Source organism: Desulfohalovibrio reitneri (genome assembly GCF_000711295.1).
Classification (GTDB): domain Bacteria; phylum Desulfobacterota; class Desulfovibrionia; order Desulfovibrionales; family Desulfovibrionaceae; genus Desulfohalovibrio; species Desulfohalovibrio reitneri.
The window spans coordinates 618,939-674,271 of sequence record NZ_JOMJ01000004.1; the positions used below are offsets into that span (position 1 = coordinate 618,939).

Below are 55,333 nucleotides of genomic sequence, written 5' to 3' on the forward strand. Positions count from 1 at the left end.
TTCAATCCCAACATCCTGGAGGGCAAGGCCGTGCTCATCGCCTGCCCCAAGTTCGACGACGCCCAGGCGCACTATGAGAAGCTCAAAGAGTTGTTCGCCAAGGCCAAGCCTCGCAGCGTGCAGGTCCTGCGCATGGAGGTGCCCTGCTGCACCGGCCTGTCCGCCATGGCCCACCAGGCCGCGCGCGAGGTGGGAGCGGATTTCGAGGTCGAGGATGTTGTCATCACCAGAAAAGGTGATATGAAGAAGGAACCTGCTGAAGCCTTGCTGTAAACAAATAAACCCAAGGGAGCGAAACCATGGCCAAGACGGTTTACATCGACGAAGACGAGTGCATTGGCTGCGAATCCTGCGTCGAGATCAGCCCCGACGTGTTCGCCTTCAACGAATCCATCGGCAAGGCCTACGTGACCGCCTCCGACGTGAGCGGCAACGAGGACGATGTGCAAGAGGCCATCGACACCTGCCCCACGCAGTGCATTCACTGGGAAGAGTAGTTCAGCCCTCCGGACGGAATGTCTGGAAAGCCCCCGCGAATCCGTTTCGCGGGGGCTTTTTCGTTATGTGGAGGAGGGGATGCACCAGGCGCGGGCCAGCCGCTCGAAGATGTCCGCGCACAACTCCACGTTGGCCGCGGGGCAGTATTCGTTCGGCTGGTGGGCCTGCTCCGGCAGGCCGGGACCAAGAATAATCGTCGGCGCGCCGCCGTATGCCCGTTTGAGCACCGAGGCGTCGGTGAAGTAGCTGGCCCCGGTTGTCTCGGACTCGTATCCCAGCACCTCGGCCGCGGCGTTCGCGGCCATGCGGGCGAAGGGGTGGTCCGGGGCGGTCCACAGGGCATCATGCCGCTCCCGCGCGGTAATGACGACCTCCGAGCCGCAGGCGGAGCGGATTTCCTCCAGCAGGCCGTCAACGTCCTCGCCGGGCGAGAGCCGGACGTCCACGCGCAGCTCGGCGTGGTCCGGCACCACGTTGTACGCCTCGCCACCGCGCAGGGCGTTGACCGACAGCGTGGTTGGCCCGAGAACCGGATGATGGGTGCGGCCGGAGACGAGATTTTCCAGGGCCAGGGCGCAACGGGCCGCCTTGAGCACGGCGTTGTCCCCCAGTTCCGGCATGGAGCCATGGGCCGTGCGGCCGGTGGCCAGACCGCGCAGCCACATGACACCCTTGTGGCCGCAAAACGGGGCCAGTGCGGTGGGTTCGGCCACCACCACGGCCCCGGCCCGGCCCAACAGCCCCTCCCGCTCCAGCCATTGCGAGCCTTCCAGGCTGTTTTCCTCCCCGGCGGTGAGGACCAGGCGCAGGCCGCGCCGCAAATCGGAATCCGCAAACCGCAGGGCGGCAACAACCAGGGCCGCCACCCCGGCCTTCATGTCGGACGAGCCGCGCCCCAGCAGGTTGCCGTCGCGCACCTCGCCGCAAAGCGGATCGAAGGACCACTCACACTGGCCGAGGGGCACGGTGTCCAGGTGTCCGGACAGGCAGAGGGCGTCCTCCTCCGGGCCGATGGAGGCCAGGAGATTGGTGCGTCCGGGGGCCATGTCGTGGCGTTCGACGCTGAATCCGGCTGGCTCCAGCAGATCGGCCAGCAAGTCGGCGGCCTTGTGTTCGTCGCCCGGCGGGTTGCGGGTGTCGAGGCGGATGAGTTGCTGAGCCAGTTCAAGCGGGTCGGGTATGGAAGGCATTGTTGGTCGCGTAGGGTTTTGTGCGATGTGTGCGATGTGCTAGGAAAGGGACGATACGTGCCCCTTGTCCGCATTGCAAGGGGACGCGGAACCCAGCGAGGAGCGGAATTATGGCGGATTTGCCGGGGCGGCGAGAGGAGGCTGTAGCCAGGGGCGTTACCAGCGGCCCCCTTGGGCTGGCCAGGGGCGAGGGTGCCCGGCTGTGGGACGAGAACGGCCGGGAATACCTGGATTTCAACGCGGGCATAGCGGTTATGGCGCTTGGCCACTCGCACCCGCGCGTGGTGGAGGCCGTGCGGCGGCAGGCCGGTGAGTTGCAGCACGTCTGCTTCCACACCGCCCTGTATGAAGGGTACGTGGCCCTTGCCGAGAGGCTGTGCGGCCTGTACCCGGGCGGCGGGGCCAAGGCCGCCCTGTTCAACAGCGGGGCGGAGGCGGTGGAGAACGCGGTCAAGACCGCCCGCCGCGCCACCGGCAAGCAGGCGGTGGTGGCCTTCGACCACGCCTTCCACGGCCGCACCCTGCTGTCCATGGCGCTGACCGGCCTGGGCAAGACGGCCAAGACCGGCTTCGGCCCCTACCCGTCGGACATCCACCACGTGCCCTTCGCCACGTGCGCCCATTGCCCGCTGCGGCTGGAGTACCCGGACTGCGGCGTGGCCTGCGCCGAAATGCTCGACGAGTGTTTCCGCACCCGCGTCTCCCAGAAGGACACCGCCTGCGTGGTGGTGGAGCCGGTGCTGGGCGGCGGCGGGTTCCACGTGCCGCCGCCGGAGTGGCTGCCGCGCATCGCGGAGATTTGCCGGGCACACGGGGTGCTGCTGGTGGCGGACGAGATTCAGTCCGGCCTGGGGCGAACGGGCCGCATGTGGGCCTGCGACCACTACGGCGTGGTGCCGGACCTCATCTGCACGGCCAAGGCGCTGGGCGGCGGCCTGCCGGTCTCCGGCCTGGTGGGCCGGGCCGAGGTCATGGACGCTGTGGAGCCGGGCGGGCTGGGCTCCACCTTCGGCGGCAACCCGGTGGCCTGCGCGGCGGCCCTGGCCGTGCTGGACGTTCTTGACGAGGAAAACCTGCCGGGCAGGGCCGCAAGGCTGGGCGGCGAGGTTGCCGCGCGATTGCGCCAAGCGGAGTTGCCGCACGCCGAACCGCGCGGCCTGGGGCTTTTGCGCGGACTCGCCGTTTCCACCCCGGATGGCGGGCCGGATGGCGAGCGGGCCAAACGGGTCGTGGCCGCCTGCCGCGAGGCCGGACTGCTCACCTCGCCATGCGGCCTGTCCGGCGACGTGGTGCGGACCTTGCCGCCCCTGACCATTCCCGAGGAGGAGTTGGCCCGGGGGCTGGACGTCCTGGTCCGGGCGGCGCGGGAGGCCTAGACCGCGAAGAGCCGGACGGAAATGGAGACCACGTCCCAGACCAGATGGAAGCCCAGGTGCGAGAAGAAGCGTCCGGAACCGTATACGGCCCCCCACTTGGTGCGGTCCAGGTCGAAATGGGCGTGGAAGGTCAGGCCGTTCTCGGAGCGTGCGGCTTGCGCCTGGAAGCTGACTGGATGCGTTTGCCCGCGCATGGTCAGCCGTCCCCTGACCTCATGGCTGGGCTCGCCGGGGGCGGCGTCCGGAATGGGGGTGCCCTCGTCGATGGCGAACGAGGCCTGCGGGTATTGCTCGGCGAAAAGGAAGTCATGGGAGAGCAAATGCGCCACCAGGGTCGTCCGCAGGTCCGCGTCCTCCAAATCAAGATCGGACAGCTTGGAGACATCCAGCAGGCATTCTCCGAAGACGGCTCCGCCATCCACGCGCAGGTCGCCGGAAACCAGGGGCACCCGGCCGTGGTGGGCGGTGGAGGCGTTGCGGCCGGTCCAGGCGACTTCGGAGCGCAGAGGGTCCACCTGGAAAACCCCCTCGGGCAGCGGTTCCTCGGCGGGGTCCGGCTCTTCCGCCATGGGGGCGTCGCCCTCCACGATGAACCCCGCCTCGCGCCAGGCCTCCACCCCGCCCTCCAGCACGTAGACCGTGTCATAGCCGAGCAGCAGCAGCTTTTCAGCGGCCCATTCCGCGTCGCGCCCCCGGCCGCAGCCGACGACGACCACGGCGTCTTCGCGGTAGCCCGTCAGCCTGGGGGCTTCCGTGGGAAAGAGGGCTTCGTACACGCAGGCGTTGGCCGAGCCAGGGATGCGACGTTTGGCGTGCAATTCTGGAAGCTGCACGTCGAGCAGCGCCAAGTCCGGGTTGGCCTGGAGCCAATCGGCCAGGTCCTCGGGGTCGAGAAGGGTGTATCCGGGGCTGGGCATGGTGCCTCCTTGCTGCCTGGGCGGGTTTGTCGCCATAGTATAGCACATTGAAAATCCCCGACAATGCGGAGCTGATACGGTGGCGGGGTAAATTGGTCCGTGGTAGGCTGACCGCCACATCCAGCGGCAAATGAAAAGGAGATATTCGAATGCGCACCAAGATAGTGGCCACCCTGGGCCCGTCGTCCATGAACAAGGAAACCATGCGCGCCATGGTCGATTCCGGCGTGCGCATCTTCCGCCTCAATTTCTCGCACTCCGACGCCCAGGCCTTCGTGCCAGCGGTGGAGATAATTCGCGAACTGGAAAACGAGACCGACATCGCCCTGACCGCCATGGGCGACCTGTGCGGCCCCAAGATCCGCATTGATGAAGTGGACGGTTCGCCCGTGACCGTGGACAAGGACTGCGACGTGGAGTTGGGGCTGCCCGAGCACAAGGAAAAGAACCAGTCCTGCGCCTATTTGAGCCTGGGAGTTCCCGAAGTGCTCAAGGGGCTGGAAGAGGGCATGACCGTGGCCCTTTCCGACGGCATGCTTCAGTTCCGGGTTTCCGAGGTCATCACGCCGGACGAACGCTTCCGGCTCAGGGCGCTCAACGGCGGTCTGCTGACCTCCCACAAGGGCATCACCTTCCCCGGCAAGTCCCACGCCTTGCCCGCCCTCACAGACAAGGACCGCAAGGACCTGCACGAGGGGCTGGATATCGGCCTGGACGCCTTCGCCATGTCCTTCGTGCAATCGCGGGCGGACATCGAGGACATCCACGTGGAACTGCAGCGGCGGAACGCCTGGGTGCCCATCGTGGCCAAGATCGAGCGGGAGAACGCGGTCAACAACATCGAATCCATCCTCGCCCTGGCCGACGCGGTGATGGTGGCGCGGGGGGACCTGGGACTGGAGTGCCCCCTCTCGCAGGTGCCGGTCATCCAGAAGCGGCTCATCCGGGCCTGCCGCCACGCACAGAAAGCCTGCATCGTGGCCACACAGATGCTCCTCTCCATGGTGGAAAACCCCCTGCCCACCCGGGCCGAAACCACGGACGTGGCCAACGCCATGCTGGACGGGGCGGATTGCGTCATGCTTTCCGAGGAGACCGCCGTGGGCCGCTACCCCGTGGAGGCGGTGCGCTTCATCCGCGACATCGCCGACACGGCCGAGGCATACTACCTGGAGCGGGTGCAGGGGCCGTATCCCCCGAGGAAGGAGAAGAACCTCATCAAGTACATGGCCTACGCCGCCTCCATACTGGCCGAGACCTCGGACGCCAAGGCGGTGGTGGCCCACACCACCAGCGGCGCCACGGCCAGGCTGCTGTCCTCCCGCCGTCCCGCGCATCCAATCTACGCCCTGACGACTTCCCAGCCGGTGCAGCGGTACATGAACTATTTCTGGGGCGTGCGGCCCAGGCTGGCGGATGTGACCATCGACTCCCACCTGGACCGCTCCCAAAAGTTCATCCAGGAGAGCCCGGAGTTCAGGTCCGGTGAAAACGTCATAATCACTTCGGGCCAACCAACGCCTGGGCAGACCAAGATTCACACGAATCAGATAAAGGTTTATTACAAGTAGTATTTTCACTTGTCTTGTACCGCGAGCCGGGCTATACGACCCGCATGGTGGAGAATATCGAGCGCGGCCGGGCGATTCGCGTCCTGCTGGTGGACGACGATCCGGAAACACTGGACATACTTGAGGAGATTCTGGAAAAGGAGGGGTACGAGGTGTACACGGCCAGCGACGGCAAGCTGGCCATGGAACTCTTCACCGAGGCCATCGACCTGGTGGTTACGGACGTGCTCATGCCACACCAGGACGGACTGGAATTGGTCCTCGCCCTGCGCGAGTGTTCGCCCGCCACCCCTGTGCTGGCCATTTCCGGGGGCGGGTTGCTGTACGAGCCTCACTCCTGCCTGAAGATGGCCGAGAAGCTGGGTGTGTCCGGGGTTCTGCAGAAGGACACTCTCTTTCGGGACATCATCGGCAAGATTCGAGAAATACTGGGAACATGAAACCGCCTCCCCGCGGCCGCTTCGCCCCGTCCCCCACCGGCCGCCTCCATCTCGGCAACGCCTACGCTTTTCTTCTGGCCTGGCTGGCCTCACGCAGTCGCAGGGGGAACATGCTCATGCGCCTGGAGGACCTGGACCCGGATCGCTCCAAGCCGGAGTTCGAGCGGGCCGCCCTGGACGACTTGGCCTGGCTGGGGCTGGACTGGGACGAAGGGCCGGACAAGGGCGGTCCCTACGGCCCCTACCGGCAGAGCGAGCGGCTGGGACTGTACCAGGAGGCCGCCGAGAGGCTGGCCGAGCGCGGACTTGTTTACCCCTGCTACTGCACCCGCAAGGAACTCCGGGGGGCCGCTTCCGCCCCGCACGTGGGCGACGCCGGGCCGCGCTATCCCGGCTTCTGCCGCGACCTCACCCCGGATGAGCGGGCCGAGCGGGAGGCGGGCGGGCGCAGCCCAGCATTGCGCCTGTACTGCCCCGACGGCGAGGTGGCTTTCGTGGACATGCTGCGCGGTCGCCTGGCCCTGGACCCGCAGGAGCTTGGGGGAGACTTTCCCCTGCGCCGCTCCGACGGGGTTTGGGCTTACCAGCTGGCCGTTGTGGTGGACGACGCCGCCCAGAACGTCACCCAGGTGGTACGCGGAGACGACCTCATCGATTCCACGCCCAGGCAGATACTGCTTTACCGCATGCTCGGCTTCCAGCCGCCGGAATACCTGCACCTTCCCCTGCTTTTGGACCATGAGGGCGAACGGCTGGCCAAGCGACACCAGTCACTGGAGATCGCCGCCCTGCGCGAGGCAGGGGCGCGGCCGGAGGACGTGGCGGGCTACCTGGCTTGGTTGGCCGGGCAGATCGAAAGGCCGGAGCCGCGCCGCCCCGCCGAACTGGTGGAGGGATTCGACGCGGCCCGCCTGCCGTCCGAGCCCACCCGCCTTCCCCCGGACGTGGCCGGACGGCTGGTGCGGGGGGCGGGCATCTCCGCCGAATAGCGTGGCCCCGGACCGTCTGGACGACGATCCGGGGCCACGACGTGTTCGCTATTTCCTTGGCGGGTTCAGAAGCGAGCCGCCCGGCGCAGGGCGTCCAGGCCCACTTTTTCCGCGAAACGGGCGGTGCGCTGCTTGGGTTTGCCCTCGCGGGCGTAGAAGTCCAGCAGTTTCCGCACGATGTCCAAGGCTTCGTCGGCGGTGACTTTTTCAGCCACCACGTCGCCAACCCTGGGCTTGAATCCCGCGTTTCCGCCGAAGATCACCCTCCAGCCCGACGGGGTGGCCACCAGGCCGATGTCCCGCACCATGCTCTCCGCGCAGCAGCGGGGGCAGCCGGAGACTCCGGCCTTGACCTTGCCGGGCAGGTCGTCGCGCTCGAAGAGCATGTCCTCAATCCGCTTGCCCAGCCCCATGGAGTCGTCCAGGCCGTGGGCGCAGGTCTCGTTGCCCGGACAGGCCTGCACGTAGTGCTTGCACACCCGGCCAAGCTCTCCCAGGTCCTCGGCCGCGGCGGCCACGTTCTCCTCGGGAAATCCGGCCAGCAGCAGCCGCTGGCCGGAGGTCAGCTTGATGTACTCCGCGCCGTGCTCCCGGGCCACGCGGGCGGCGGTCTCCAGGATTTCCGGGGTCACACGGCCCAGCGGGGTGCGTGGCTTGAGGGCGTAGGTGCCGTCGCGCTGCTTGACCGCGCCCTCCGGGATAGTGGTCGTCATGTCCGCTCCTTGCTCGCTTGCGCGGTTTAGATGGGCGGGGCGATGAAAACCAGTAGCCGGGTGCGCTCGCTGGCGCGGAAGCCGTGCGGTTCGGCGATGTCCGAAGTGAGGACGTCACCCTGCTTGGCCGGGATGGTCGCCCCGTCTGCACCCAGGAATTCCCCGCCGCCCTCGGCCACGGTGATGGCCAGTTGGCCCTCTATGTCGTGCGCGTGGACAGGCAGTTCCTGACCGGCTTCGAAGTTGAAGTTGAGCATCTTGAAGTAGGGCGAGTCGTGGATGAGCAGCTTGCCCATGCCTTTGTCCTTGTATTGTCCTTCCTCGATGAAATTCAGCGTCTTCATGGCGTTCTCCTTGCTGGCCGTTTCCTTGGTCATTCAAGAATACGTATCTTTTGAAGGCAGTCTAGACCGCAGGGCGGCCGGTGTCGTTGACCTGCGTCAAATGCGGGCCAATCCCAAAAAGGCGGCGTGCAGGGAGACGGCCAGCACCAGGAAGGCGGCGCGGGCCGAGGCGGGGGAGAGGAAGTGCGCTCGGTAGGCCATGGAGCCGTGGCGGCAGGCGGACACGCAGTCGCCGCACAGGGTGCAGGACAGCCCCGGGCGGCGGCTGGCGATGTCGTAAGGCTCAAGCGCGCCGTAACGGCAGGCCTTGGCGCAGCGGCCACAGGCGGTGCAGTTTTCGTCCATGGCCATGCGCCAGGGGGAGAGTTTGCCCAGCAGGTTCCCGGCCAGTCCCATGGGACAGTAGGTGGAACAGTGCACCATGGCCCCGCGCCTGCGCGAGGCAAAGAGCATGACGCCCACTCCGGCCAGGCCGAAGGCCACGGCCAGCCAGATGGCCGTTGGTCCGGCCACGCCCGCCGCGCGCAAGCCGAGGGCGGCCAGGATGGTTAGCAGCAGGGTCAGGCCCCGGCCCAGCAGGGGCAGGCGGCCCATGCTCGCGGGGCGTTTTTGCCCGTCCTTGTCCGCCAGCCGGGAGGAGGCGTCGTCCCAGGCGCCGATGTAGCACAGGTGGGAGCACCAGGCCGGACCCAGCAGCACCACGGACGAGGCGAAGAGGATGGCCATGAAGAAGCCGTCCCCCCGGAAGAGGGGGCCGCCCAAAATGAGCGCGGGCACTGGCAGGTGCAGCTGCCCGGTCATGAGGAATGATTCCGCCCCGGCCAGCCCTAGGGCGAGTTGGCCGAAAAAAACCAGGGAGAAGAAGCCCCAGAATACAGGGCGCAGTTTGGCGTGGCGGGCGGGGTCCAGCACGTGTCCGGTCAGCCAGGAGGCGTACAGGGCCAGCAGGCCGATCTCAAACCGTCCCCAGCCGGGCAGGAAGCGGTCGGCCAGCAGCACTTCGAACGGGGCCATGGCGCGGGAGACGTCCAGTAGAAGGAACGTCAGCAGGAAGGCGGAGGCTCGTGCCCAGGCGCGTCCGTCCGGACGGCCGAAGGCGCGATGGCCCAGCGGGGAGAGCAGGGCCAGCAGGGCGGCCGCGTCCAGCAGGAAAACCCCGCCCAGAATGGCGGCCATGCGGCCCCAGTCCTGGCCCAGCATGCGGCGCACCGAGGTCAACTCCACCGCGGTGTCAAGCCAGACGAACAGCCCCCAGGCCAGGGCCGCGGCCAGCACGGGGCGCAGCCAGGGCCGCCGCATGACGACGGCCGCAGATAAAAGGAGCATGCAGGCGGTCAGGCCGGGATCGCCCCAGCGCAGGGCGTGGGCTCCGAAGAGCAGGCAGGAGAGGAGTGCGGGAAGGCGGACGATCAGGGTCATGGGGGGAGTCTGCCTCCCCCCGTGGCCCTGTGGTTTGACCTGGGTCAAATCACTTCATGTATTTCAGGAAGGGGTCGTCCGGCGTAAGCACGTAGGTGGTGCCGTTGGACATGGCCTTGCGGTAGGCCTCCAGCGAGCGCTGGAAGTCGTAGAAGTCCGGGGCCTTCTTGAGCGCGCCCGCGAAGATGCGGATGGCCTCGGCGTCGCCCTCGCCGCGCAGGACCTCGGCCTGGCGCTTGGCTTCGGCGATGAGGATGGTGCGCTTCTTGTCGGCCTGGGCGCGGATTTTGGCCGCTTCCTCCTGGCCCTCGGAGCGGTAGCGCTTGGCCTGGCGTTCACGTTCGGCCCGCATGCGTCCGAAGATGGCCTGCTCGTTCTCGGAGGGCAGGTCGGTGCGCTTGATGCGCACGTCGATCACTTCGATGCCGAATTCGGCCACCAGTTTGTTGGCCTTGCCAGTGACTTCCTGCATGATCTCGCCGCGTTTCTCGGCGACGATTTCGATGAGGGTGTACCGTCCCAAGGCCGCGCGCAACTCGGAATAGATGATGTCGTCCAGGCGGGCCTGGGCGCTGGGGACGGTGCGCAGGGTGCGGTAGAACTCAAGCGGATCGACGATGCGCCAACGCGTGTAGTTGTCCACCACCATGTTCTTCTTGTCCTTGGTCAGGATCTCCGCGGGCTGGGCGTCGTAGTCCAGGATGCGGGAGTCGAAGAACATGGCGTTCTGCACAAAGGGCAGCTTGAAGTGCAGGCCGGGACCCAGGGGACCGGCCACGGGCTTGCCGAGCTGCAGGACGATGGCCCGCTCGGTCTGCTGCACGGTGAAGGCGGCCTGCACCAGAGCGATGGCTCCCAGCGCGCCGAGCACGGCGAAGACGATGGCGTATTTTTTCATCGGGCCACCCCCTGGGCGCCCTGGCCAAGCGGCAGGTAGGGCAGGGCGCGTTTGGCGGCTTCATCCGAGAGGATCATCTTCTTGGCGCCGTCCTTGGAGAGGATGTCTTCCATGGTCTCGATGAAGTAGCGCTTGCGGGTCACGTCGGGCGCCTTGACGTATTCCTCCAGCACGGCCTCGAAACGGGCCGCCCCGGCCTTGGCCCCCAGGACCTCGCTTTCCTTGTAGGCCTGGGCCTCGTTGACGATGGCCGCGGCCTGGCCCCTGGCCTTGGGCAGGATGTCGTTGCTGTAGGCCTCGGCCTCGTTGATGATGCGCGAGCGGTCCTCGCGGGCGGAGGCCACGTCCTTGAAGGCGTCCACCACTTCATCGGGTGGATGGACGTCCTGCAGCTGTACCGAGAGCACGTGGAGGCCGACTTTGTAGCGGTCCAGGATTTCCTGCAGAAGCAGCTGGCATTCCTGCTGGATCTGCAGCTTGCCCGCGGTCAGGGCGGAGTCGATTTTGTTCTTGCCGATGACCTCGCGCATGGCCGCCTCGGCGGCGTTGTGCACCGTCTCGGTGGGGTTCACCACATTGAAGAGGTAGTTCATGGCGTCCTTGATCTTGAATTGGACGATGAACTGCACGTTGATGATGTTCTCATCACCGGTGAGCATGAGCGACTCATCGGGCACCAACCGGGCGTTGCTCGGATTGTAGTTTCCGGTGGACCTTCCCGGGGTGCGGAATCCCACTTCAATCGATTGTACCTGCGTCACCTTGGGGGTGTAGACCCTTTCGATGGGGTAGGGCAGGTGGTAGTGCGGTCCGGAAGTGGTGTAGCGGGAGAACTCGCCGAAGCGCAGCACCACGCCCGTTTCGTCGGGTTCGACGATGTAGATGCCGGTGAGAGCCCAGACGATGATGACGAGAAGTATGATGAGCTTCCCGCCGCCCGAGGGCCTGAAGTTACGGAATTTTTCAAAGAGGTCGTTGAGCCCGTTGGGCCCGCCGCCTCCGCCGCCGTTGCCACCGTCGTCATCCTGTGGACGGCGGCCGCCGCCGCGGCGCTGCTTCTGCTCGGTGAGTTTTTCCCAGTCCCAGTTCATAGTCGGCTCTGTGTAGGCATCATGGAGGCCCAGGTCAAGGTAAACAGAAAAAAGGGGACCGGCGCGCGCCGGTCCCCTTGGAATTTCTCTGGCTCCCCGGGACGGATTCGAACCGCCAACCTAGTGGTTAACAGCCACCCGCTCTGCCGGTTGAGCTACCGGGGAGCATTTCCCGCGAACGGGAGAGAGCCTTTAATCACACCGGCGAGTGTTCGTCAAGGCCGAATTTCTTTTTTCAGCCCGACTCCCGGCAACACCGTCCTTGACGCTCCCATCGAAAGCGAATACCCCTGTCGGGTTCCAACGGACCACATGCGAGGAGCCAGGCGTGAGCGACGACACGCCCAAAAAAAAGAACAAGCCCATCAAGCTCAAGGTCAAGTCCCCCTCGGTGGAGCGTTTCACCCCCATGCTGGAGGCGCTTGCCGAGCACGGCGAACTGAACGAGGTACTCAAGAACCGCGTTGAGAAAGCCGTGCAACTGGTGGACGAGGGCGTGCCCCTGTTCCCCAACGCCTGCCGCCGGGACGCTTCTGTATCCCAGGTGCGCGAGGGCTACGAGCCCTTTGGCGCGCCCGAATTGGAATCGGTGGAGGACCGTCTCGTTCTGGCGGGACGCATCGTTTCCCTGCGGTCCTTCGGCAAGGCGGCCTTTTTCCATCTGCAAGACACCACGGGGCGGATGCAGGTTTACGTGCAGAAGGCCACCCTCGGCACGGAGGAGTACCAACTCTTCAAGAAGCTGGACGTGGGCGACATCGTCCAGGTGACGGGCACCCCCTTCCGCACCAAGACAGATGAACTGACCCTGGCCGCGGACAAGGTGGACCTGCTAACCAAGTCCATGCGCCCTCTTCCCGAGAAATACCACGGCCTCAAGGATGTGGAGACTCGCTACCGCCGGCGCTACGTGGACCTCATCGTCAATCCCCGCGCAGCGGAGATTTTCAAGGTGCGCACGGCCATCGTGCGCGAACTGCGCAGGGTGCTGGACGAGAAGGAATTTCTGGAGGTTGAGACCCCCACCCTGCAGGCCATACCCGGCGGGGCCACGGCCAAGCCGTTCCGTACCCACCACAACGCCCTGGGGCTTGAGCTGTACATGCGCATCGCCCCGGAGCTGTATCTCAAGCGGCTCCTGGTGGGCGGCTTCGAGAAAGTCTACGAGGTGGGGCGCAACTTCCGCAACGAGGGCATCTCCACCCAGCACAATCCCGAGTTCACCATGTGTGAGCTCTATTGGGCCTACGCCGACTACTTCGACCTCATGGACTTCACCGAGGAGTTGTTCGAGCGCATCGCCATCGCGGCCACCGGTTCCTCCAAGGTCATGTACCAGGAGGAGGAGATCGACCTCACCCGGGGCACATGGCGCAGGCTTACCTTCCATGAGTCCCTGCGGGAGATCGGCGGGCTCGACCCGGCTTTTTACAACGACTTCGAGGCTGCCAGCAAATACGTCAAGGAAAAGGGCGAGAAGGTATTCGAGGGAGACAAGCTGGGCAAGGTGCAGGCCAAACTCTTCGACATCCACGTGGAGCCCAAGCTGAGCCAGCCCACCTTCATCTACGGCTACCCCACGGACATCTCGCCGCTGTCCCGCCGCAACGACGAGAACCCGGAGATCACCGACCGTTTCGAGCTGTTCATCGCCGGGCGGGAGATGGCCAACGCCTTCTCCGAACTCAACGACCCGGTTGACCAGCGCTGCCGGTTTCTGGACCAAGTGGCGGAAAAGGAGGCCGGCGACGAGGAGGCGCACACCATGGACGAGGACTACGTCCGCGCCCTGGAGTACGGCATGCCCCCGGCCGCTGGCGAGGGCATCGGCATCGACCGGCTGGTGATGCTTTTGACCGACTCCGCCTCCATCCGCGAGGTCATCCTCTTTCCGTTGCTGCGGCCGGAGGTCTAGGCCGGTTGCCGGAGAGCCCCGGCGCTTTTCTTCCCCGGCGAAGCGTGGTAAAGAGCCGCATGACGCGCGGGGTCGTTCCGCGCACGGACGCACCATGATGCACTCTTGCAGCGAAACCCAGTCCCCAGCCAGGGACGAGATGCGGAAAACCCCGGCCAAGGCCGGGTTTTCTCTTTTCCTGGGGAGGCGGCCCGACTATCTCCATGCGGTTTGAACTCTTCGTCGCCTTCCGTTACCTGCTGGCCCTGCGCAGGCAGGCCTTCATCTCCCTCATCAGCCTCTTCGCCGTATTCGGGGTCTGCCTGGGCGTGGCCTCCCTCATCGTGGTCATCGGAGTCATGAACGGCTTTACCCATGACCTGCGGGAAAAGATTCTGGGGGTCAACGCCCACGTCCTGATCACCAGTTTCGAACAGGGCATCGCCGACTACGAGGAGCTTGTGGACCGGGCGGAAGAGGTGGACGGCGTTGAAGGGGCCATGCCCTTCGTCTACTCCGAGGTCATGCTCTCCACCCCGCGCGGGGTGAAGGGGCTGGCCCTGCGCGGCGTGCTGCCGGACAGGGCGGGCGGGGTGCTCGGGCTGGCCGGGTACATGAAAGCCGGAGAGATCAAGGACCTGGGCCGTGAGGACGGTCCGCCGGGCGTTGTGGTCGGCGCGGAGCTGGCCTCGCGGCTGGGGTTGCATCTCGGCAGCCGGGTGAATCTGCTCTCGCCCACCGGCCGCAAGACCTCCGCCGGGTTTACCCCCAAGATCAGCGTTTTTCAGGTGGTGGGGGTGTTCGACACCGGCATGTACGAGTACGACTCCTCCCTGGGCTACGTGGCCATGGACAAGGCCCAGGATCTGCTCGGCTTCGACGGGGACCTGGCCACAGGGGTGGAAGTGCGGACATCCGACCCGGAGCGGGCCGAAGCCATCAGCGAGGACCTGCGGGAGCGCATCGGCGAGTTTCCCCTCTCCGTGCGCAGTTGGGCCGAGATGAACGCCAACCTCTTCGCCGCCCTCAAGCTGGAAAAGACGGCCATGTTTATTATCCTGGCCCTGATCATCGTGGTTGGCTCCTTCAGCATCGTCACCACCCTGGTCATGCTGGTCATGAAAAAGACCCGCGACGTGGCCGTGCTCATGTCCATGGGCGCGGGGCGTTCCACGGTGCGGCGCATCTTCATGCTGCAGGGCACCATCATCGGCGCGGTGGGCACGGTGGCCGGCTACCTGGTGGGACTGCCCGTGGCCTGGCTGCTGCGGCGCTACCAATTCATCGAACTGCCCCGCAACGTCTATCCGGTGGACTACCTGCCCGTGCGGCTGGAGGCCTTCGATCTCGGCGTCATCGGCGTGGCGGCCTTTTTGCTGTGCTTCCTGGCCACCATCTATCCGGCCCGACGAGCCGCTTCCCTCAACCCCGCGGACGCGTTGCGCTATGAGTGATTCCCTCTTCGTTCTGGAGAACGTGCGTAAGCGCTACCAGGGCCCCACCGAGGAGGTGGAGGTCTTGAGCGGGGTGAATTGCCGCATCGAGACAGGGGAGTCGCTGGCGATTGTCGGCGCGTCGGGGTCGGGAAAGACGACGCTCTTGCATATTTTGGGAACTCTGGATACCCCTTCCGAGGGCACGGTTCTTTTCGACGGGGGAGACCTGTCCGACCTGAGCGAGGCCGGACGGATGGATGTGCGGAACCGGCACCTCGGTTTCGTCTTTCAACAGCATCATCTCCTGCCGGAATTTACCGCTCTGGAAAACGTGGCCATGCCCGGCCTCATCGCCGGACTTCCCCGCGGCGAGGCCATGGATCGGGCTTCCGAGGCCTTGGACCTTGTGGGGCTGACCGAGCGGGGCGGATTCGAAGTGACCCGCCTTTCCGGAGGAGAACGGCAGCGGGCGGCGCTTGCCAGGGGCATCCTCATGCGTCCACGGGCGCTTTTGGCCGACGAGCCCACCGGGTCGCTGGACGAGAAAACGGGTCGGCGCATCGCCGAGGTGATGCTCAAGCTCAACAGCGAACTTAACATGACTCTCATTGTCGTCACGCATAATCTCGAGCTCGCCCGCGGAATGGGGCGGCAACTGGAACTGCACGAAGGAGTCCTGCATGCGAGCCTTCCCTGCTAGCCCGCTGATTTTCGCGCTGAGCCTGATTCTGGCGCTGGCCTCCGCGGCCAACGCGCAGATCGGCGAAAAGCAGCGGCTGGTGGTTCTTCCTTTTGAAGTCAACGCCAGCGAGGACGTGGAGTACCTGCGCGAAAGCCTGCCCACCCTGCTGGCGGACGAACTGCGCAAGGAGGGGTTCGAGGTCGTTCAGCGCGACGAGGTCGAGCAGATCATCTTCGACAGGGAGATCGAGTACCTGGACATCTCCACGGCCCGAGACCTGGCCCTTCTGACCAAGGCGGACACAGCGGTCTATGGATCCTTCAGCCAAGTGGGCGAGACCATCAGCCTGGACGTGCGGCTGGTGGAGGCCTTCGGCCTGAAGGCCGACAAGGCCGTATTCGTGGTTAAAAAGGGGCTTATCAACATCCTGCCCGCGGTGGAGGAACTGGCCGGCAAGATCCGCCAGGAGCTGCTGCAGAAGGAGCAGGTGGCCGAGATCGAGGTGGAGGGAACCAAGGTCCTGGACAAGGACGTGGTGCTGATGCGCATCCAGACCCGCAAGGGCGACGTGCTGGACCGGGAGAAACTGGACCAGGACCTGCGCAATCTCTTTGAACTGGGATATTTCGAGGACGTGCAAATCGAGGTGGAGGACACCGCCGAGGGCAAGCGCGTCATCTTCCGCGTGGTGGAAAAGCCGCGCATCGTGGACATCCGCGTCGAGGGCAGCGACGAGGTGGACGAGGACGACATCCTGGAGGCCATGGACACCAAGGAGGGCTCGGTCCTCAACCTCAAGGTGCTCTCCCAGGACCTGCAGAAGGTCCGCCAGCTTTACCGCTCCAAGGGGTACTACCTGGCCGAGGTGGACTACGATGTCCAGGGCGGCGACGGCGGCGGCAGCGCCTCCCTGGTTATCGATGTGGCCGAGGGCGAGAAGCTCTACGTCGAGGGAATCACCATCGAGGGCGCGGAGAAGCTGGACGAGGGCGACCTCAAGGACGAACTGGCCCTGTCCGAGCGGGGCATCTTCTCCATATTCACCGGCTCCGGCGTGCTGCAGGAGGAAATGCTCGACCGCGACGCCGCGGCTCTGGAGGCCTACTACGCCAACCGGGGCTTCATCGACGCCAAGGTTTCCCAGCCCGAGGTGGAGTTCAAGGAAGACGGTATCTACGTCACCTTCAAGGTGGAAGAGGGGCCGCGCTTCAAGGTGGGCGAGATCAACCTGCGTGGCGATCTCATCGCTCCGGAGAAGGAACTGCTGGGCGTGGTCAAGCTGGACGACAAGGCGGATGAGGACGAGTACTTCGACCGCCAGCGCATGCGCGACGACCTGCTTGCCCTCGAAGAATACTACGGCAATTACGGGTACGCCTTCGCCCGGGCCGACGTGGACATGGACGAGGACCGGGAAAACCTGGTCATCAACCTCGACTACATCGTCAACAAGCAGCAGAAGGTATTCATCCGCCGGGTGCTCATCGAGGGCAACACCAAGACCCGCGACAACGTCATCCGCCGCCAGATCCAACTCGGCGACGGCGACCCCTACTCCGGAGTCAAGGTCTCCCAGTCCACCAGGCGCCTGGACAACCTGGATTACTTCGAGGCCGTGGACATGGAGACGGTGCCCACGGGCGATCCCTCGCAGATGGACCTCAAGGTGAAGGTGGCCGAGAAGAACACCGGCTTCTTCTCCATCGGCGCGGGCTACTCGTCGCGCAACAGGGTATTCGGAACCGGCACCATCACCGAGCGCAACCTCTTGGGCCGCGGCTACACCCTGAGCTTTTCCGGCTCCCTGGGGGCGGTGGAGGAGGACTATCACCTCAAGTTCATCAACCCGCACATTTACGACACCAAGCTCTCCGGTTCCGTGGACTTCGGGTACCAGGAAGAGGAACAGGTGGACTTTACCGAGCGTTCCTTCGGCGCCACCGTGGGGGTGGGATACCCCATCGGCCAGTACACCGTGTTGCAATCCGGCTACAACATCCGCGACTTCGAACTGCGCAACGTTGACGACGACGACGCGGAACTGCTGCGTCAGTACAAGGGCAACAATCTGGAGAGCAAAGTCGCCGTGGCCGCCATCCGCGACTCCAGGCGGGGCGGCTTCATCCCTGTCCAGGGCACCAGGAACGAACTCAAGGTCAACGTGGCAGGCGGCTTCCTGGGCGGCGACAGCGACTATATCAAGTACGAATACGAGGGCGACTACTTCACCCAGCTCATCGGCGACACCGTCCTGCACTTGCGTGGCTCGGCAGGGCTTACCGCCAAGAACTTCACCGACGACCCCGTGCCGCCCTGGGCGCGGTACTTCCTGGGCGGCATCGACACCGTGCGCGGCTACGGCGGCGGCCTCATAGGCCCCCGCGACCCGTCCAGCGACGACCTCATCGGCGGCACCAAGATGGCCTTCGCCAACGTGGAGTACTACGTTCCGGTGTGGGAGGAGCAAAGCCTCTGGGCCTTCGCCTTCTTCGACGCGGGCAACTCCTGGGAACACGAGGAGAGCTTCTTCGAGGACACCAAGCAGCGCGACGGCACCAGCCTGCCGCTGGGTCTGTACAAGGGCGTGGGCCCTGGGCTGAAGTGGAATTCCCCCTTCGGTCCGCTGACCGTGGTCTGGGGCTATCCACTTGACAAGCTCGAGGACAACAACGACACAGGGCGTTTCGAATTCAGCATGGGCGGCGTGTTCTAGCCGCGTTCCAACATGCAAAAAGGAGACAACTACATGAAATCCATGTTTTCCCTCTGCCTGGCCGTGGTGATGCTGTTGGCCGCCGGGGCCACCGCGCAGGCCATGAAGATCGGCGTCATCAACGTCAAGGAAGTGATGCAGAAGTCCGATCCGGGCCAGGAGGCCCAGAGCGACCTCAAGGGCGAGTTCGACAAGCTCAAAAAGGACCTGGAAGAGCGTCAGGCCGAGATCCAGGATATGAAAGCCGACATGGAGAAGCAGTCCCTTGCCCTGTCCGACGAGGCCAAGCAGATGAAGCAGATGGAGTTCCAGCGCAAGGTGCGGGAACTGCAGGACATGAGTACGGCCTACAAGCGCCGCATGCAGATGCGCGAGAAGAAGGCCCTGGACCCTGTCCTGGACATGCTCGCTGAAGTGGTCGAAAAGTACGGCAAGAACAACGACTACGACATCCTCCTGGACCGCAACAATTCCGGTGTCGTCTATTTCGATGAAAACGCGGTGGAAGTCACCTCGGAGATCATCGTGGAGATGAACAAGGCCTGGAAGAACAAGTAGCGCATGAAAGTCCCCCTGTCCGAGCTGGCGGAGCGCTTCGGCCTCCGCCTCATCGGCGACGATGTGGAGGTTAGCGGCGTGGCCCCGCTGGAGCGGGCCACCGCCGGGGAGCTCAGCTTCCTCTCCAATCCCAAGTACGCCGACCAACTGGAATCCACCTCCGCGGGAGCGGTCATCGCCCGGGAGGAGCAGGCCACCCGGGCCAAGTGCCCCGTGCTGGCCGCCGATGACCCCTACCTGGCCTTGGCGCGCGTGCTGGAGGTGTTTCACACCCCCCAGGGCGCCTTCTCTGGCCAGAGCGGGCTTGCCTCGGTCCATGCCGATGCGCGGGTCGACGACTCAGCGGAGCTGGCCCCCTTCGTGTACGTGGGGCGCGGGTCCGTGGTCGGACCGCGCAGCCGCCTCTTCCCCGGCGTTTACGTGGGCGAGGACTGCGTGCTGGGCGAGGGATGCGTTCTCTATCCGGGCGTCACGCTCATGGCCGGTGTCAAGCTGGGCGATGGAGTCATCGTCCATCCGGGCGCTGTGCTGGGATCGGATGGCTTCGGCTACGCCCAGGGGCCGGAGGGGCACGTCAAGGTGCCCCAGATCGGCGGCCTCGAAATCGGTGATCGTGTGGAGATCGGCGCCAACACCGCCATCGACCGGGGCTCCCTAGGCACCACGCGCATCGAAACGGGAGCCAAGCTGGACAACCTGTGCCAGGTGGCCCACAACGTGACAGTCGGCCCGCATTCCATCCTGGTTTCCCAGGTGGGCGTTTCCGGCAGCACCAAGCTCGGCACCGGGGTCATCCTCGGCGGGCAGGTGGGCGTGGTGGGGCACCTCACCATCGGTGACGGCTCCATGGTCGGCGCCCAGGCGGGCGTGGGCAAGGACCTCCCCCCCGGCTCGCAGGTCAGCGGAAGCCCCGCCTACGACCACAAGACATTTCTGCGCAACGCCGCCCTCATGCCCAAACTGCCGGACATGGCGAAGAAGGTGCGCGAACTGGAACGGGAGTTGGCCGAGATAAAGGCCAGCCTGAAGAAAGGAGATGATCATGACGGGTGATTCCCAGCGCACCAGCGTGCGTGAGATCATGCGATACATCCCCCACCGCTATCCCTTCCTGCTCGTGGACCGGGTGGAGCGGCTGGAGCCTGGCGAGTACCTTGAGGCCATCAAGAACGTGACCGTCAACGAACCGTTCTTCCAGGGGCATTTTCCCGAGTTGCCGGTCATGCCCGGGGTGCTCATCGTGGAGGCCCTGGCTCAGGCGGGTGGCGTCATGGTCTTCAAGAGCTTCGACGTGGATCTCGACGGCAAGATTTTCATGTTCACGGGCATCGACAAGGTCAAGTTCCGCCGCCCCGTGGTTCCGGGTGATCAACTGGTGCTGCGACTGGACGAAGTGAAGCGGAAATTCAATATTTTCAAGATGCGGGGCACTGCCCTGGTCGAAGGCGAAGTGGCGGTTCAGGCGCAATTGGCGGCCGCCCTGGTTAATCGCGGAGATCTGGCATGAGTGTGGTTATTGACGAACGGGCCGTGGTCCATCCAGGGGCCGAGTTGGGGACGGACGTGGTCGTGGGCCCTTATTGCGTCATCGAGGACGGGGTTTCCATTGGCGATTCCACGCGCCTCGAACCTTTTGTACAGATCAAGTCGCACACCTCGCTGGGCAGCGGAAACCACGTGCATTCCCACGCGGTGCTAGGCGGCGAGCCGCAGCATCTCGGATTCAAGGGTGAACCCACCACGGTGGACATCGGCGACAACAACGTCATCCGCGAGTTCGTGACTGTTCACCGGGGCACGGCCCGGGGGCTCGGCTACAGCCGCGTCGGTTCCGGGTGCATGCTCATGGCCTACGTGCATGTGGCCCACGACTGCGAATTGGGCGACCACGTCATCATGGCCAACGCCTCGTCTCTGGCCGGGCACGTGGAGATCGGCGACCACGCCGTGATCAGCGGCATGAGCGGCGTGCACCAGTTCGTGCGCATCGGCGAGCACGCCTTTCTGGGGGCCATGGGCGGCTTCGGAATGGACGTGCCTCCCTTTGTAATGGCCACCGGAGTCCGGGCCAGCCTGCACGGGGTCAACGTCATCGGGCTCAAGCGCAACGGCTATACCCGCGATGCCATATCCGCCCTGAAGAAGGCCTACCAACTCATTTTCCGCTCCGACCGCACGCGCGAGGAGGCCCTGGACGAGGTTCAGGCCGACCTCGGCGAGCACCCTGAAGTCATGCGCCTGGTGGATTTCATCCGATCCTCCAAGCGCGGTGTCACACCGGCCGCGGCCAACGGCAACGGCTTTTCCGAGGAGTAGCCGTGGCCACCGTTGGGCTCATCGCGGGAGGGGGGCGGTTCCCCTTCCTGGTGGCCAGGGGCGTGCGCGCCGCCGGCGAGCGCGTGGTGGCGGTGGGCTTCCCGGACAACACCGATCCCGCCCTGGAGGCCGAGGTGGACGCCTACGTTCGCCTGGGTATGGGCAAGCTGGGGGCGGTCATCTCCTTTTTCGCCAAACAGGGCGTGGACCGCGTTGTCATGGCGGGAACGATAGCCAAGCCCCGGGCCTTGCGCGATCTGGTGCCGGACTGGCGCGCGGCCAAGCTGCTGCCCAGATTGCGGGGCAAGGGCGATGACGCCCTGCTGCGGGCCATCATAGGCGAGTTGGAAAAGGACGGCTTTACCGTCAGCGCGCCGCACGAGGTGGTGCCGGACCTGCTTACCCCGCCCGGCGTCCTCACCAGGAAGAGCCCCTCCCGGGAAACCTGGGAGGACATCCGCTACGGCTGGCCAGTGGCCAAGGCGGTGGGGGAGATGGACATCGGCCAGACCATCGTGGTGCGGCGGCAGATGGTGGCCGCGGTGGAGGCACTGGAAGGCACCGACCGCGCCGTAGAGCGCGGGTGTACTCTCGCCGGGGCCGGGGCCCTGGTGCTCAAGGTCTGCAAGCCGGGCCAGGAAGTGCGGGCCGACCTGCCTGCCGCCGGGCCGGACACCATCAAGGCGCTGGCCAGGGGCGGGGCGGCCTGCCTGGCCCTGGAAGCGGGCAAAAGCCTCTTCTTTGATCGGCGGCGCGCCCTGGCCGAGGCCGAGGCGGCCGGGATAAGCGTGGTGGGCGTCACGCCCGATATGCTGGCTGACTGATCGGCTCCCGGCCGTTGGCTTGCTCCAGCCGTTCCACGTTCTCCATGATCTCATCCACCCGTTCGACAAAGAGGTCGACGAGCCCGGCGTCCATGCGGCCGTCCTCGGCTTCCTCGCGCAGGACGTCCAGTGCCTTGGCTCTGGGCAGAGCCGGCTTGTAGTGGCGTTTCTGCGTCACCGCGTCAAAGGTGTCCACCACCGCCAGCAGCCGAGCCTGCAGCAAAATTTCCTCCCCGCTGAGCCCGCGGGGGTAGCCCGAGCCGTCCAGTCGTTCGTGGTGCTGGTGAATGATTTCCAGAAGGTTTGAAAATTCCCTGGTGAAGGGGATGTGGCGGAGTATGCGGAAACTCTCCCCGGGGTGGCGCTCGATCTCCTTGCGCTCGTCACGGCTGAGGTTGCCGCTGGGCACAAGCATGGCGGCCGCTTCCTCGCCGGTCAAAAGCGGAGATGCCGCGGGGCCGAATCGGCTTTCCCGCAGGGAGTGCAGCAGCACCACGTCCTCGCGCTCCAGGAAGGGCTTGACGTTGATGGCAGACAGCCGTTCCTTGGCTGGGGCCGCCGGTTCGCCCGATTCCCGCTCGCGCATGTCAAGGCGGAGGAAGATGACGTCCAGCAGGGCGGGCGGGATACGGGTGGCCTTGTTGAGGACCTCCTCGCGCACGCCGATCTTGCCCACATCGTGCAACAACCCGGCGTAGTAGATCTCCTGCAGGTTGGCTTCGCCGAAGCGCACCCCTGGAAAACGGTCGCGGTCGCCGTTGACAAGCTTGGCCAGAGAGACGCTGAGGGTGGCCACCCGCTGGGAGTGGCCCGAGGTCATGGCGTCCCGGGCGTCGATGGCCGCTGCCAGGGCGCGCAGCAGCGCGTCCATGAGCACCCTGGTTTCCTCGAAATAGTAGGCGTTTCCCATGGCCGTGGCGGCCACCGAGGCGATGGTGCCCATGCGTTTGCGATGGGCTGCGGTGAAGGCGTTGGGAGAGCGGGAGGCCAGCACGAGGGCGCCGCCGGAAAGGTTGGGGGAGATGAGCGGCAGGATGAGCAGTGAGCGGATGCCCTCCACCTCGTTGTTCCAGCGGGGATCGGATTCCAGCTGGTTGATTATCTCGCCGCTTGGCTTGGCCACCGCCTCCCGGAACAGCCTGCCGCGAAGTATCCGGTCCAACCCCACGGCCATGGCTTCGCCGAAGGCGTCCAGCACTTGCCGCCGTCCCTGCTCGGATTCGCGGAAGATGACCAGGCCCATTTCAGCGGGCACATCCGAGCCGCCGCACTCCTCGGTGAGGGAACGGGTCACGTCGCCGAGCCGCAGGGAATCGCCAAGATTGTAGACGGCCCGGTGCAGTGTCTCCAGTTCGCGGTACCGCTCCAGGGTCTCGGTGGCCACGCTGCGCAGGCCGCCTTCAAGTTGGGTGGTGGCGCTGAGGGCGTGCTCCAGCAACTCGGCCAGGGCCTCGCCCCGGTCGGAGTCGGGGCAGCGCACCAGCAGGCTGCCCACTTCGCGCCCTTCCGCCAGAATGGGGCGGCTCAGTCCGTCGAAATCTCCACAAAGGGGGTCGAAGCCGTTGCCGGAGGGAGCCTTGGCCAGCACGTCGTCTCCGGATACGACCGCCAGTCCGGTCCCGTTGGGGGCCAGGGGCAACGCCCGCTCCAGGAGGGGGGAAATCCGCTTGGCTTTGAGCAGGCGGGCGTCCGGGGTCATCTCACTCCCGCAACCCCAGCAATTCCATGGCCACCTGCAGCACCCTGTCCGGGTCGAACGGCTTGGTCATATACATTTCAGCGCCCGCTTCCATGCCGTGCTTCTTGTCCGCCTCCTGTCCCTTGGCCGTCAGCAGGACGATTCGCACGGAATCCAGCCCTTCCTCCTCCGTAACCAGGCGGGTCACTTCGTAGCCGTTCATGCGCGGCATCATGATGTCCAGAAACACCACTTCCGGCCGCTGGTCGCGGATGATGCGCATGCCCTCCTCGCCATCGCCCGCGGTGAGGATTTCCACCCCGTAGTCGTCCTCAAGCTCCTCGAGTGTCTGCTCGAGGAGCATGCGGATGTGGACTTCATCGTCCACGATGAGAATCTTTCCAGGCATTGTTTCTCCCGCTCCTGTCTGGCCCGTGGACGTCATGCTACGGGTTTCTACCCATTCGGTAAAGACGGGGCCTCGCCGTCGGGCTGGCTGTTCCGCCCGAGGGGCACTGTAAGTCTGACGGTCGTTCCCGCCCCGGATTTGGACGCCGCGGAGATTCCTCCTCCGTAGTGCTCGATGATCTGGCGGCAGATGGACAGCCCAAGACCGGTACCGGCGGGTTTGTCGCGGTAGCTGTCGCGACGGGACGCCTGGTGGAAGGTCTTGAAGATAACCTCGGCCTCATCCTCGGGAATGCCCTCGCCGGTGTCCTCCACCTCCATGATCAACTGGTCGTCGTCGCGGTAGGCGCGCAGGGCGACGTGCCCGCTGTGGGTGAATTTCAGCGAGTTGTCCAGCAGGTTGACGAGTATCTGCAGGATGCGGTCGCGATCGGCCAGCAGCGTCGGCAGGCCGTCCTCCAGTTCCTCACGTAATTCCAGCCCGGAATCCTCGGCCCGAGAACGGAAGGTGGCGGCCACTTCCCTGCACATCTCGGCCACGTCGAACGGGACGTCGTTCCACACCATGCGGCCGGACTCGATTTTGGCTAGGTCCAGGACATCGTTGATGAGGCGGGTGAGCCGCTTGCCTTCGCCGATGATGATGTCCAGGTTGCGGGTGATGCGCTCGCCCCGCCCGGCCACCTGCCCGGTCTTGCCCAGGGGGAGGAAGTGGGTCTTGAAATCCTTCTCAATGAGCCGGGCGAAGCCCAGCACCGACGTCAGCGGGGTGCGCAGTTCGTGCGACACACTGGAGAGGAAGGCGGTTTTCATCTTGTCCAGTTCGCGCAGGCGCTCGTTGGCCTCCTGCAGCTCGGCGGCCTTGTTGGCCAAGGCCTCGGTGCGCAGCCGGACCTTTTTTTCCAGTTCCTGGTTCAGTTCGTCCAGTTCCACTTGGCGCAGTTGTTCCGTCTGCATGTGCTCCTGCAGGGAGCGGGCCATGGCGTTGAAATGGCGACAGAGTTCGCCGATCTCCCCATGCATGGAGTCGTCGGCCCGGGCGGCGAAATCGCCGCTCCGTATTCGCTTGTGCGCCTCGATGAGCCCGCCCACGGGGCGCAGCAGCCTGCGCAGGAGCAGGGCCAGGGCCAGCCCCAGGACCAGCAGGCTCAGCGCGCCGGAGGCCAGCAGGGCGTCGATGAAGCGGAATACGCTCTGGTTGAGGGTCGCGCTGGGGATGGCGTACCCCACGGCCAAGTGGCTGGCCGGGTCGCGGCGGAGCCAGATGATAAGTCCCCTCCGGTCAGCGTCCTCGCCGTTCTCCACCTTGACCAGGCTGCCGGATGGCGCGGCTTCCAGGGCCTCGTTCCACCGGCGGCAGATGGCGGGCCACTGGTTGGTCAAAAAGGCGGCGGACTCGCCGAGGAAGGGATGCGTCCCCGCGCGCAGGCGGCAGATTGAATCAAAGGCGAAAAGGCGGCCCTGCAGCCCTTTCTCCAGAGACTGGATGCGGCCCACCGCCCTGGGAGAAACACCTCCCGCCGGCTCGCCCCCTATGGTCAGCGCCTCGCTGGCGGAGGAGAGGACCGCCTGGGCAACTTCCCGCTGCATGTCGTGGTAGACCTGCCGGCCCGTGATGAGGGTGGCGCCAATGGTCATCAGGAAAAGGCAGCCCAGGATGAAAAGGATGGGCAGGAAGAAGCGCCAAAAGGTGCGCTGGGGTTGTACGGGCAGGACCGATGGTGGCGGCATGGTGGATAACCAAGGGTTGAACCTCGGCCCCGCGTACTCTCGGTGCGGGCAAAATGCAAGGCTGGGGGAGGCTTTATTGCTTCCGAAGGGAAAAGGCGGTATGAAGACTCTTTTGCCCCGGATTCAACCGGGAGCAAGGTGAAGGGATAGATTCAATGAGCCGCATTCTCGGCGTGAAGTTCAAGGACTACGGTCCTATATACTATTTCGACGCCGGCCCGTACGTGGTCGGCAAGGGTGACAGGGTCATCGTGGAGACGGACCAGGGCCGCGGCATGGGCGTCGTGGCCATGGTGCTCGACGAACCGCCGCCGCAGCGGGACGAGGAGGATCTCAAGACCATCTTCCGACCGGCCGGGGAGGAAGACCTGGAGACCGAGGAAGAGAACCGCGATTTCGGTGAGCGGGCCAAGCGGTACTGCCGCCAGCGCATTGGCGAGCTTGGTCTGGAGATGAAGCTGGTGGACGTGGAGGTCTTTCACGACCGTTCCAAGCTCATCTTTTATTTCACGGCGCCCAATCGGGTGGATTTCCGAGAGCTGGTCAAGGACTTGGTGCGGGAGTTCCGCTCCCGCATCGAGTTGCGCCAGATCGGCGTGCGCCACGAAACGCAGATGATCGGGGCGGTGGGCAACTGCGGCCAGCTCTGCTGCTGCCGCCGTTTCATGCGCAAGTTCGATCCGGTGACCATCAAGATGGCCAAGGAACAGAATCTCTTCCTCAATCCCACAAAGATTTCCGGCATCTGCGGCCGCCTGTTGTGCTGCCTCGGGTTCGAACAGCAGAATTACGAGAAGTTCCAGAAGCGCTGTCCCAGGCTGGGCAAGCGCTACCGCACGGCCATGGGCTCGGTGAAGGTGCTGCGCTCCAATTTCTTCCGCGACACCCTGACCCTGCTCACCGAGGACGGGGAGGAACGGGAGATTCCACTGGACCAGTGGAGCGAGATTCTCGACCAGGAGCAGCCCCGGGAGCAACCCAGGGCCGGCCAGCAGAAATCGGGACCTCCCAAGGGCGGCGAGAAACGCGGCGGACGCGAACGCCCCCGCCAGGAGAAGGCTTCCGGGGAGCCGCCGGGCAAGGCCGCCGAGGAGGCTCCCGCCGGGGAGGAGCCGCCAGCGGAAGCGCCGCAGGTGGATACCCCCCCGGGCGAGGATAAGCAGGCCGACCACAAGGAAGGCCGCGGCCAGAACAAGGGACGCAAGCCCAAGGGCAAAAGCCGTTCCCGCAGGGGCCGGCGCAGGTCCTCGGGGAAGAAGTCCAAGCCCAAGGGCGACGGAGGAAAGAACTGACGTGAGCGGCGCTTTCTACATCACCACCCCCATTTACTACGTCAACGCCAACCCGCACCTCGGCCACGCCTACACCACCATCGTGGCCGACTGCCTGGCCAGGTTCCATCGCGCCCTGGGGGAGGAGACCTTCTTCCTGACCGGCACGGACGAACACGGGGACAAGATCGCCGAGGCCGCCGCCAAGAACGGGCGCGAACCGCAGCAGTACGCCGACGAGGTCAGCGCCACCTTCCGCGACCTGTGGCCCGGCCTGGGCATCACCAACGACGATTTCATCCGCACCACCGAGGACCGCCACGTGCGGGTGGTCAGGGAAATCCTGCAGAAGGTCTACGACTCCGGGGATATCTACTACGGTGAATACGGCGGCCACTACTGCACCGGCTGCGAGTGCTTCCTTACGGAAAAGGATCTGGAGGACGGGCTCTGCCCGGACCACAAGACCAAGCCGCAGTACATTTCCGAGAAGAACTACTTTTTCCGCATGTCCAAATACCGGGAATGGCTCATCGAGCACATCGAGGCCAACCCGGAATTCATCAGACCCGAGCGGTACCGGGGCGAGGTGCTCTCCCTGCTGCGCAGCAGCCACCTGGACGACCTGTGCATCTCCCGTCCCAAGTCGCGGCTTTCCTGGGGCATCGAGCTTCCCTTCGATTCGGACTACGTCTGCTACGTCTGGTTCGACGCCCTCATCAACTACCTCTCCGCCCTGGATTGGCCGGACGGGGAGCGGTTCAAAAACTTCTGGCCCGCGGCCCAGCACTTGGTGGCCAAGGACATTCTCAAGCCGCACGCCGTGTTCTGGCCGACCATGCTCCGCGCCGCCGGGCTTCCGGTCTACAAGCACCTCAATGTGCACGGCTACTGGCTGGTCAAGGAAACCAAGATGTCCAAGTCTTTGGGCAACGTGGTCCGGCCGCTGGACATGGCGGACCGCTACGGACTGGACACCTTCCGCTTTTTCCTGCTGCGCGAAATGCGCTTCGGCAACGACGCCTCCTTCTCCGAGGAGGCCCTGGTCTCCCGGCGTAACGCGGACCTGGCCAACGACCTGGGCAATCTTTTTTCCCGCGTTTTGTCCATGACCAAGAAATACCGGGGTTCCGTGGTCCCCGGCGCGGCCGTGGACGAAGCCCTGCGCGAGCGGGCCATGGAGGCGGTGCGCAATTACGTGGAGCTCTTTTCCCGCTGCCGTTTCGCCGAAGCCCTGGAGGCCCTGTGGGAACTGGTGCGCTCCCTGAACAAGCACATCGACGAGACCGCTCCCTGGGTGCTGCACAAGGAAGGCCGCGACAAGGAACTGGACGCCGTGCTCTACGGCGTGCTGGAGTGCCTGCGCAAGGTCGCCTGCTGCCTGCATCCGGTCATGCCCGAGGCGGGCGCGGCCATGCTCACCCAACTCGGCCAGACCGTCGAGGGCCCGCGCATCGACCGGGAGATGGAGACCTTCGGCCGCATGGAGCCGGGCACCGAAGTGGCGGCCAAGTCCAACCTCTTCCCCAGAGTGGAGTTGGAAGCGGCCGAACCCGGGGACTCCGCCAAGCCCGCCAAGCCCAAGGATAAGAAGAAGGGCAAGGGGAAGGCCAAGGAGGACGCCGCGGCGGCCGAATCCGAAACCGCCATGGTGGAGTTCGATGACTTCGCCGCCCTTGATCTCCGCGTGGGCGTGGTGCGCGCGGCCGAGGTCCACCCCAAGGCGGACCGGCTGCTGTTGCTCCAGGTGGACCTGGGCGAGGAGGACGGACCGCGCCAAGTGGTGGCCGGGCTGGCCGAGCATTTCGCCCCCGATGTTCTGGTGGGCCGCGCGGTGACGGTGGTGGCTAACCTCAAGCCGCGCAAACTGCGCGGACAACTCTCCCAGGGGATGGTCCTCACCGTTGGCGCGGACGGCGGCCTGGACCTGCTGGGCCCCTCCGGCGAGGTGCCCCCCGGCTCCAAGGTGAGTTAGTGCCCGGCTACAAGACCCACGGCGCGGGTGGAGTCCTGGCCGCTGGGGGGGCGCTGGCGCTGGCTGTCTGGCTGGGGCACTACCAGCCGGACCCGGCCAGAATGGCCGGGCTGGTGGCCGTGGGCGGCTTGGCCGCCCTGTTTCCGGACGTGGACACAGATTCGCGCGGGCAGCACCTGTATTACCTGCTCCTCTTCCTGGCCGACCTGGCCCTCATCGCGGTGGGGCGCTACGTCTGGGCGGCGGTTCTGGGGCTGTTTGCCATGCTGCCCGCCATCGGGCCGCATCGGGGCTGGACCCATTCCTGGCTGGCGGCCCCTCTGGTTCCCCTGCCCATTCTGCTTTTGCCCCCCTACATCCTGGAGGCCGACTGGCGGCTTTTCCTGGCTTGGTATCTGGCGGCCGTGACAGGATACCTCTCCCACCTTGTCCTGGACCGTATTTTCTAGAGAACGGCGGGCCCCCAGGCGACGGACCCGCCATTCCCATTCATTTCTTTCGCAGGTACCTGATGAGATCCAGGCAGTTTTTTGGCTGCATCCTTCCGATGGGGCCGGAGGAGTAGCAGGCCACCGCCACCTTCCCTTCGGGGTCGAGGACGAAGCCGGCGGCGTGGAGATAGTTGTCTTTCTCGTCGTAAAAACAACCCAGGGCTTCCGCCGCCGCCAGGCAATCCAGCCCGTAGCCGATGGCAAAGTCGGCCGAGGTCTTTTCAGCCATTTCCATGGCCTGTTCCCGGGTGTCCACCGAAGCGGCCAACAGGGTTATTCCCTGGCTTTCAAACTCCTGCCGATGTTCTTGGAAACCGGCCAACTGCCGGCGGCAGAACATTCACCAGTGACCACGGTAGATGAGCACCACGGCGTATCCACCCAGCAGGTCGCCGGGCAGGCCGCATGAATCCCCTTGCAGGGTGGGCATCTCGGGGCGCGGAAAGGGCGCGCCGGTATCCAAGGTACGGGATTGGGGCCGGGGCATGATTCCTCCCAGGTTTGAGGGGTATCCTCCCAGGATATACGGAATCAGCCCGGATGAGGCAAATCAGAAGTCGAGAACGGCCTTGGTTCCCGTGGATGTGAAAAACCAGAGATCGGCGCCGATTTGTTCGGCCATGGCGCGCATCACCGAGAATCCTATGGTTTCGGCTGAGGCGGGGTCGATGTCGTGGGGGAGGCCCACCCCGTTGTCCTCAACCTCGACCCGCCGCACGTTTTCCCCCTCAAAGCAGCGGATCACCACTTCCGGCTCGTCGCCGAAGTCGTCAGGGAAGGCGTGTTTGGCGGCGTTCACGAAGAGCTCCGTGACCACCATGCCCACCACGGACAGGCTCTCCCAGGGCAATTCCGCGCACTGGCATTCCAGGCGGACGGCAATGTCCGTCCGGGCGATGGAGGATTCGCGCAGGGCTTCAGTGAGCCGATCGAGATAGCTGTCCAGCCTGGCGGTGGAGACGCTTTGCGAAGTGTAGAGCACCTCGTGGACCCTGGCGGCGGCGCGGAGGCTGACAATGGCCTCCCGCAGGCAGGGGGCGCAGTCTTCCTCGCTCATGCGCAGGTTGAGGTAGGAGCAGAGCATGTTGAGGTTGTTCTTGATGCGGTGGTGGGTTTCCTTGAGGAACTGCTTGCTGACCAGGTTGGAGTATTCGGCTGGCGGTTCGGCCAGGTCCTGGTCGCTGAGGCGCTCCACTGCGCCGTAGAGGATGCCGGTATCCCGCACGCAGACCATGCCGATGTGCATGCGGGCCCGGATCATGCCGCCGTCCAGCCGGCGGAAGCTGACGATATGGCTGCGCAGGCGCCCGTCCCGGGGAAGCTCGTCCAGAATGCGGCCGCGCTGCATGGGATCCAGATAGATGTCGTGCGGGATGTCGGTGACGCTGCCGCGGAACTGAGCCGCGGATTCGTATCCGAACATGCGGGCCAAGGCGGTGTTCACCGCAAGGAAGCGGCCGTCTGGATTGCTGAGGAAGAGGCCAAGGGACAAATTGTCGAAGGCGAGTTCCAGCAGGGATGCAGGGTCCAGGTCGCCGTCCGATGTTCCCTCGGGCGAGAAACGGAACAGGGCGTCCAGGGAGACCCCGAGCCGTTCGGCCAGCTTGCCCATGACAGCGAAGGAGGGCGAGGCCAGCCCCCGCTCGATTTTGCTGAGATATTCCTCCGAGATGCCGGTTTGTTCAGCTAGGCCGGCCTGGGTGGAAAGGGACCGAAGACGAAGCCGCCGAAGCCGCTTGCCGAACGCAGCTTTTATTTCCTCTTCGGTCATAGCTGTGTTCATAAAAGAAGCCCGAGATGCGGAGAACGGATTTAGAGTACGGCTATGGGACAATTTTCACATGCAATGTGCACCATCTTTCCATTTTCCGTCAATTTACCCGGAGATTCTATTGGCTTGGAGGATGCGGGCCACACATGGGCGATACGCGGGGAGCGAAGGCCCGCCGCGATTTTTCGGAGGAAGGGGGTGTGAAAAGGGGGGGAGGGCTATTTAGAGCGCAGGCGCAGGTACAGGTCGCCGCGAAATGGGCCCAGCTTCCTGCCCAGGCCCTTGAGGCGGATGGGCCGCCCCGGGGTGTAGTCCAGGGGGATGGTCAACTCCACCTGCTGGTCACGCTTGGACATGCCGCGCTGCAATTTGAAGCGGACCTTGCGCCCCGGCACCATGGAGGCGGCGGGCAGGGAAACGAGGTGGTCGTCGTCCAGCTGGCCCCGCAGCCAGGACTTGAAACCGCTCCAGACGCCTTTGCTCAAGTCCAGGCGGAAGGTGCGCTTGCCCCATTCCAGCTCCAGGCTGCGCTTGGTGAGCTTGCGCGGCGGAGTGGGCGTTTTCCCCTCGCGCTTCACCTGGGCGTAGATGTCCTCGAAGACCCGGCGGGCGAAGGGGTCCTTGAGGATGTCCTTGAGTACCTCTTCCCGTTTGAACTCGAACCCGGCCGTGCCGCGTTCGGTCCTGGCGTTGGTTGATTCCCGCCGCTTTTCCGCGCCTGGAGGCGGCTTGGGCCCGGTCCGCTTTTCCGACCGGGCCCAGCGCCCGGCCTTGGCCTTTGCCCGTTCAGCCCGGCGGCGCGCGTCGTCCTCACCGGGGCGGGGCCCCTGGCCGCCGCCCTGTTCCAGATGCTTGGTCAGCAGGACGTAGGCCTCGTTGAGACGCTGGAATTTGGGACCGGCCTGGGGATCGTCCGGGTTGAGGTCCGGGTGCAGCTTGAATGCCAGCCTGCGGTATTGGGTCTTGACCTGATCCAGGCTGGTGTCCGGCGAAACCTGGAGCAGCCGGTAGCTTTCGTCCAGGGTCGGGGAGGCCATCAGCTTTCCTCGGAGGGATTCCCGACGGGGTCAGGTGCGGGACGCAGGGCGGAGGGGGCTGAGGCGTCCGTCTCCTGCTGCACGCCTTCACGGCGCAGGTGCTCCCGTCCCTCCCGGGCGAAGGCCTCGAAACCGGCTTCGGGCCGGACGCCCGGGCAGTATTCCTGGGTCATGCGCCAGCTGTCCTCGTCGATGAGGTTGCCGTGGAAAAAGGGCCAGGCGCGGCATACGTCCGGGCGCGCGGGGTGCACGCCGCAGCCGGAGATGTCCGGGTTGTAGAAAACGCAGGCCAAGTCCTTGTCCACCCGCAGGCGGACGCGGCCGCCCACTTCTTCGGTGTGGAGGTCGAGGAGCTCCCGTTCGGACAGGCCGAGGTGGTCGGCCAGTCGTTCAACATCACGCGCGGTGAGCACGATGCCGCCCCGGCCGAAGCAGCAGTGGCCGCACCGTTGGCAGACGAAGGCGGGCATCAGGACTTCCCCATGAGGCGGCTGTGTTCCACCATCAGGCAGCGGTCCTCGATCACGGTGATTCCGACGGGTTCCAGCAGCTTGCGTGCCTCGGGGCTGGCGATGCCCTGCTGCATCCAGAAGCAGGAAGGCAGCCATTCCAGTTCCAGCACCTCCCGGGCATGGTCCGCGCAAAATTTCGAGGCTCTGAAAAGATTCACCATGTCCACGGGGCGGGGGAGTTCCGCCAGGCTGGCAAAGGTGGGAAGCCCCCACACGTCGCGTCGTTTGGGGTGCACGGGGAGCACGTCGAAGCCCTGTTCGATCAGGTATCGGCCCACCCTGTCCACTGGCTGGCCCTGCCTGTCCTTGGCCCCGACCACGGCGATTGTCTTGACGCTCTGGAGCAGGGCGGCTAGCTCGGTATCGTTTGGTTGCAACATCAACGGGATCGCCTCATGTTTTCTGCGCTTGAAACCTTACCTCTTAGCGAATTGCGGGCCAGATGGCAAAGCTGCCGCGACCTGCTGGCCGAATCCTCCCCTCGGGCGGGGGGGCTCATGGCTTTTTCCAAGGTGGCCGTCTACTACCTGGCGGGTACCTGCAACCAGGGCGTTTTCTGGCTGCCCATGGAAGGCGAGCCGGTGCTGTTCCTGCGCCGCGGCGCGGAGCGGGCCCGGCTTGAGTCCCCCATGGCCGGTGTCGTCGAATTCCGTTCCTACCGCGACCTGCCCGGGCTGGCCGCCGACGCGGGCTCTCCCCTGCCCGAAGCCATTGCCGCGGAGCGCAACGGGCTTCCCTGGGCGCTGGCCGACTCGCTGCGCAAACACCTGGCCGGGGTGGAGTTCCTTCCCGGCGATCTGGTGCTGGCCAAGGCGCAGTCCGTAAAGAGCGAGTGGGAACTTGGCAAGATGCGCCTCTGCGGCCAGCGCCACCACCGCTGCCTGCGCGAACTGGTGCCCGCCCGCATACATCCCGGCATGAGCGAGCGGGAAATAAGCCACGCCTGCTGGGAGGTGTTCTTCGAGCAGGGGCACATGGGGCAGATGCGCATGTCCGCCTTCGGGGAGGAGATTTTCCTGGGCCACGTCTCGGCCGGGGACTCGGGCAACTACCCCAGCAGTTTCGACGGTCCCTTGGGGCTGCGGGGCGAGCATCCGGCCCTGCCCTTCATGGGCTACGCCAGAAAGGTATGGAACCCGGGGGAGCCGCTGGCTCTGGACGTGGGTTTCACCCTTGAGGGCTACGCCACGGACAAGACCCAGGTGGTCTGGGCCGGGCCGGAAAGCTCCATGCCGGACGAGGCTGCCCGGGGGCAGCGGTTCTGCGAGGACGTGCAGGCCTGGCTTGCCGAGCGGCTGAAACCGGGCGCGGTGCCCAGCGAACTGTACGCGCATTGCGTGGAGTGGGCGGAAAAGGAGGGGCTGTCAAACGGCTTCATGGCCCTGCCGCCCAATTCGGTCTCCTTCCTGGGCCACGGCATCGGCCTGACCATCGACGGCTTTCCGGTCATCGCCAAGGGGTTCGACGAGCCGCTGGTCGCGAACCAGACCGTGGCCCTGGAGCCGAAGTACGGCGTGGAAGGGCTCGGCATGGTCGGGGTTGAGAACACCTTCGTAGTCACCCCGTCCGGCGGCGAGTGCCTGACCGGAGACGAGTACGGGCCGGTCTACCTGGACTAATTCCCCAACTCGCGCCGCAGGGCGGCCTCCAGGTCGCCCGCGGTGAACAGGTCGCGCAGCACCAGCGGCGAGTCCGCACCCTCTCCGACCGGAAAGACGGCCGTGACCGGAATGGACTTGGCGCCCAGCCTGTCCAGCAGGTCCCAGCCCGGGGCGTTGTCGCGCGTGAGGTCCACCTTGATGGTGCGCAGGCCGAACTCCTCGCGCCATTCGGCAAGGTTGTCCGGGGTCAGCACCGTCAGTTCGATGAACTTGCAGGTTGGGCACCAGTCCGCGGTGAATTCCACCAGCAAGGGAGTCGAGCCCATTTCGGCGGCCAGCTCCTCCTTGTCGAACTCCTCCCATCCAGTGATTTTCGCCTGGGGCTGGACGGCCCAGAAAAAGGCTCCAAGCACCAGGGCCAAGGCGGCACCGCGCACGGCCAGCCGTTTTTTCCGCCCGCTCTGCGGGCCTGCCCAGCTTCCCCACATCCAGGCCGCGAAGGCCGTGACCAGCAGGGCGACCAAGGCGGGAAGCAGGAGCGTTTGTGGCAGGATGGACAGCAGATAGAGGCAGGTGGCCAGCAGGAAGAAGCCCGCCAACCGCTCCACCCACATGGTCCAGGTGCCGGAAATGTTGAAAATGCCCAACAGTCCGGGCTTGGCCGCCATGAAAAGATAGGGCGAGGCCATGCCGAAGCCCAGGGCGGCGAACACGGCCGCCACCACCATGGCGGGTTGGAGCAGGGCCCAGGCCAGCACGCCGCCCAGGAAGGGGCCGCTGCACGGCGTGGCCAGCAGTGTGGCCAGGGCGCCTGTGAAAAAGGCCTGCATGGGGGAGGACGGCTTGCCGCCCGGCGTTTTGAGGTCGATGACCGGCAGGTGGAAGACGTCGAACAGGGAGAGGCCCAGGGCGAATACAAGCACGGTCAGGGCCAGCACGGTGCGGGGTTCCTGGAATATCTGCCCCCAGGCCAGGTCCAGCGAGGCCAGGATGACGCTGAGCAGCAGGAAATAGCTCAGGATGCCCAGGGCGAAGAAAAGGTTGTAACGGCGGAAGCAACTCTTGGGTTCTTCGTTTTCCTGCTCGTGACAGCCGGAGAGCAACCCCTTGAGCTTGAGCCCCACCACCGGCAGCACGCAGGGCATGAGGTTGAGGATGAATCCGGCCACCAGGGCCAGGCCCACCGCCTTGAGCAGCCCGCCCACCTGAAGACCGGGGCGGAGGTAGCGCGGGGTCAGTTCCGGCAGCTCGCCCGATGCTACGGCTTCTTCGGCCGGAGGCGAGGTTTCCGGGCTGGCCGCCGTTCCCACTTCGGCTTGCTCGAGAAACCCGGCGTAGGGCGTCTCCCGGATGGGGGTGAGCCCGGCGGCCTTGGGATACGCTTCCCGCACCTGTCTGGTCAGCTCCACCGGGCGGCAGGAGGTGTCCGAGCAGAGCAGGGCGGACAGCCGCAGGTCCATTTCCAGATCCGGTCCCAGGGCGCTGGGCAGAGGGACGAAAAGCGGGGTGGGCTTGTCGAAGATGTTCGAAATGGTGCCCGGCAGGAGGGGGTCGTCCTTGGCCTCTCCCGGGGGATAGAGCGCGGGCGATTGGCCATCCGGGCCGGAGAGGGAGAGCACGGTGGGCTGGCCCATCTCGCCGGGGTCGTTGGCGTAGATGTACCATCCCTGGTCCGGGGTAAGCAGGACGACCATGGCCGCGGGCGCGTCCAGGCGTTCCGCCAGTTTCTCGTCCAGAGCGGTGAAGGATATCTCCATATCCAGCGGAGGGCCATCCTGGGCGGAGGCTTGTCCCGTGGAAAGAGGAAGAAGGCACAGCAGCAGGGCGAGTGCGGGAAGGATGCGAAGCGGCCTTCGATCCGCCCGGGGGGAGTGGTCAGCCATCCTTGAGGGAATAGCAGAGAGGCTCGGACGAGACAACGCGGTGCAGGTGCTCGGGCCTCCTTTCTCCGTCCGAGCTATTCGCCGTGCCATCGCTCCATGTGGTTCTTGTGCGTCCGCAGGTACGCTCCAGGCTTGAACTTCTCGTCGTAGAACTCCAGGTCCAGATGGTGGGCCTGCAAGTAGGTAAGGACGTACACCGAGGGGACGGTGCCGGGGAATTTGCCGAAGGTGTCCAGCACGTACTGCGCTTGCAGGGCCACGCACTCCCGGAAACGCTCATTGTGGGGCGCGGCCGCTCCGCGCACTTTGGCGGTGTCTTGGAAGGGGCCCGGCGTTTCCGGATGGTAGGGGCCGCACTGGCCGAATTTGCGCTCGCACAGCGCATCCGTAGCCGTGCGCATGTCCGGGTGGTTGGGCGGGCAGAAGGCCTCCATCACCCCGGGCAGGCCGGTGACGTTGGGCGTGGGCCAGCGTTCGTCGGTTTGGAAGTCGAACCCCAGCCCGCGCACTTGGGGCGCTTCCGCACCGAGCACCGAGAAGGGGTTCAGTCCGTTGAACAGCCATCCACCGAGCCCCATGGCCTGCAGCATGAGCGATCCCGCGAAGCAGGCTGTGGACAGCTCGGCGGTCACTTCTGCCAGGCTGAGGGACTCCATGAAGCTGAGCGGCCACACGTTGTTCACGTCCACCAGGTCGGCGTAGCCCTCGATGCCGGGCACGGAGCGGCCGTTAATGTCGTCGAACAGCACCGTGTCGTTCTGAAGCATGTACATGATGTTCAGCAGCACATGCTGGGCCAAGTCGCCCACGGGAATGGCCAGCAGGCTGCCGGGCGCGTTGGCAACCCAGGTGTTGTGCCCCTCCACGTGAGGCACCTCCGGCGGCAGGTCCAGCCGTCCCTCCTGAAGCCGGATGACTCGTCCGCCAAAGGCCTCCAGCGCGGCTTCGGGGTCGGTCCGCCCGTCCGCGTCCCGTTCGGCCAGGGGCGGGGCGTCGCGTGAATCAACCATGTAGACCCCGGAGTCATCGGTGTAAAAGATCTGGGAGGTATGGAATCCGGCGGCGGAGGGGAAGGTCCGTCCACCTGCGGCTCCGGCGTAGTTGGAAAGGTGGGGCGCGTAGGCTGGGTGGCGGAAAATGAGGTTGTGCCAACCGCTTGTGCCGCTCATGGACAGGAGCACGAGCATGGTTTCCAGTTCGGTCAGCGGCAGGGGCTGGTGGCGCGAACGGTGGGCCATAACGCCGTCGGTAATTTCCGCCCCCAGGAAAAAGCGGCGGGAGCGCCGGCCCAGCAGGGCGTCCAGAAGAGGGAATTCAAGCAGGTCCTGAAAGCCGGGTGGCATGGTTGAGCCGGGCATGGCGCGCTCCTTTGAAAAGGGGAGGATACCATGTGAGTACGCTCGGGGGCGGAAGGAGTAAAGAGCAGGCTGAAGCGGGCTGCGTCATCGCGAATGGAAAAGGGGCGGACCCGAAGGCCCGCCCCGTGAATGCCCTGGCCCGGGGTCGCGGCCTAGGTTTCGCGAAGTTGCTGGATTAGGCCGCGCAGTTCGTCGGACATGGCGGCCAGTTCCTGCACCGCCTGGGTGGACTGGACGACGCCGGCGGTGGTCTGCTCAACCACGCGGCTGACTTCCTCAATGGCCTTGTTGATCTGCTCGGAGGCCGAGGACTGCTCCTCGGCCGCAGTGGCGATGCTGGCCACCTGGCTGTTGTTCTCATTAACCATGGCCACGATTTCCCGCAGGGCTTCGCCGGACTGCCCGGCCAACTCAGTGGCCCGCTCCACGGATTCCGCGGCTTGGCTCACGCCCTTCATGTTGTTCTCGGCGGCCTCTTGAATGGCGGCGATGCTCTCTCCGACTTCCTTGGTGGCCTCCATGGTCTTTTCCGCCAATTTGCGGACCTCGTCGGCCACCACTGCGAAGCCGCGCCCGGCTTCTCCGGCCCTGGCCGCCTCGATGGCCGCGTTCAGAGCCAGGAGGTTGGTCTGGTCGGCGATGTCGTTGATCACGCCCATGACCTGTCCGATGGAGTTGGCCCGCTGGCCGAGCGTCTGGGTGTTTTCATTGAGGGAGCGGGCCAGTTCGCGAACGTGCCCGATGGCCTCCACGGATTGCTGGACGACTTCCCGCCCCTCGTTGGCCTTGGCGCTGGCCTTGCCGGCGTTGGTGGAGGCGTTGCCCGCGTTCTGGGCCACCTCCAGCACCGTGGCGTTCATCTGCTCCATGGCCGTGGCCGTCTCGCCGATGCGCTCATGCTGCAACTCGGCGCCGCTCTTGACCTGTTCGGACTGGGCGGAGAGCTCTTCGGCGGAGGAGGAAACCCGTTGGGCGATGGCATCGGCGTCGTCGGCGATTCGCTGCATGCGGGTCAGCAGGTTTTCCGCCTTCTCGGCCTGTTTTTCGGCGTCGCGCTTGGACTGCTCCGCCTGGGTCGCCTGTTGCTCGGCATCCAGGGATTTCTCCTCGGCAAAGACCATCTTTTCCTTGAGGTTCTCCACCATCCGTTCGATGGAAGCGCGCACCTGGGTGATCTCCCGACTGAAGCGACCCTCGCAGGCAGCGTCCAGATCGCCGCCCGCCACCCTCTCGGCGTATGCGCGCAACCGGTCGAAAGGCCGCAGAAGTTGGCGGCGCAGGAAGAGCAGAGTAACCACGACCACGGCCGCGATGAGGACGGCGGCGGTTCCGACCCCGGTCCAGATCATGCTCCGCACCGGCGCGAAGGCCTCGGCCTTGTCGATTTCAGCCAGCAGAGCCCATTGCGTGCCGTACACGTCCACCGGCTCGTAGGCGGAGAGCACGAGATTGCCGTTGTAGTCCGTGATGATCTCGCTTCCGGTCTCTCCATTCAGGGCCTTGCGCGAGGCCACGGTGTCCACTTTGCCCGTGCGGGGATTGGCGAAGGAGGCGCGCACGGAGTGCTTCTCCGGGTCGAGGTAGGAGTTGGAGCGCATGAGTTTGTCCGGCCCCACGAGATACGTCTCGCCGGTTTCGCCCATGCCCTCGCGCAGCCGCATCAGTTCGTTTATGCGGCCCAGGGAGGCCTGCAGGGCCACAACCCCGTCGCCGCCGCGCAGGGGAGCCGCGATGAAGGCGGCGGGCTCGCCGTTGGACGGCGCGTACGGGGAAAAATCAACAAAGGCCATGTCCTTGCGTGTGGCCTCCCGCCATGCCGTTGCCAGGCCGCTGCCGGACAGCGGACCATTGGCCAGATCCGCTCCCACGTCTGACTCCAGAACCGAGGTGAAGAGCACCCGCCCCTTCTCGTTGATGAGGAAGATGTCGTAGTAGCCGAGCACGTCGACGTATTTCCGCAGGTCCTGGTTGTATTCCCGCTGCAGCTGCCGGTATTCGGCACTTCGCACGTCCATCCGGCGGCCCGACTCGGCTCCGGCCTCTCCGGCGTACCTGGAGAAGGCCCGCATGGCCTCCGCGGCGGATTGGTCGCTGCGGAGAACCGAGATTTCCTTCTCCCACATCTCGATTATCTCCTCCAGGGCGTGTTGTTTCACGTCCCGGATGGAGCGCAACTGCTCGAAGGCCATTTCCTCGGTCGTCGCGGTGTTCTTGAGTATGCTGTACGCGCCGAAAAGGGCCAGCGGCAGGATGCCGACAGCAAGGCAATAGGAGATCATCTTGAATTTCAAACTGTTTCCCATTGTACCCCCCTCCGGGAAATGTTGGCGTTGCTGGTGGCTGATAGGACAAAAATGAAACACTTGTTTGTGTCTGAGTGATGGCGAGCAGGTTTCATACGTCGTGAGGAGGGGAATTGCAACAGGTTATTTATACAAGAATGAGGTTGCAACTAAACATTGCATAGCATTTTTTCAAAAAATATTTATATAAAACAGTGGTTTGCTGGTGCAATGGGTGAAAAATTGACAAAATGAGAAAGCTGTTTTCCTCGGGACGGTGGTAAGCAGGTTTTGCTTCTTCGGGCGGACTGCTGCCGGGTATGCGGGGAGAAGAGAGGGAGGGATGCGGGACAGGAATAAAAGAAGGTCCTTCCGGAATTGTCGTGGGTAGCAGCCTGAGGTAGTCCTCTGTTCCAGAGGAGACATTGCTCATGAGGGACATCGATTTCTATGCTCAGATTCTTGGCATTGACCACCCCTGGCATGTGGATGACGTGAAGCTCCAGACTGAGGCTGGGCGTGTGGATGTATGGATCGATCATGAGCCTGGCGCTCTTTGGGCTTGCCCAGAGTGCGGGCGAGAGTTGGCTTGCCGGGATCATGCCGAAGAACGGACATGGAGACATCTTGATACCTGCCAGTTCAAGACATTTCTCCATGCACGTATTCCACGGGTTAACTGTCCTGATCATGGCGTACGCCAAGCGCAAGTTCCCTGGGCGGCTCCCCATTCTCGATTCACCCTGCTCATGGAGCGCATGGCCATTGACGTAATTTCGGCCTGCTCGACCATCGAAGGCGCTCGCAAGCTGTTGCGTATTTCCTGGGATGAGACCTGGGGGATCATGGAACGAGCCGTCAAAAGAGGCTTGAGCCGCAAGGAACAGCGCAAGATCCACTACCTCGGGGTGGACGAGAAGGCTTTCCGCAAGGGACACAAGTACATGACCGTCGTCTGCGATCTGATGAGGGGCACAGTTGAGCATGTTGCTGAAGATCGCCGAACGGCGAGCCTCGAGGCGTATTATCAAAGCCTGAGTAGCGAGCAGCTGGAAGCAGTGCGGGCCGTGAGCATGGACATGTGGCAGCCGTATTTTTCGGCCACTATGAAGTGGATCCCTGAGGCAAGCCGGAAAATCGTCTTTGACCGTTTCCACGTCATGCAGCACGTGGGGAAAGCGGTGGACACTGTCCGGCGTCAGGAACACAAGGCCCTGATGGCCGAAGGGGAGTCAACCCTCAAGGGCACCAGATACTTGTGGCTTTACGGCGAAAGCCGGCTTCCGGATAAGCACAAACCTCGGTTCGATGACCTCAAGCAGGCCAACCTGAAGACGGCCAAAGCCTGGGCCATGAAGGAAAGCCTGCAGGATCTATGGGGCTACATGAGCCCTGGTTGGGCAAAGAGGTTCCTGGAGAGGTGGTGCGGTTGGGCCACGCGATCCCGGATCACGCCGATGAAGAAGGTGGCCCAGACCTTGAGAGCTCACATGGACAACGTGGTAACCTTTTGCCGGCATCGGATTACCAACGCCGTGGCCGAGGGACTGAACAGCAAGATCATGGCAATCAAACGCCGAGCTTGCGGCTACAGGAACAAAGAGCACTTCAAGACGGCGATCTACTTCTTCTGTGGTGGATTGGACCTCTATCCGGCCTGCAAAACCGGAGCCACCCACTGAAATCCCGGAAGGACCTAAAAGAAAAAGGGGCCAGGCCAATATGGCCTAACCCCTTGAAATGTCTGGTGGGCTACCAGGGACTCGAACCCCGAACCAATTGATTAAGAGTCAACTGCTCTGCCAATTGAGCTAGTAGCCCCGCCGTGCGGAGAGAGCTTTCTAGGGAGCCGGGCCAGCTTTGTCAACCCTGCGGCCGACACTTTTTTCCAAAGCGAGGCGGATGGACAGGAGTCCATTCCCCATCTAGAGTCATACAATGCGGATTATCCTCCTCCTTCTGCTCCTCGTATTGCTTCCATTGTTTGTCTCCGCCCCGGCTCGGGCCGAGGCGCTTTCAGTCGTTCATGACCTCGCTGTGGAGCTACACCCGCGTCGTTCCCAGCTCACCGGGCGGGACGTTCTGCGTGTCGAGCCCGGCGGCCTTTCCTTTCTGTCCCTTCACCTGGCGGACAACGCCAAAGTGGAGGAAGTACTGCTGGACGGCCGGGCGGCGGAATGGTCATTCCGCAAAGGGGATTTGCGGGTTACGCTTCCAGGGCATCTGCGGCGAGGCGTTGTGCGGCTTGAGGTGGCCTACCGGGCGCGTTTCGACCAGGAAGTCGAAACGCGGCCCCTGTCCATGGACAACCCGGGTTTCGGCGTCGCCGGAACCATCGGGCCGGAAGGCTCCTTTCTCCTGGCGGGCAGCGGCTGGTATCCCCGCCTGGAGGCGGCGAGCGCCTCCTACGATGTGGCGGTGACAGCCCCGGAGGGCGTCGTGGCCGTTACAGCCGGAGCCATGCGCTCCATCCGCGCCGAGGATGGGCGCACCGTCAGCCGCTGGGAGGTGAAACGCCCGGTGCGCGGGCTGGCCCTGGCCGCCGGGCGCTACGAGCGCCGGGAGACGAAGGTTGGCGATACCGTGGTGTCCACGTATCTCACCACCCAAAACGCCCACCTGGCGGAACGCTACCTGGAGGCGTCCCAGCGGCACATCCGCTTCTACCAGAAGCGGCTTGGCCCCTACCCCTTCCCCAAGTTCGCGGTGGTGGAGAATTTCTTTCCCACCGGCTACGGGTTCCCTTCGTTCACCCTCCTGGGCGGGAGGGTGTTGGCCCTGCCGTTCATTCCGGAAACCTCCCTCAAGCACGAGATCGCCCATTGCTGGTGGGGCAACGGCGTGCTGGTGGACTACGAGTCCGGCAACTGGAGCGAGGGGCTGGCGACGTATTTGGCGGACTACCTGCGCAGGGAACTGGAGTCCGAGGAGGCGGCCAGGGAATACCGTCTGACCACCCTGCGCGACTACGCCCAGCTCGCCACCGGGGGGCGGGACTTTCCCCTCTCGCGGTTCGGTGCGCGGTTCTCCCCGGCCACGCGGGCCGTGGGCTACGGCAAGGCCATGTTCGTCTTTCACATGATTCGCCGCCGCGTGGGCGACGAGGCCTTTTGGCGCGCTTTGCGAAATGTGGCGAGTGAACGGATGTTCAAGGAGACTTCCTGGGACGACTTACGCGCCGCCTTTGTGGCGGCCTCTGACTGGCCCGCGCGGGAGAGCGGGGCGTTTCTGCGCCAGTGGGTCGAGCGCGCGGGGGCCCCGAAGTTGTCACTGCGGGCCACGCGAGGCCGGGACCACGGAGGGTGGCTTGTGAGCGGTGAGCTTCGCCAGGAAGGACGTCCCTACAGCCTGCGCATCCCTGTGGCCGCCACGGGGGAGGGCGGCAAGGCCTCCACCGTGGTCTCGCTGGACAACGCCTCCGCGCCGGTACGCCTGCGAACCAGGGACAGGCCTGAATTGGCCGCGGCCGACCCGGAGGCCCATGTCTTCCGGCTACTCGCTCCTTCCGAGATCCCATCCACTGTGAACAGCCTCAAGGGGGCCGACGAAGTGCGACCCGTGCTGGGGGAGATTTCAGGCAATGGGGGGCGTCTGGCGGCCATTCTGCTGGCCGGGCTTGGAAAGCGCGGCACGCGGGTGGCTCAAACGGACGAGGCATTGCCGGACAAAATCGCGGAACCGCTTCTTTTTATCGGCCGGCCGTCTGGCGCTGCCTGGACCGAACGGCTGCGTGAGGCATTTCCGGATGTGGACCCGGATACGCTCGCGGGGGCGGATGTTCCGGGCGGGGCGGACACGATCTTCCTGGTCGGCGAAACCGGGGACGGGCGGTTGACCGGCTGGCTGGCGGCGAAGCCCGGCGTTTCGGCGGAATCCGTGGAGGAGGCCACCCGCAAGATCACCCATTACGGCAAGTACGGCCGGTTGGCGTTCAAGGCCGGGCAAAATCTGCTCAAGCGGGTGCCCGAGCCCGAGGTTTCGCCCATGCTGGTCCGTTTCGGTGAGGAATCATGAAATATGTTGCGGCGGTTCTCGCGGTGCTGGCGTTGTCGTTTTCCTGCGGCGGGGAACAAGGTGGTTTCCGCGTGTGGGAGGTGGCCCGAGGCGGCGAAGCGTCGCTGGCGGAAGTCGCCTCTGAACTGGCCAGCAACGACATCGTCTATGTGGGCGAGCGGCATGACGAGCCGTTGCACCACAGGGGGCAGGTGGCCGTCATCCGGGCCCTGTTAAAGGAGACACCGCGCCTGGCCGTGGGTTTGGAAATGTGGCGCAGCCGCGACCAGAAACGGCTTGACGCCTGGGTGGCGGGGAATGTGGGTGAAGAAGAAATGCGCCGGGCGTTCAACGAGAACTGGGATGACTCGTGGCGGCTTTACCGCGACATATTCCTGTTCTGCCGGGACAACGGCGTGCCCATGGTGGGGCTGAACATGCCCCGCGAGATCACCCGGCAGGTCGCCCGGGAGGGATTCGATTCCCTCACGCCCGCGCAGCGGGGCGAACTCCCGCCCATCGTCTGCGAGGTGGCCCCGGCTTACGAGGAGTACATGCGCCGTGTGGCCGGACACGGGTCGCACGGCCTGAACTTCCAGCATTTCTGCCAGGCGCAATTGGTCTGGGACACGGCCATGGCCGTGCATGCGGTGGATTACCTGCGCGCCAACCCGGGCGCCACCATGGTTGTGCTCTGCGGGCAAATCCACGCCTGGAAACCGGCCATGCCCACCCAGGTCGCGGACATTGATTCCAAGTTGCGTCAGGCCGTCATCATGCCCCAGCAACCGGGTCGCGTTGACCCGGGCTCGGTTTCCTCAAAGGACGCGGACTACCTGCTGCTTGGCGGGAGATGAAAATTTTCCCTTTCACGTCCCTTGCCAAAGGGGCGCACATGGTCTAAGTAGGGCGTCCGCTTTCGCGGAGAGGTGTCCGAGTTGGCCGAAGGAGCACGCTTGGAAAGCGTGTGTACCGTTACCCGGTACCGAGGGTTCGAATCCCTCCCTCTCCGCCACTTTGTTTCCAACCGGGAGCCTTCGAGGGCTCCCGGATTCTTCGAGGAAACCGGGCGGCGAAGCCGTCGTGAACCCCGTCAGGCCCGAAAGGGAGCAGCGGTAGCGAGCCGGTTTCGGGTGTCCGGTTTCCATCAAGAAGGGCGAGCCGTCAGGGCTCGTCCTTTTTTTTGCGCCGTTCCTCCTCCAGCGTCATGACTCGCACCACCAGGGCGATGTGTTCCCCGGGCAGCGCTCCCAGCAGGGCTCCGGCCATGGAGCCGATAGCCGCCCAGGCCGGTATGCCGCCGAGGTCCCAGGCCATGAGTTGCGCCACCAGCCCAATGAACGAACCGCCGAATGCCCCGAGGACAATGCCCTCGGAGTTGGTCGGCTCCACGGTCCTGTCGCCCTTGAGGTACAGGGCCGCGCCACGCAGCAGCATGCCGCCCAAACCGCCAAGGAATCCGCTGACCAGAACCAGGATGGTCCCCAGAATTGCATTGAAGAGCATGACCCGCCAGTAGCCTTCGGCCGCCCAAATCGGCAGCGCCCCGGCCAATGCGCCCACGAAGGCGCAGCCAAGGAAACATTTGGTGCACAGGCAAGCGGAGGCACGTTCCTCGGCGGCCTTGCGGACGTGCAGGTTCTCATGGTTCGGGGCGGACTGGTGCGTCTGGTCCATGCGGCGGATTCCGGTCGGTTCGCGTGGCGACGTCGAGGCTGGCCGATGGGCAATGCTTTCCTCGATGCCCTGATCGTGCCAGAATCGTGCCCATGCCGAACAATTTCCTGAAGCTGTCGGAGGCCGGGGAACGCGGTCTGGATGAGTCCGGGGGCAAGGGCGTGGCCCTTTCCCGAATGGCTGATGCCGGATTGCCCGTGCCGGAAACGCGCGTCATTCCGGCGTCCGCCTACCACGCCTTCGTGCGTTCCGCGGGACTGGCCGAGACCATCCGCGTGGAAGTGACGAAGGCATCGGACCCGGATGCCCGCTGGGAGGAGATTTGGGAAGCGGCTCTGCGAGTCCGCAACGCCTTTGTCCGCGCGCGGGTGCCGGACGACCTGGCGCTGTCCCTGGAGGAAGGGTTCGAGGAGGTATTCGGAAAGGCCGACCTGGCCATTCGCAGTTCTTCGCCCGCAGAGGACGCCGAGCGAGCTTCGTTCGCCGGGTTGCACGACTCCTATCTGGATGTTGGACCGGCGGAGCGGCTTGAGCGGGTTAAAATGGTCTGGGCCTCCCTGTGGAACGACCGGGCCATGCTCTACCGCCGCGAACTGGGGCTGGACGCTGACAAGAGCGCCATGGCCGTGGTGGTGCAGGCCATGATCCCTGGCCAAGCCTCGGGCGTGGTTTTTTCCGAGGCCCCGGGCAAGCCTGTGGAAGGCGTGGTCGAGGCGGTGCGGGACGGCAACCAGGAATTCGTGGACGGCGGCAAGGAGCCCTGGCGCTGGATGATGGACCGTGACGACGGCCGGATTCTCGAGGAACAGCCGCCCACGGGAAACGCCCCGCCTCCGCTTTCGGAATGCCAGGTGCGCCGCGTTTTTCGGCTGGCCCAGGAGGCGGAGGCCCTGTTCGGCGCGCCGCAGGACGTGGAGTGGACCCTGCGCGACGGCGACCTGTACGCCCTGCAATCCCGTCCCGTGACCACCCGGGCCGCCCCGGACGCCTCCGGCTGGTCCGGGGAGGACAAGCGGCCCTGGTACCTCTCCCTGACCCGCAGCTTCGAGAATCTGGTGGAGTTGCGGCGGCGGGTGGAGGAAGAACTCCTGCCCGCCATGCACGAGGAAGCGGACCGGCTGGCCGAAACCGACCCCGGCGCGCTGGGGGATTCCGGACTGGCGGTCGAAATTGAGCGCCGGGCGGACGTGCTGGACGAGTATGCCGACCGCTACTGGGCCGAGTGCATCCCCCTGGCCCACGCCGCCCGCCTCTTCGGGCAGGTGTACAACGAGCGGCTGGCACCGGACGACCCCTTCGCCTTTGTTGACCTGCTGCGCGGCACGGAGATGCGGGGTGTGGAGCGCAATCGCCTGCTGGAGCGGTTGGCCGCCGTTCTTGCCGAGGACGAGGAGGCCGCGCGTGCGGCTCGCCAAGGCGACCCCGATGCCCTGCCCCGGGAGGCGGAGCGTCTGCTGGACGAATTCGCCGTGTCCTTCGGCGATCTGGCCTGTTTCCAGGGCTGGTGCGGCGGCGGGCGCGAAGGCGTGCTGCGCCTGGCCCTGCGGCTCTCTGGCCGCGAAAAGCAACCGGAGAAGAGGAAACACGGCGACCCGGAGGAACTGCGCCGCGCCTACTTGAATTCCTTCCCACCGGAACGGCGCGAATTCGGCCGCCGCCTGCTGGACTTGGCCCGCGCCGCCTACCGTCTGCGCGACGATGACAACCTGGCCCTTGGCAGGCTGGAAACGCGCCTGGACGAAGCTGCGGGAGAGGGACGGGAGCGCTTGGCGGCGCGCGGCGTGGAGCGCCCGGAGGAGATCACTCCGCGTGAGGTGGCCAGCAGCCTGCGTGACCCCGGCCGGAGTCCCGAACGGGGAAAGGACAGCGGGAAGAAAAGCCTGGGAGCCAAGGACGGCGAATTCTCCGGACATGCCGCCGGACCAGGCGTGGCCGAGGGGCCGGCGCGCGTGGTGCGGTCCCGCGAGGAGTTGGCGGATTTTCAATTGGGCGAGGTGCTGGTCTGCCGGTCGGTGGACCCCTCCATGACATACGTGGCCCCCCTGGCCGCCGCCGTGGTGGAGGAACGCGGCGGCATGCTGGTCCACGGGGCCATCATCGCCCGCGAGTACGGCCTGCCCTGCGTCACCGGGGCGCGCGGCGCGGTGGACGCCCTGGAGACCGGCCAGCGGGTGCTGGTGGACGGTTACAAGGGTGTGGTGCGCAAACTGGACGGGAAGTGACGATCAGCGCCAGCCCAGGTCCAGCTTCATGTCCTCCGGCGCGCGCAGCTCCACGCCGAATTCCACCGTCCTTTCTTGCCCCGCGTCGAGGTCGAGGTTCCAGACCAGGGTGTTCTCCGTGCGATCATCCGGTTCAGGGTCGGCGATGATGTCCAGCTTGATGCGCTCGTCCCGCGCGGTGGGGCGTGGCTCTTCAAGCCGGATGGCCGCTGGCCCGGGGCGCTGGTTGGCCAATTTCACCCGCCACTTCCACACATAGGTCTGGTCGGAGCGGATCAGCCCCTTCTCGCCGGATTCCTTGCGCAGCAGTGTGGACCTGGCCGTGACCAGGGGATCGGTGCCGAAGGGGATGGTGGCCTCGCGTCCGGCCAAGGAGAAGGCTCCCTGGGTCAGCAGTGCGCCGTCCACCAGAAAGATCGCTTCGCCCCGGGGCATTTCCACCGCCTCCTCCAGACGCACGTCCGCCTGGAGAAAGCAGTCCTCGGTCAGGGCCGGGCGGGCCAAGTAGGCGTATTCGGCTTTCAGGTCCATTGAACGCACGTCCAGTACCCTGGGTTGGCCCGGCTCCAGCCGCACTTTCCCGAGGTCCCAGACCGCGAATGTTCCCAGCCTCCGTTTGGCCGGGGAGGCGTCGGCCTGCTCCATGGCGGCCATGGGTGCGGCTGTCTTGAGCATGGGCCGCACCTCCTTGTCCTGGTCCGGCCGAATGATCCATTGCGGCAGCCTTGGCGGCTCGCGCCGCACGTGCCCAGCGCGGGTGGCCAGGCTGAGGGGGGCGTTCCAGGTGGTTCCCGTGGTCTGTCGAACCTCGGCGGAATAGGTCATCTCCAGGCGGTCTTTCGCGGGAAGGGCGTTGAGACGGTAGCGCGGGGTCCAGCCGCAGCCGTCCACCCGGTACGTGGCCGCAAGCGTGACCCGGTCGCTCGCTCCGGCCAGATCCACCCGCACGTCCCACAGCCGCTCCGCCTCGCCCAGCAATTCGTCGCGGCGCGAGGTGAGGCGGGACAACTCCGCGCGCGCCTCGTCAAGGGCGGAGGCGGCGGGACCGAGTTCGGCGGTCAGCTCGCTTACCCGCTCGCCCAGGGTCCTGGCCATGGCCTCGGCGGCATTGGGCGTGTCCAGCCTGTCGCCGCCTGCGCGGTTCCAGAAGTCCAGCCGGGAGAGCAGGGACTGCGCCGTAGCGTTGGCCGAGTGCACTTCCGTGCGTTGTTTCCCGATGCGCTCGTTCAGCTCCTCCAGCTCCGGGCTTTGGGCTGGCTGACCGCGTTGCGCCTGCACGCCGCGCACCTCGCCGGACTCCGCGCGGACGCGCAGGCTGTCCGGGGCGGCGCCGGGGGGAGGTGCAGCACCGCGTGGGGGGAGGGCGAGGGGAGAACCCTCAGCTTGAAGGTCTCCTCGACCTGGGCTGAATCCGGATAAAGAGTCACCTGGCGTACTTCGGCGCGGGCGGCGGTGGGCAGGGCCAGGATAAGGGCGAGCAACAGGGGCAGGAATCTGGGCATGGAAAAGTCTCCTTGACTGGCTGACGCTTCATCCTGGTACTACATGAGATATGCATGGTGAGAAAGACGGAGCGGATTGGTTGGTGCGGCGTTTCGCGCCTCTTTTTGAGGGCGCTGACGCGCCGGTGCTGGACGTGGCCGCGGGGGAGGGCCGCAACGGGCTGCATCTGGCCCGGCTGGGCGTGAAGGTGGTCTGCTGTGACGTTTCGGCCGATGCGCTGGCCCATGCGGAGAGCGCGGCCAGGGAGGAAGGGCTGCCCCTGACGACCTGGCGGGTGGACCTGGAATCCGGGAAGTGCCCGCTGGATGAAGGCGAATGGGGCGGCATGCTTGTTTTTCGTTACCTCCACCGGCCACTGGTTCCCTGCCTCAAGGCGGCCCTGCGTCCGGGCGCGCTGCTTCTCTACGAGACGTTCACCATCCAGCAGCGGGAGCTTGGCAAGCCGAGCAATCCGGATTTCCTGCTGCGGCCCGGCGAACTGCGGGAGTTGTTCGAGGATTTCGATATCCTGCATTATGAGGAAGGCCGTTTCTCGAATCCCGACCGCCACGCCGCCCGTCTGGCGGCGCGCAAGCCTAGCGTTTCCTGACCGGCCCCACAGCCACCAGATAGAGTAGCCGTTCGTGTTCCTCCAGGGCGAGCAGGTCCGACGCCTGCTTGTCGAAAAACGCGCCTACGCCGCAGGCCCCCATCCCGAGGGCTTCCGCCGCCAGATAGACGCGCTGCCCCAGTCTGCCCGCCCGCAGCAGCGCCCCGCGGTATCCAGAGGGGCCAGAGCGCGACTCCAGTTCCGCGAGGTTCGCGGTGAAAAGCACGTGCAGCGGCGCGTTGGCCAGCCACTCCTGTCCCAGGCAGACTCCGGTCATGGGGAGATGTAACTCTCCTTTGACGAGCGGGCCTGTCGAAACGTCCAGGGCGTGGCGGCCGTCCTGCATCCCCTCCACGCCCTGGCACAGCAGGCTGACGCGCGGAGTGTCCCGCCAGGGGCGAAGGCACCCGGTGATGGCCTCGTGGGCCGCTTGCCCAAGCGTGGCGTCAGGGAGGAAGTTGCGGCGGGAACGGCGGGAGCCCATGAGGGATTCGGGATCGCCCCAGGGAACGGATTCGGGCGGCGTGTCCGGGGTGCTTTCCCGCTCAGCTCCGGCCGTGACCTGGAATGCGTGAACGATTTTCGGCTCCGGTTTTTCAGCCGGGCTGACGACCCCATCGCGGTCCAGGCAGGGTTCGGCAGGATCGCCGAGCGTGTTCGTGGAGAAGGCTCCGCCCAGGTCCACGGCCGCCACGGGCCGCTCCAGTTCCTGGTTCAGGCAGAGTTGGCGGCACCATGCTGCGTCATCCAAAGACAGGCTGACCCGTGGCGAGAATCCCAGGGCGCGTGCCAGCAGGACCAGATTCTCCAGGGCGTGGCCGGGGTCCAGCAGGCAGTAGCGGAAGGCGCGCGGGCCGTATTTCCAGGAACTGCGGAAGATGCGCGTGGCCAGGATGAGCCGCAGTGAGGCGGCGTCGCCGTGACTGTCTTTCCCGGGACGCAGCAGCCGCAACTCGTTTTCCAAGGGGGAGTAGTGATGCAGTCCGTTTGGAACGCCTTCCACTCCGCTCGCGGCTACATAGGCCTCAAAGGGATAAAGCGCTCCGGCCGAGGCCCAGGCCCGCAGGTGCAACTGGCCTCCTGGTCTGCGCAGTACGGCGGTGGGGCCGAGGGCTCCGCGCAGCAAGCGTGCCAGGCCGGGAGCGTGGAGGCCGCCGGTTGCCTGGACATCCACCGGCAGGCTGGTGCGGTCTACGCGCGGGCCATAGTGTTTGTATGGATCCGGTTCGTTGGCCCAGTCCAGGCGGCGGCCGGTGAGTGAGACGGGGTCGTGGTTGACCGCGTCGTGCAACTGGGTAAGGACTGACGGCATTGGACCTCCTTGCCTTGCGGAGCAAAAGGGACTAGCAGGGCACGCCATGGATGCCTTGTTCCATCAAGCCTACCACATGGCCATGAACGGCGAAACGCCGGACGGCAGGAAGGCCGAAGCGGTGGCCCGCGCCGCGGCCGAACATCCCCGCGAGCTGGCTGAGCTGGCCCACGAGGTCAGGCTGGTCCGCTTCGGGGAGCGGCTTGAACTGTGCGGCATCGTCAACGCCCGTTCCGGGCTGTGCCCCGAGAACTGTGCCTTCTGCGCCCAATCCGCCCGCCACCGCACTGGCGCGCCGGAGTATGGCTTCATCGGGGCGGAGGCGGTGGCCGAAGCCGCCGCCAAAGCCCGCGATGCTGGTGTGTTCCGTTTCGGCGTGGTCATCTCCGGGGCTTCTCCGGGAGAGCGGGATTTCGAGGAAATCCTGCGGGCCGTGCGGCTGGTGGCCGAGCTGGGCATGGAGCCTGACGTGTCCCTTGGACTGTTGGACCGGGAGCGGCTTGCCCGGCTCAAGGAGGCGGGGCTGAAGCGGGTCCATCACAACCTTGAAACCGCCCATTCCTTTTTCCCGAGTGTCTGCACCAGCCACGACTACGAGGACGACGTGTCCCTGGTGCGTGCCGCCAGGGACATGGGGCTGGGGGTCTGTTGCGGTGGCCTCTTCGGCCTGGGCGAGACCTGGGGCCATCGCCTGGAACTGGCCCGCACCCTGGCCGAGCTTGGGGTGGAGTCTGTTCCGGTGAATTTCCTCTCGCCCATCCCCGGCACCCCGCTGGCAGATCAACCGGTGCTTTCGGTGGACGAGGCGGTGGGTATCGTGGCCATGCTGCGGCTGCTGCTGCCACGGGCGCACCTCCGCCTATGCGGCGGGAGGGAAAGGATTTTCGGCTCGGACCACGGGCGTATGCTGACCTGCGGCGCGGACGGCTGCATGGCCGGGGATTACCTGACCACGCCGGGTACGCCGGTGGTGGAGATAATCCGGGCCGCACGGGGCCTGGGCCTGGAACCCCGCTGAGTGAAACCGGTGCGGCTTGACGCGGCCGCCGCCGAAGATAAAGCTGTTTTTTTTGGAGGAACCCATGCACGATTCCATGCCCCTCGCCGGGCTTCACAAGATGGTCTGGACCGCGTTGATGGCGGCCCTGGTGACAGCCGGGGCGTTCATGCAGCTTCCCCTGGGGCCGGTGCCCTTCACCATGCAGCCCTTCTTCGCCATGCTGGCCGGGTTCGTGCTTGGCCCGCTGTACGGCGCGGCCGCGGTGGGCCTGTACGTGGCTGCGGGGCTGCTGGGCCTGCCGGTGTTCGCCGGGGGCAAGGCGGGGCTGGCGGTGCTCCTCGGACCCACCGGCGGCTACCTCTTCGGCTTCATCCTGGGCGCGGCCGTGTGTGGCTTGGCGGCGCGCGGGCAGATGACCTGGCGGCGCGGGCTGCTCTTCGGCCTGGCCAACCTGGCCGTGGTTTACGGGCTGGGCCTGTTGCAACTCAAGGCCGTGCTCTCCCTGGACTGGCTCAAGGCCCTGGCCGTGGGCTTCGCGCCCTTCATTCTGCAGGACCTGGTCAAGCTGGGCATGGCCGTGGCCACCACCCGCTTTCTGCGCTCAAAGGGTCTGGCCCCCAAGTGATCGAACTCTACGACGTAGGCTTTGCCTATTCCGGTGGCGCGGACGCCCTGCGGGACGTCTCCTTCTCCGTTGGCCAGGGGGAACTGGTCGGCCTGGTGGGGGCCAACGGCCATGGCAAGTCCACCCTGCTGGCCCTGCTGGCGGGACTCTACAGCCCCACCAGCGGCTTCCTGACGGTCCACGGCCACGCCTCGCCGGGGGCGGAAAAAGCCATCCGGGGCAGCGCCGCCCTGGTCTTGCAGGAGGCGGAGTTGCAGGTGCTGGGCGCCACCGTGGGCGAGGACCTGTGCCTCGGCCTGGAATCTGATCCGCTCAAACGTGACGAGGCCAAGGAATTGGCCGCGCGGTTGGGGCTCTCAGCTTGGGATGCCCCGGTGCAGACGCTGTCTTTCGGCCAGAAGCGCAAGCTCTGCCTGGCCGGGGCGCTGCTGCGCTCGCCAAGCGTGTTGCTGCTGGACGAACCTTTTTCCGGCCTGGACTACCCGGGCGCAAGGGAGATGCGCGGGCTTCTTGCCGAGAACAAGCGGGCTGGGCTGACCCAGGTGGTGGCCGCTCACGACGTGGAACCCCTGGCCGACCTGGCAGACCGCTGGCTGGTGCTGCGCTCCGGCGGGCTGGCCGCTCAGGGGATGGCGGCGGACGTTTTTCCCCGGCTGGAATCCTTCGATGTGCGGCCGCCCTGCGGCTGGCGGAACGAGGGCGCGAACGTGCTCGAATCCAGGCCGGGCGGGGACTGGTAGGTGCGCCCCAGCCTCTCGCTCACACCCCTGCCTTTTGGCCGACCCGGCCGCGCCCTGCTGGGGCTGGACCCGCGCGTGGCGGTGCTGGTCTGCCTGGCCGTGGGCTTGCTCATCTGGCGGGTGGACGGCGCGGGGCTGCCGCTGTTGTTGGCAGCCCTCGGCTTCACCGCTTGGCTTGCCGGGGGGATGCGCGGGGACAACCGCGTCCTGTGGCGGGGGTATCTGCTGTTCGTGCTTGGCTGGAGCGGAGTGAAGCTGGGGCTGGACCTGCTGGGCGGCACGCCATGGCCGGAGGCGGCGGGAGCCGCCGGATTGCTCGGCGGCAGGCTGGTGGCCCTGCTCCTGGTTGGGTTGTCGCTAGCTCTGATTTCCTCGCCTCGTGGGCTGGGCGCGGCCTTCGCCTGGTATTTGCGGGCTATTCCCCTGGCGCGACGCCACGCCTGGAAGGCTGCCCTCAGTCTGGCACTTATGATCCATTTCCTGCCACTCATCTGGCAGGTAGCCGGGGGAGTGTCCCGCGGCATTTCGCTGCGGCTGCCGGAAGCGTCATGGCGTCGGAGGGCGGCGGTCTTTCCGCAGGCCCTCATCCGCGCCCTGAGCCAGAAGACGTGGAGCCAGACCGTGGCTGTGGCCGCGCGCGGTCTGGACGGGGAGGAGGCCTGGAGGATGCGCTTTCCGCTTCGGCCGCTGCACTGGCTGGCCGGTCTCGCGGCAGTGGCCGTGGTCTACGGAATGAGCCTTCTTTGATTCCGTTTCGAGGCCCGGGCCAACTCGCTGAGGTATACACCCAGCGCCAGGGCCAGGATGGCCGCGTCGCGCAGCAGGCTTGTCAGGATGTTGGCCTCGTCCTGCGGGGAGAGGGAGAAGCAGCCGCAGGCCACGTCCAGCCCGCGCGCCAGGTTGTAGCCCAGGGCGGCCATGAATACCGCCATGAGGAGCAGCACCACCAGGGACGCTCCAAGCCGCAAGAGCCCCAGCACCAGGAAAACGCCGCACAGCATTTCGATCCAGGGCAGGCCCAGGGCGATGGGGTTGACCAGCACGTCCGGCACAAGCTGGTAGTTGTAGATGACCCTTGCGAAGGCGAAGGGGTCGGCGATCTTGTCCAGGCTGGCCCAGATGAAGAGCAGGCCCAGGGCCATGCGGGGCAGTGCGGAAAGCAGGCGGCTCACTGCGCTCCCCCTTCGGTTTGGTCCGCGTCCATCTGCCTGGCCACAGGGCCTTGGGCCTCGAGCCAGGCTTGCCATCCGCCGGGCATGACCAACACGTCTTCAAAGCCCTCCAGCCGCAGTGTCTCAGCCATTTCCGAGGCCTTGTCGCAGGTCAGGGAGGAGCAGTAGATGACCAGCCAGCGTTCGCGGGGCAGGGCCTGCACCCCCTGGGCCGCGCTTGGAGAGAAGGGGTTGTATGGGATGTGCAGCGCGCCCGGTACGTGGCCTTCGAGGTACTCGGAGCGGCCGCGGGCATCAACGAAGAGTACGTCCTCGCGATCAAGGAGTTCGATGGCCTGCTCCGCGTCCACGCTGCCGCCCTGGCCGAGTTCGGCCATGCGTTTGGCCGACCAGTCTTCGATCCAGGGCAGGGTGTCGGGCCGGATGGAGTTGGCCGCGGCCCCGGCGAGCAGGGCGAGTACGAGCAGCAGGATGGCCTGGCGGATTGAGGAAGCGACGGGTTTCACGGGGAATCCTTGTTTGGCGTGCTGCCAGCCGAAGTAGCACGAGCCGGGGCGTGGAGCAACAACCCGGAAAAGGGTGGAGGCCTGTCCGCCCTACGTCCTGCGCAACAGGCAGACGAATTCCTGGTTG

General features: G+C 65.4%; 53 protein-coding genes, 3 tRNA genes and 1 other RNA gene (2 of these 57 only partly in view). 30 read left to right on the top strand and 27 right to left on the bottom strand.

The genetic code is table 11. The features are described 5' to 3' along the window. Positions 1–273, top strand: partial view of an ATP-binding protein gene (locus N911_RS0115455; RefSeq protein ID WP_029898725.1) — the end only. The gene continues 474 nt to the left of window position 1, outside the view; 273 of the gene's 747 nt are visible here — the last part of the coding sequence; the start codon falls outside the window, past its left edge; the stop codon is at positions 271–273. Between the two features lie 26 nt (positions 274–299). Then, positions 300–497, top strand: coding sequence for a ferredoxin (locus tag N911_RS0115460; RefSeq protein ID WP_029898728.1), 198 nt, complete (start codon positions 300–302; stop codon positions 495–497). 63 nt (positions 498–560) lie between these two features. Here the strand turns inward: N911_RS0115460 and N911_RS0115465 are convergent, their stop codons facing one another. Next, positions 561–1,688 (bottom strand): M20 family metallopeptidase, encoded by a 1,128-nt coding sequence (locus N911_RS0115465; RefSeq protein ID WP_029898730.1) that lies wholly within the window; start codon positions 1,686–1,688, stop codon positions 561–563. 110 nt (positions 1,689–1,798) lie between these two features. Between N911_RS0115465 and N911_RS0115470 the strand changes: the two genes are divergently transcribed. Then, positions 1,799–3,064, top strand: coding sequence for an aspartate aminotransferase family protein (locus tag N911_RS0115470; RefSeq protein ID WP_029898732.1), 1,266 nt, complete (start codon positions 1,799–1,801; stop codon positions 3,062–3,064). Here N911_RS0115470 and N911_RS0115475 read toward each other — a convergent pair. Further along, positions 3,061–3,981 (bottom strand): YceI family protein, encoded by a 921-nt coding sequence (locus N911_RS0115475; protein WP_035105615.1) that lies wholly within the window; start codon positions 3,979–3,981, stop codon positions 3,061–3,063. The genes N911_RS0115470 and N911_RS0115475 overlap by 4 nt on opposite strands. A gap of 149 nt (positions 3,982–4,130) precedes the next feature. On the opposite strand from N911_RS0115475, the gene pyk reads away from it, so the two are divergent. Genes pyk through gluQRS form a run of 3 tightly spaced genes read left to right on the top strand, consistent with a single transcriptional unit; the run spans position 4,131 to position 6,981 of the window. Continuing rightward, a complete protein-coding gene (pyk, locus tag N911_RS0115480; protein WP_029898734.1) occupies positions 4,131–5,552 on the top strand; it encodes a pyruvate kinase in 1,422 nt (473 codons plus the stop codon). Between the two features lie 44 nt (positions 5,553–5,596). Beyond that, positions 5,597–5,992, top strand: a complete 396-nt coding sequence (locus tag N911_RS17785) for a response regulator (protein WP_051694494.1) — start codon at positions 5,597–5,599, stop codon at positions 5,990–5,992. Continuing rightward, on the top strand, positions 5,989–6,981 hold the full coding sequence (gene gluQRS, locus N911_RS0115490) for a tRNA glutamyl-Q(34) synthetase GluQRS (RefSeq protein ID WP_029898743.1): 993 nt from the start codon (positions 5,989–5,991) through the stop codon (positions 6,979–6,981). The genes N911_RS17785 and gluQRS overlap by 4 nt, the downstream gene beginning before the upstream one ends. A gap of 65 nt (positions 6,982–7,046) precedes the next feature. Here gluQRS and N911_RS0115495 read toward each other — a convergent pair whose 3' ends face one another. The 6 genes from N911_RS0115495 to N911_RS0115520 all read right to left on the bottom strand — a co-directional run bounded on the left by N911_RS0115495 (position 7,047) and on the right by N911_RS0115520 (position 11,611). Next, positions 7,047–7,694 carry a nitrite/sulfite reductase domain-containing protein gene (locus N911_RS0115495; RefSeq protein WP_029898745.1) on the bottom strand — a complete coding sequence of 216 codons (648 nt, stop codon included), beginning with the start codon at positions 7,692–7,694 and terminating at the stop codon, positions 7,047–7,049. A 26-nt stretch (positions 7,695–7,720) separates the two neighbouring features. After that, positions 7,721–8,038 (bottom strand): cupin domain-containing protein, encoded by a 318-nt coding sequence (locus N911_RS0115500; protein ID WP_029898747.1) that lies wholly within the window; start codon positions 8,036–8,038, stop codon positions 7,721–7,723. Between the two features lie 96 nt (positions 8,039–8,134). Beyond that, entirely contained in the window at positions 8,135–9,457 is a 1,323-nt protein-coding gene (locus N911_RS0115505; RefSeq protein WP_029898749.1) for a 4Fe-4S binding protein, read from the bottom strand. A gap of 49 nt (positions 9,458–9,506) precedes the next feature. Beyond that, entirely contained in the window at positions 9,507–10,355 is an 849-nt protein-coding gene (gene hflC / locus N911_RS0115510; RefSeq protein WP_029898753.1) for a protease modulator HflC, read from the bottom strand. Then, positions 10,352–11,446: an FtsH protease activity modulator HflK gene (gene hflK, locus N911_RS0115515; protein ID WP_029898754.1), complete on the bottom strand. Its 1,095-nt coding sequence runs from the start codon at positions 11,444–11,446 to the stop codon at positions 10,352–10,354. The genes hflC and hflK overlap by 4 nt, the downstream gene beginning before the upstream one ends. 89 nt (positions 11,447–11,535) lie before the next feature. Next, positions 11,536–11,611 (bottom strand) — tRNA-Asn (locus tag N911_RS0115520). 244 nt (positions 11,612–11,855) lie between these two features. On the opposite strand from N911_RS0115520, the gene lysS reads away from it, so the two are divergent. The 9 genes from lysS (at position 11,856) to N911_RS0115565 (ending at position 21,869) form a co-directional block, all read left to right on the top strand. After that, complete coding sequence (gene lysS / locus N911_RS0115525) at positions 11,856–13,361, top strand: lysine--tRNA ligase (RefSeq protein ID WP_081859313.1); 1,506 nt, start codon at positions 11,856–11,858, stop codon at positions 13,359–13,361. A 203-nt stretch (positions 13,362–13,564) separates the two neighbouring features. Next, positions 13,565–14,794: a lipoprotein-releasing ABC transporter permease subunit gene (locus N911_RS0115530; protein WP_029898756.1), complete on the top strand. Its 1,230-nt coding sequence runs from the start codon at positions 13,565–13,567 to the stop codon at positions 14,792–14,794. Next, positions 14,787–15,476, top strand: a complete 690-nt coding sequence (locus N911_RS0115535; RefSeq protein WP_029898758.1) for an ABC transporter ATP-binding protein — start codon at positions 14,787–14,789, stop codon at positions 15,474–15,476. Before N911_RS0115530 ends, N911_RS0115535 begins: the two co-directional genes overlap by 8 nt. Continuing rightward, on the top strand, positions 15,457–18,171 hold the full coding sequence (bamA, locus tag N911_RS0115540) for an outer membrane protein assembly factor BamA (protein WP_029898760.1): 2,715 nt from the start codon (positions 15,457–15,459) through the stop codon (positions 18,169–18,171). The genes N911_RS0115535 and bamA overlap by 20 nt, the downstream gene beginning before the upstream one ends. Before the next feature lie 33 nt (positions 18,172–18,204). Then, positions 18,205–18,729, top strand: coding sequence for an OmpH/Skp family outer membrane protein (locus N911_RS0115545; protein WP_029898762.1), 525 nt, complete (start codon positions 18,205–18,207; stop codon positions 18,727–18,729). Positions 18,730–18,732: 3 nt separating this feature from the next. Then, positions 18,733–19,782 (top strand): UDP-3-O-(3-hydroxymyristoyl)glucosamine N-acyltransferase, encoded by a 1,050-nt coding sequence (gene lpxD / locus N911_RS0115550; RefSeq protein ID WP_029898765.1) that lies wholly within the window; start codon positions 18,733–18,735, stop codon positions 19,780–19,782. Next, positions 19,772–20,236, top strand: a complete 465-nt coding sequence (fabZ, locus tag N911_RS0115555; RefSeq protein ID WP_138774441.1) for a 3-hydroxyacyl-ACP dehydratase FabZ — start codon at positions 19,772–19,774, stop codon at positions 20,234–20,236. Before lpxD ends, fabZ begins: the two co-directional genes overlap by 11 nt. Further along, positions 20,233–21,045, top strand: coding sequence for an acyl-ACP--UDP-N-acetylglucosamine O-acyltransferase (lpxA, locus tag N911_RS0115560; protein ID WP_029898769.1), 813 nt, complete (start codon positions 20,233–20,235; stop codon positions 21,043–21,045). The genes fabZ and lpxA overlap by 4 nt, the downstream gene beginning before the upstream one ends. A 2-nt stretch (positions 21,046–21,047) precedes the next feature. Then, positions 21,048–21,869 carry an LpxI family protein gene (locus N911_RS0115565; RefSeq protein ID WP_029898771.1) on the top strand — a complete coding sequence of 274 codons (822 nt, stop codon included), beginning with the start codon at positions 21,048–21,050 and terminating at the stop codon, positions 21,867–21,869. Here the strand turns inward: N911_RS0115565 and N911_RS0115570 are convergent. Genes N911_RS0115570 through N911_RS17790 form a run of 3 tightly spaced genes read right to left on the bottom strand, consistent with a single transcriptional unit; the run spans position 21,844 to position 25,593 of the window. Next, positions 21,844–23,568, bottom strand: coding sequence for an HD domain-containing phosphohydrolase (locus N911_RS0115570; RefSeq protein WP_029898773.1), 1,725 nt, complete (start codon positions 23,566–23,568; stop codon positions 21,844–21,846). The genes N911_RS0115565 and N911_RS0115570 overlap by 26 nt on opposite strands. A 1-nt stretch (position 23,569) precedes the next feature. Beyond that, on the bottom strand, positions 23,570–23,956 hold the full coding sequence (locus N911_RS0115575; protein ID WP_029898774.1) for a response regulator: 387 nt from the start codon (positions 23,954–23,956) through the stop codon (positions 23,570–23,572). Between the two features lie 47 nt (positions 23,957–24,003). Beyond that, a complete protein-coding gene (locus N911_RS17790) occupies positions 24,004–25,593 on the bottom strand; it encodes a HAMP domain-containing sensor histidine kinase (RefSeq protein WP_161781644.1) in 1,590 nt (529 codons plus the stop codon). A gap of 248 nt (positions 25,594–25,841) precedes the next feature. Here N911_RS17790 and N911_RS17145 point away from each other — a divergent pair, with 248 nt between their 5' ends. Genes N911_RS17145 through N911_RS0115595 form a run of 3 tightly spaced genes read left to right on the top strand, consistent with a single transcriptional unit; the run spans position 25,842 to position 29,381 of the window. Further along, positions 25,842–26,978, top strand: a complete 1,137-nt coding sequence (locus N911_RS17145) for a PSP1 domain-containing protein (protein ID WP_029898777.1) — start codon at positions 25,842–25,844, stop codon at positions 26,976–26,978. A gap of 1 nt (position 26,979) precedes the next feature. Continuing rightward, a complete protein-coding gene (metG, locus tag N911_RS0115590; RefSeq protein WP_029898779.1) occupies positions 26,980–28,932 on the top strand; it encodes a methionine--tRNA ligase in 1,953 nt (650 codons plus the stop codon). Beyond that, on the top strand, positions 28,932–29,381 hold the full coding sequence (locus N911_RS0115595; RefSeq protein WP_029898781.1) for a metal-dependent hydrolase: 450 nt from the start codon (positions 28,932–28,934) through the stop codon (positions 29,379–29,381). Before metG ends, N911_RS0115595 begins: the two co-directional genes overlap by 1 nt. Before the next feature lie 40 nt (positions 29,382–29,421). Here the strand turns inward: N911_RS0115595 and N911_RS0115600 are convergent, their stop codons facing one another. The 6 genes from N911_RS0115600 to N911_RS0115625 all read right to left on the bottom strand — a co-directional run bounded on the left by N911_RS0115600 (position 29,422) and on the right by N911_RS0115625 (position 33,123). Beyond that, positions 29,422–29,763, bottom strand: a complete 342-nt coding sequence (locus N911_RS0115600; RefSeq protein ID WP_029898783.1) for a redoxin domain-containing protein — start codon at positions 29,761–29,763, stop codon at positions 29,422–29,424. Continuing rightward, entirely contained in the window at positions 29,764–29,910 is a 147-nt protein-coding gene (locus N911_RS18935; protein ID WP_237559992.1) for a hypothetical protein, read from the bottom strand. A 63-nt stretch (positions 29,911–29,973) separates the two neighbouring features. Further along, the gene (locus N911_RS17795) at positions 29,974–31,194 is read right to left on the bottom strand and encodes a histidine kinase dimerization/phosphoacceptor domain -containing protein (protein WP_051694498.1); all 1,221 of its coding nucleotides are present in this window, start codon (positions 31,192–31,194) and stop codon (positions 29,974–29,976) included. A 218-nt stretch (positions 31,195–31,412) separates the two neighbouring features. Further along, entirely contained in the window at positions 31,413–32,231 is an 819-nt protein-coding gene (locus N911_RS0115615; RefSeq protein WP_029898785.1) for a J domain-containing protein, read from the bottom strand. After that, a complete protein-coding gene (locus N911_RS0115620) occupies positions 32,231–32,701 on the bottom strand; it encodes a YkgJ family cysteine cluster protein (protein ID WP_051694500.1) in 471 nt (156 codons plus the stop codon). The genes N911_RS0115615 and N911_RS0115620 overlap by 1 nt, the downstream gene beginning before the upstream one ends. After that, positions 32,701–33,123: a CoA-binding protein gene (locus N911_RS0115625; RefSeq protein ID WP_029898787.1), complete on the bottom strand. Its 423-nt coding sequence runs from the start codon at positions 33,121–33,123 to the stop codon at positions 32,701–32,703. Before N911_RS0115625 ends, N911_RS0115620 begins: the two co-directional genes overlap by 1 nt. A gap of 15 nt (positions 33,124–33,138) precedes the next feature. Here N911_RS0115625 and N911_RS0115630 point away from each other — a divergent pair, with 15 nt between their 5' ends. After that, complete coding sequence (locus N911_RS0115630) at positions 33,139–34,362, top strand: M24 family metallopeptidase (protein WP_029898789.1); 1,224 nt, start codon at positions 33,139–33,141, stop codon at positions 34,360–34,362. Here the strand turns inward: N911_RS0115630 and N911_RS0115635 are convergent. The 3 genes from N911_RS0115635 to N911_RS0115645 form a co-directional block, all read right to left on the bottom strand. Continuing rightward, positions 34,359–36,101: a protein-disulfide reductase DsbD family protein gene (locus tag N911_RS0115635; RefSeq protein ID WP_237559993.1), complete on the bottom strand. Its 1,743-nt coding sequence runs from the start codon at positions 36,099–36,101 to the stop codon at positions 34,359–34,361. The genes N911_RS0115630 and N911_RS0115635 overlap by 4 nt on opposite strands. Positions 36,102–36,301: 200 nt before the next feature. Next, positions 36,302–37,585: a hypothetical protein gene (locus N911_RS0115640; protein ID WP_029898793.1), complete on the bottom strand. Its 1,284-nt coding sequence runs from the start codon at positions 37,583–37,585 to the stop codon at positions 36,302–36,304. A gap of 152 nt (positions 37,586–37,737) precedes the next feature. After that, complete coding sequence (locus tag N911_RS0115645; RefSeq protein ID WP_029898796.1) at positions 37,738–39,888, bottom strand: methyl-accepting chemotaxis protein; 2,151 nt, start codon at positions 39,886–39,888, stop codon at positions 37,738–37,740. Between the two features lie 410 nt (positions 39,889–40,298). On the opposite strand from N911_RS0115645, the gene N911_RS0115650 reads away from it, so the two are divergent. Beyond that, positions 40,299–41,549, top strand: coding sequence for an ISL3 family transposase (locus N911_RS0115650; RefSeq protein WP_029895336.1), 1,251 nt, complete (start codon positions 40,299–40,301; stop codon positions 41,547–41,549). Positions 41,550–41,612: 63 nt separating this feature from the next. On the opposite strand, the gene N911_RS0115655 is transcribed toward N911_RS0115650, so the two are convergent. Next, a tRNA-Lys gene (locus N911_RS0115655) sits at positions 41,613–41,688 on the bottom strand. Between the two features lie 216 nt (positions 41,689–41,904). Here N911_RS0115655 and N911_RS0115660 point away from each other — a divergent pair. The 4 genes from N911_RS0115660 (at position 41,905) to ffs (ending at position 45,012) form a co-directional block, all read left to right on the top strand. Further along, entirely contained in the window at positions 41,905–43,881 is a 1,977-nt protein-coding gene (locus N911_RS0115660; protein WP_161781645.1) for a M1 family metallopeptidase, read from the top strand. Continuing rightward, positions 43,878–44,717, top strand: coding sequence for a ChaN family lipoprotein (locus N911_RS0115665; protein ID WP_029898799.1), 840 nt, complete (start codon positions 43,878–43,880; stop codon positions 44,715–44,717). Before N911_RS0115660 ends, N911_RS0115665 begins: the two co-directional genes overlap by 4 nt. 66 nt (positions 44,718–44,783) lie before the next feature. Beyond that, positions 44,784–44,875, top strand: a tRNA-Ser gene (locus N911_RS0115670). Between the two features lie 42 nt (positions 44,876–44,917). After that, positions 44,918–45,012, top strand: an RNA gene (gene ffs / locus N911_RS18150) — signal recognition particle sRNA small type. A gap of 12 nt (positions 45,013–45,024) precedes the next feature. Here ffs and N911_RS0115675 read toward each other — a convergent pair. Then, the gene (locus N911_RS0115675; RefSeq protein WP_029898801.1) at positions 45,025–45,537 is read right to left on the bottom strand and encodes a hypothetical protein; all 513 of its coding nucleotides are present in this window, start codon (positions 45,535–45,537) and stop codon (positions 45,025–45,027) included. 92 nt (positions 45,538–45,629) lie between these two features. Here N911_RS0115675 and N911_RS0115680 point away from each other — a divergent pair, with 92 nt between their 5' ends. Continuing rightward, positions 45,630–47,759 (top strand): PEP/pyruvate-binding domain-containing protein, encoded by a 2,130-nt coding sequence (locus tag N911_RS0115680; protein ID WP_029898803.1) that lies wholly within the window; start codon positions 45,630–45,632, stop codon positions 47,757–47,759. A 3-nt stretch (positions 47,760–47,762) separates the two neighbouring features. Here N911_RS0115680 and N911_RS0115685 read toward each other — a convergent pair whose 3' ends face one another. Further along, complete coding sequence (locus tag N911_RS0115685; RefSeq protein WP_138774443.1) at positions 47,763–49,037, bottom strand: DUF4139 domain-containing protein; 1,275 nt, start codon at positions 49,035–49,037, stop codon at positions 47,763–47,765. Positions 49,038–49,311: 274 nt separating this feature from the next. Here N911_RS0115685 and N911_RS0115695 point away from each other — a divergent pair, with 274 nt between their 5' ends. After that, the gene (locus N911_RS0115695; protein ID WP_029898808.1) at positions 49,312–49,851 is read left to right on the top strand and encodes a methyltransferase domain-containing protein; all 540 of its coding nucleotides are present in this window, start codon (positions 49,312–49,314) and stop codon (positions 49,849–49,851) included. Here N911_RS0115695 and N911_RS0115700 read toward each other — a convergent pair. Beyond that, positions 49,838–51,163, bottom strand: a complete 1,326-nt coding sequence (locus N911_RS0115700) for a SagB family peptide dehydrogenase (RefSeq protein ID WP_029898810.1) — start codon at positions 51,161–51,163, stop codon at positions 49,838–49,840. The genes N911_RS0115695 and N911_RS0115700 overlap by 14 nt on opposite strands. A gap of 46 nt (positions 51,164–51,209) precedes the next feature. On the opposite strand from N911_RS0115700, the gene bioB reads away from it, so the two are divergent. The 4 genes from bioB (at position 51,210) to N911_RS0115720 (ending at position 54,275) form a co-directional block, all read left to right on the top strand. Further along, positions 51,210–52,181 carry a biotin synthase BioB gene (bioB, locus tag N911_RS0115705; protein ID WP_035105622.1) on the top strand — a complete coding sequence of 324 codons (972 nt, stop codon included), beginning with the start codon at positions 51,210–51,212 and terminating at the stop codon, positions 52,179–52,181. Positions 52,182–52,245: 64 nt separating this feature from the next. Further along, a complete protein-coding gene (locus tag N911_RS0115710) occupies positions 52,246–52,788 on the top strand; it encodes a biotin transporter BioY (protein ID WP_029898813.1) in 543 nt (180 codons plus the stop codon). Continuing rightward, complete coding sequence (locus N911_RS0115715) at positions 52,785–53,528, top strand: energy-coupling factor ABC transporter ATP-binding protein (RefSeq protein ID WP_029898814.1); 744 nt, start codon at positions 52,785–52,787, stop codon at positions 53,526–53,528. The genes N911_RS0115710 and N911_RS0115715 overlap by 4 nt, the downstream gene beginning before the upstream one ends. Then, positions 53,529–54,275 (top strand): hypothetical protein, encoded by a 747-nt coding sequence (locus N911_RS0115720; RefSeq protein WP_051694504.1) that lies wholly within the window; start codon positions 53,529–53,531, stop codon positions 54,273–54,275. Here the strand turns inward: N911_RS0115720 and N911_RS0115725 are convergent. The 3 genes from N911_RS0115725 to N911_RS0115735 all read right to left on the bottom strand — a co-directional run. After that, entirely contained in the window at positions 54,254–54,700 is a 447-nt protein-coding gene (locus tag N911_RS0115725; protein WP_051694506.1) for a MauE/DoxX family redox-associated membrane protein, read from the bottom strand. The two genes, N911_RS0115720 and N911_RS0115725, sit on opposite strands and share 22 nt — an antisense overlap. Then, positions 54,697–55,206, bottom strand: coding sequence for a rhodanese-like domain-containing protein (locus N911_RS0115730; protein WP_029898820.1), 510 nt, complete (start codon positions 55,204–55,206; stop codon positions 54,697–54,699). The genes N911_RS0115725 and N911_RS0115730 overlap by 4 nt, the downstream gene beginning before the upstream one ends. 90 nt (positions 55,207–55,296) lie before the next feature. Further along, positions 55,297–55,333, bottom strand: partial view of a TlyA family RNA methyltransferase gene (locus N911_RS0115735; protein ID WP_029898822.1) — the end only. The gene runs 710 nt beyond the window's last position; only the last 37 of its 747 coding nucleotides appear in the window; its start codon lies off the right edge, out of view — the gene reads right to left on this strand; its stop codon occupies positions 55,297–55,299.

What these genes read in the sequence shown, in the direction of transcription:
- N911_RS0115460 (WP_029898728.1), top strand. Translation starts at nt 300, where the DNA reads ATGGCCAAGACGGTTTACATCGACGAAGACGAGTGCATTGGCTGCGAA.
- N911_RS0115465 (WP_029898730.1), bottom strand. Translation starts at nt 1,688, where the DNA reads ATGCCTTCCATACCCGACCCGCTTGAACTGGCTCAGCAACTCATCCGC.
- N911_RS0115470 (WP_029898732.1), top strand. Translation starts at nt 1,799, where the DNA reads ATGGCGGATTTGCCGGGGCGGCGAGAGGAGGCTGTAGCCAGGGGCGTT.
- N911_RS0115475 (WP_035105615.1), bottom strand. Translation starts at nt 3,981, where the DNA reads ATGCCCAGCCCCGGATACACCCTTCTCGACCCCGAGGACCTGGCCGAT.
- pyk (WP_029898734.1), top strand. Translation starts at nt 4,131, where the DNA reads ATGCGCACCAAGATAGTGGCCACCCTGGGCCCGTCGTCCATGAACAAG.
- N911_RS17785 (WP_051694494.1), top strand. Translation starts at nt 5,597, where the DNA reads ATGGTGGAGAATATCGAGCGCGGCCGGGCGATTCGCGTCCTGCTGGTG.
- gluQRS (WP_029898743.1), top strand. Translation starts at nt 5,989, where the DNA reads ATGAAACCGCCTCCCCGCGGCCGCTTCGCCCCGTCCCCCACCGGCCGC.
- N911_RS0115495 (WP_029898745.1), bottom strand. Translation starts at nt 7,694, where the DNA reads ATGACGACCACTATCCCGGAGGGCGCGGTCAAGCAGCGCGACGGCACC.
- N911_RS0115500 (WP_029898747.1), bottom strand. Translation starts at nt 8,038, where the DNA reads ATGAAGACGCTGAATTTCATCGAGGAAGGACAATACAAGGACAAAGGC.
- N911_RS0115505 (WP_029898749.1), bottom strand. Translation starts at nt 9,457, where the DNA reads ATGACCCTGATCGTCCGCCTTCCCGCACTCCTCTCCTGCCTGCTCTTC.
- hflC (WP_029898753.1), bottom strand. Translation starts at nt 10,355, where the DNA reads ATGAAAAAATACGCCATCGTCTTCGCCGTGCTCGGCGCGCTGGGAGCC.
- hflK (WP_029898754.1), bottom strand. Translation starts at nt 11,446, where the DNA reads ATGAACTGGGACTGGGAAAAACTCACCGAGCAGAAGCAGCGCCGCGGC.
- lysS (WP_081859313.1), top strand. Translation starts at nt 11,856, where the DNA reads ATGCTGGAGGCGCTTGCCGAGCACGGCGAACTGAACGAGGTACTCAAG.
- N911_RS0115530 (WP_029898756.1), top strand. Translation starts at nt 13,565, where the DNA reads ATGCGGTTTGAACTCTTCGTCGCCTTCCGTTACCTGCTGGCCCTGCGC.
- N911_RS0115535 (WP_029898758.1), top strand. Translation starts at nt 14,787, where the DNA reads ATGAGTGATTCCCTCTTCGTTCTGGAGAACGTGCGTAAGCGCTACCAG.
- bamA (WP_029898760.1), top strand. Translation starts at nt 15,457, where the DNA reads ATGCGAGCCTTCCCTGCTAGCCCGCTGATTTTCGCGCTGAGCCTGATT.
- N911_RS0115545 (WP_029898762.1), top strand. Translation starts at nt 18,205, where the DNA reads ATGAAATCCATGTTTTCCCTCTGCCTGGCCGTGGTGATGCTGTTGGCC.
- lpxD (WP_029898765.1), top strand. Translation starts at nt 18,733, where the DNA reads ATGAAAGTCCCCCTGTCCGAGCTGGCGGAGCGCTTCGGCCTCCGCCTC.
- fabZ (WP_138774441.1), top strand. Translation starts at nt 19,772, where the DNA reads ATGACGGGTGATTCCCAGCGCACCAGCGTGCGTGAGATCATGCGATAC.
- lpxA (WP_029898769.1), top strand. Translation starts at nt 20,233, where the DNA reads ATGAGTGTGGTTATTGACGAACGGGCCGTGGTCCATCCAGGGGCCGAG.
- N911_RS0115570 (WP_029898773.1), bottom strand. Translation starts at nt 23,568, where the DNA reads ATGACCCCGGACGCCCGCCTGCTCAAAGCCAAGCGGATTTCCCCCCTC.
- N911_RS0115575 (WP_029898774.1), bottom strand. Translation starts at nt 23,956, where the DNA reads ATGCCTGGAAAGATTCTCATCGTGGACGATGAAGTCCACATCCGCATG.
- N911_RS17790 (WP_161781644.1), bottom strand. Translation starts at nt 25,593, where the DNA reads ATGACCATTGGCGCCACCCTCATCACGGGCCGGCAGGTCTACCACGAC.
- N911_RS17145 (WP_029898777.1), top strand. Translation starts at nt 25,842, where the DNA reads ATGAGCCGCATTCTCGGCGTGAAGTTCAAGGACTACGGTCCTATATAC.
- N911_RS0115600 (WP_029898783.1), bottom strand. Translation starts at nt 29,763, where the DNA reads ATGTTCTGCCGCCGGCAGTTGGCCGGTTTCCAAGAACATCGGCAGGAG.
- N911_RS18935 (WP_237559992.1), bottom strand. Translation starts at nt 29,910, where the DNA reads ATGCCCCGGCCCCAATCCCGTACCTTGGATACCGGCGCGCCCTTTCCG.
- N911_RS17795 (WP_051694498.1), bottom strand. Translation starts at nt 31,194, where the DNA reads ATGACCGAAGAGGAAATAAAAGCTGCGTTCGGCAAGCGGCTTCGGCGG.
- N911_RS0115615 (WP_029898785.1), bottom strand. Translation starts at nt 32,231, where the DNA reads ATGGCCTCCCCGACCCTGGACGAAAGCTACCGGCTGCTCCAGGTTTCG.
- N911_RS0115620 (WP_051694500.1), bottom strand. Translation starts at nt 32,701, where the DNA reads ATGCCCGCCTTCGTCTGCCAACGGTGCGGCCACTGCTGCTTCGGCCGG.
- N911_RS0115625 (WP_029898787.1), bottom strand. Translation starts at nt 33,123, where the DNA reads ATGTTGCAACCAAACGATACCGAGCTAGCCGCCCTGCTCCAGAGCGTC.
- N911_RS0115630 (WP_029898789.1), top strand. Translation starts at nt 33,139, where the DNA reads ATGTTTTCTGCGCTTGAAACCTTACCTCTTAGCGAATTGCGGGCCAGA.
- N911_RS0115635 (WP_237559993.1), bottom strand. Translation starts at nt 36,101, where the DNA reads ATGGAGATATCCTTCACCGCTCTGGACGAGAAACTGGCGGAACGCCTG.
- N911_RS0115640 (WP_029898793.1), bottom strand. Translation starts at nt 37,585, where the DNA reads ATGCCCGGCTCAACCATGCCACCCGGCTTTCAGGACCTGCTTGAATTC.
- N911_RS0115645 (WP_029898796.1), bottom strand. Translation starts at nt 39,888, where the DNA reads ATGGGAAACAGTTTGAAATTCAAGATGATCTCCTATTGCCTTGCTGTC.
- N911_RS0115650 (WP_029895336.1), top strand. Translation starts at nt 40,299, where the DNA reads ATGAGGGACATCGATTTCTATGCTCAGATTCTTGGCATTGACCACCCC.
- N911_RS0115665 (WP_029898799.1), top strand. Translation starts at nt 43,878, where the DNA reads ATGAAATATGTTGCGGCGGTTCTCGCGGTGCTGGCGTTGTCGTTTTCC.
- N911_RS0115675 (WP_029898801.1), bottom strand. Translation starts at nt 45,537, where the DNA reads ATGGACCAGACGCACCAGTCCGCCCCGAACCATGAGAACCTGCACGTC.
- N911_RS0115680 (WP_029898803.1), top strand. Translation starts at nt 45,630, where the DNA reads ATGCCGAACAATTTCCTGAAGCTGTCGGAGGCCGGGGAACGCGGTCTG.
- N911_RS0115695 (WP_029898808.1), top strand. Translation starts at nt 49,312, where the DNA reads ATGCATGGTGAGAAAGACGGAGCGGATTGGTTGGTGCGGCGTTTCGCG.
- N911_RS0115700 (WP_029898810.1), bottom strand. Translation starts at nt 51,163, where the DNA reads ATGCCGTCAGTCCTTACCCAGTTGCACGACGCGGTCAACCACGACCCC.
- bioB (WP_035105622.1), top strand. Translation starts at nt 51,210, where the DNA reads ATGGATGCCTTGTTCCATCAAGCCTACCACATGGCCATGAACGGCGAA.
- N911_RS0115710 (WP_029898813.1), top strand. Translation starts at nt 52,246, where the DNA reads ATGCACGATTCCATGCCCCTCGCCGGGCTTCACAAGATGGTCTGGACC.